46 protein-coding genes (1 of these 46 only partly in view) are annotated in these 49925 nt (G+C 53.5%); 32 read left to right on the forward strand and 14 right to left on the reverse strand.

Features of this window, described 5'->3' with window-relative positions; translation table 11 throughout:
* The 7 genes from J5224_RS09180 to J5224_RS09210 form a co-directional block, all read left to right on the forward strand.
* On the forward strand, positions 1–112 hold the 3' end of the coding sequence (locus tag J5224_RS09180) for a hypothetical protein (RefSeq protein WP_264625081.1). 323 nt of this gene lie to the left of the window's left edge; the window shows 112 of its 435 coding nt (coding positions 324–435); its start codon lies off the left edge, out of view; the stop codon is at positions 110–112.
* A gap of 131 nt (positions 113–243) precedes the next feature.
* Positions 244–1989 (forward strand): alkaline phosphatase, encoded by a 1746-nt coding sequence (locus J5224_RS09185; RefSeq protein WP_264625082.1) that lies wholly within the window; start codon positions 244–246, stop codon positions 1987–1989.
* Positions 1990–1998: 9 nt separating this feature from the next.
* A complete protein-coding gene (locus J5224_RS09190; protein ID WP_264625083.1) occupies positions 1999–2487 on the forward strand; it encodes a hypothetical protein in 489 nt (162 codons plus the stop codon).
* Between the two features lie 8 nt (positions 2488–2495).
* Entirely contained in the window at positions 2496–3185 is a 690-nt protein-coding gene (locus J5224_RS09195; protein WP_264625084.1) for an ABC transporter ATP-binding protein, read from the forward strand.
* Positions 3182–4447: an FtsX-like permease family protein gene (locus J5224_RS09200; protein WP_264625085.1), complete on the forward strand. Its 1266-nt coding sequence runs from the start codon at positions 3182–3184 to the stop codon at positions 4445–4447. The genes J5224_RS09195 and J5224_RS09200 overlap by 4 nt, the downstream gene beginning before the upstream one ends.
* Before the next feature lie 263 nt (positions 4448–4710).
* Complete coding sequence (locus J5224_RS09205; RefSeq protein WP_264625086.1) at positions 4711–5646, forward strand: omptin family outer membrane protease; 936 nt, start codon at positions 4711–4713, stop codon at positions 5644–5646.
* A gap of 225 nt (positions 5647–5871) precedes the next feature.
* Positions 5872–6099: a YdgH/BhsA/McbA-like domain containing protein gene (locus J5224_RS09210; protein WP_264625087.1), complete on the forward strand. Its 228-nt coding sequence runs from the start codon at positions 5872–5874 to the stop codon at positions 6097–6099.
* 255 nt (positions 6100–6354) lie between these two features.
* Here J5224_RS09210 and J5224_RS09215 read toward each other — a convergent pair whose 3' ends face one another.
* Positions 6355–8682: a Tex family protein gene (locus J5224_RS09215; protein ID WP_264625088.1), complete on the reverse strand. Its 2328-nt coding sequence runs from the start codon at positions 8680–8682 to the stop codon at positions 6355–6357.
* A 272-nt stretch (positions 8683–8954) separates the two neighbouring features.
* Between J5224_RS09215 and J5224_RS09220 the strand changes: the two genes are divergently transcribed.
* Positions 8955–10235, forward strand: a complete 1281-nt coding sequence (locus tag J5224_RS09220) for a citrate synthase (protein WP_264625089.1) — start codon at positions 8955–8957, stop codon at positions 10233–10235.
* Positions 10236–10291: 56 nt separating this feature from the next.
* Here J5224_RS09220 and J5224_RS09225 read toward each other — a convergent pair whose 3' ends face one another.
* Complete coding sequence (locus tag J5224_RS09225) at positions 10292–12025, reverse strand: lysophospholipid acyltransferase family protein (protein ID WP_264625090.1); 1734 nt, start codon at positions 12023–12025, stop codon at positions 10292–10294.
* A gap of 932 nt (positions 12026–12957) precedes the next feature.
* On the opposite strand from J5224_RS09225, the gene J5224_RS09230 reads away from it, so the two are divergent.
* Together J5224_RS09230 and J5224_RS09235 are read left to right on the forward strand one after the other, a co-directional pair.
* Positions 12958–13731, forward strand: coding sequence for a winged helix-turn-helix domain-containing protein (locus J5224_RS09230; protein WP_264625091.1), 774 nt, complete (start codon positions 12958–12960; stop codon positions 13729–13731).
* Complete coding sequence (locus tag J5224_RS09235; protein WP_264625092.1) at positions 13718–14191, forward strand: FidL; 474 nt, start codon at positions 13718–13720, stop codon at positions 14189–14191. Before J5224_RS09230 ends, J5224_RS09235 begins: the two co-directional genes overlap by 14 nt.
* A gap of 62 nt (positions 14192–14253) precedes the next feature.
* Here J5224_RS09235 and greB read toward each other — a convergent pair whose 3' ends face one another.
* Entirely contained in the window at positions 14254–14736 is a 483-nt protein-coding gene (gene greB, locus J5224_RS09240) for a transcription elongation factor GreB (protein ID WP_264625093.1), read from the reverse strand.
* Positions 14737–14975: 239 nt separating this feature from the next.
* Between greB and ompR the strand changes: the two genes are divergently transcribed.
* Together ompR and envZ are read left to right on the forward strand one after the other, a co-directional pair.
* The gene (ompR, locus tag J5224_RS09245; protein WP_001157747.1) at positions 14976–15695 is read left to right on the forward strand and encodes a two-component system response regulator OmpR; all 720 of its coding nucleotides are present in this window, start codon (positions 14976–14978) and stop codon (positions 15693–15695) included.
* The gene (envZ, locus tag J5224_RS09250) at positions 15692–17065 is read left to right on the forward strand and encodes a two-component system sensor histidine kinase EnvZ (protein WP_264625094.1); all 1374 of its coding nucleotides are present in this window, start codon (positions 15692–15694) and stop codon (positions 17063–17065) included. The genes ompR and envZ overlap by 4 nt, the downstream gene beginning before the upstream one ends.
* Positions 17066–17119: 54 nt before the next feature.
* Here envZ and pckA read toward each other — a convergent pair whose 3' ends face one another.
* From pckA to J5224_RS09275, 5 genes are all read right to left on the reverse strand, one after another.
* Positions 17120–18757, reverse strand: a complete 1638-nt coding sequence (gene pckA, locus J5224_RS09255) for a phosphoenolpyruvate carboxykinase (ATP) (protein ID WP_264625095.1) — start codon at positions 18755–18757, stop codon at positions 17120–17122.
* 213 nt (positions 18758–18970) lie between these two features.
* Positions 18971–19843: an Hsp33 family molecular chaperone HslO gene (gene hslO, locus J5224_RS09260; RefSeq protein ID WP_264625096.1), complete on the reverse strand. Its 873-nt coding sequence runs from the start codon at positions 19841–19843 to the stop codon at positions 18971–18973.
* 24 nt (positions 19844–19867) lie between these two features.
* On the reverse strand, positions 19868–20275 hold the full coding sequence (gene hslR, locus J5224_RS09265; RefSeq protein ID WP_264625097.1) for a ribosome-associated heat shock protein Hsp15: 408 nt from the start codon (positions 20273–20275) through the stop codon (positions 19868–19870).
* 42 nt (positions 20276–20317) lie between these two features.
* Entirely contained in the window at positions 20318–21004 is a 687-nt protein-coding gene (gene yrfG / locus J5224_RS09270) for a GMP/IMP nucleotidase (protein ID WP_264625098.1), read from the reverse strand.
* A 100-nt stretch (positions 21005–21104) separates the two neighbouring features.
* Positions 21105–23255 (reverse strand): intracellular growth attenuator family protein, encoded by a 2151-nt coding sequence (locus J5224_RS09275; protein ID WP_264625099.1) that lies wholly within the window; start codon positions 23253–23255, stop codon positions 21105–21107.
* A gap of 452 nt (positions 23256–23707) precedes the next feature.
* Here J5224_RS09275 and nudE point away from each other — a divergent pair, with 452 nt between their 5' ends.
* On the forward strand, positions 23708–24280 hold the full coding sequence (nudE, locus tag J5224_RS09280) for an ADP compounds hydrolase NudE (RefSeq protein ID WP_264625100.1): 573 nt from the start codon (positions 23708–23710) through the stop codon (positions 24278–24280).
* 93 nt (positions 24281–24373) lie between these two features.
* On the opposite strand, the gene mrcA is transcribed toward nudE, so the two are convergent.
* Positions 24374–26923 (reverse strand): peptidoglycan glycosyltransferase/peptidoglycan DD-transpeptidase MrcA, encoded by a 2550-nt coding sequence (gene mrcA, locus J5224_RS09285; RefSeq protein WP_264625101.1) that lies wholly within the window; start codon positions 26921–26923, stop codon positions 24374–24376.
* A gap of 153 nt (positions 26924–27076) precedes the next feature.
* Here mrcA and pilM point away from each other — a divergent pair, with 153 nt between their 5' ends.
* From pilM to trpS, 12 genes are all read left to right on the forward strand, one after another.
* Positions 27077–27928 (forward strand): type IV pilus biogenesis protein PilM, encoded by an 852-nt coding sequence (gene pilM / locus J5224_RS09290; RefSeq protein ID WP_264625102.1) that lies wholly within the window; start codon positions 27077–27079, stop codon positions 27926–27928.
* On the forward strand, positions 27928–28521 hold the full coding sequence (locus J5224_RS09295; protein ID WP_264625103.1) for a PilN domain-containing protein: 594 nt from the start codon (positions 27928–27930) through the stop codon (positions 28519–28521). The genes pilM and J5224_RS09295 overlap by 1 nt, the downstream gene beginning before the upstream one ends.
* The gene (locus J5224_RS09300) at positions 28511–29056 is read left to right on the forward strand and encodes a hypothetical protein (RefSeq protein WP_264625104.1); all 546 of its coding nucleotides are present in this window, start codon (positions 28511–28513) and stop codon (positions 29054–29056) included. Before J5224_RS09295 ends, J5224_RS09300 begins: the two co-directional genes overlap by 11 nt.
* On the forward strand, positions 29053–29430 hold the full coding sequence (locus J5224_RS09305) for a DUF2531 family protein (RefSeq protein ID WP_264625105.1): 378 nt from the start codon (positions 29053–29055) through the stop codon (positions 29428–29430). The genes J5224_RS09300 and J5224_RS09305 overlap by 4 nt, the downstream gene beginning before the upstream one ends.
* Positions 29431–29462: 32 nt before the next feature.
* Positions 29463–30701: a DNA uptake porin HofQ gene (gene hofQ / locus J5224_RS09310; RefSeq protein WP_413544658.1), complete on the forward strand. Its 1239-nt coding sequence runs from the start codon at positions 29463–29465 to the stop codon at positions 30699–30701.
* A 337-nt stretch (positions 30702–31038) separates the two neighbouring features.
* A complete protein-coding gene (aroK, locus tag J5224_RS09315) occupies positions 31039–31560 on the forward strand; it encodes a shikimate kinase AroK (protein WP_222158785.1) in 522 nt (173 codons plus the stop codon).
* 48 nt (positions 31561–31608) lie between these two features.
* A complete protein-coding gene (gene aroB, locus J5224_RS09320; protein WP_264625106.1) occupies positions 31609–32694 on the forward strand; it encodes a 3-dehydroquinate synthase in 1086 nt (361 codons plus the stop codon).
* A gap of 136 nt (positions 32695–32830) precedes the next feature.
* On the forward strand, positions 32831–33832 hold the full coding sequence (locus J5224_RS09325) for an SPOR domain-containing protein (protein WP_264625107.1): 1002 nt from the start codon (positions 32831–32833) through the stop codon (positions 33830–33832).
* A gap of 80 nt (positions 33833–33912) precedes the next feature.
* Positions 33913–34737, forward strand: a complete 825-nt coding sequence (dam, locus tag J5224_RS09330) for an adenine-specific DNA-methyltransferase (RefSeq protein ID WP_264625108.1) — start codon at positions 33913–33915, stop codon at positions 34735–34737.
* A 54-nt stretch (positions 34738–34791) separates the two neighbouring features.
* Positions 34792–35469: a ribulose-phosphate 3-epimerase gene (gene rpe, locus J5224_RS09335; protein WP_264625109.1), complete on the forward strand. Its 678-nt coding sequence runs from the start codon at positions 34792–34794 to the stop codon at positions 35467–35469.
* The gene (locus J5224_RS09340) at positions 35462–36166 is read left to right on the forward strand and encodes a phosphoglycolate phosphatase (RefSeq protein WP_264625110.1); all 705 of its coding nucleotides are present in this window, start codon (positions 35462–35464) and stop codon (positions 36164–36166) included. Before rpe ends, J5224_RS09340 begins: the two co-directional genes overlap by 8 nt.
* The gene (gene trpS / locus J5224_RS09345; protein ID WP_264625111.1) at positions 36163–37167 is read left to right on the forward strand and encodes a tryptophan--tRNA ligase; all 1005 of its coding nucleotides are present in this window, start codon (positions 36163–36165) and stop codon (positions 37165–37167) included. The genes J5224_RS09340 and trpS overlap by 4 nt, the downstream gene beginning before the upstream one ends.
* Before the next feature lie 85 nt (positions 37168–37252).
* Here the strand turns inward: trpS and J5224_RS09350 are convergent, their stop codons facing one another.
* The 5 genes from J5224_RS09350 to J5224_RS09370 all read right to left on the reverse strand — a co-directional run bounded on the left by J5224_RS09350 (position 37253) and on the right by J5224_RS09370 (position 41942).
* Positions 37253–38710 carry a M20 family metallopeptidase gene (locus J5224_RS09350; protein WP_264625112.1) on the reverse strand — a complete coding sequence of 486 codons (1458 nt, stop codon included), beginning with the start codon at positions 38708–38710 and terminating at the stop codon, positions 37253–37255.
* 109 nt (positions 38711–38819) lie between these two features.
* Complete coding sequence (locus J5224_RS09355; RefSeq protein WP_264625113.1) at positions 38820–39686, reverse strand: transporter substrate-binding domain-containing protein; 867 nt, start codon at positions 39684–39686, stop codon at positions 38820–38822.
* Positions 39687–39736: 50 nt separating this feature from the next.
* Positions 39737–40501, reverse strand: coding sequence for an ABC transporter ATP-binding protein (locus J5224_RS09360; RefSeq protein ID WP_057072961.1), 765 nt, complete (start codon positions 40499–40501; stop codon positions 39737–39739).
* On the reverse strand, positions 40498–41226 hold the full coding sequence (locus J5224_RS09365) for an ABC transporter permease (protein ID WP_264625114.1): 729 nt from the start codon (positions 41224–41226) through the stop codon (positions 40498–40500). Before J5224_RS09365 ends, J5224_RS09360 begins: the two co-directional genes overlap by 4 nt.
* Positions 41226–41942, reverse strand: coding sequence for an ABC transporter permease subunit (locus tag J5224_RS09370; RefSeq protein WP_319802427.1), 717 nt, complete (start codon positions 41940–41942; stop codon positions 41226–41228). The genes J5224_RS09365 and J5224_RS09370 overlap by 1 nt, the downstream gene beginning before the upstream one ends.
* Before the next feature lie 725 nt (positions 41943–42667).
* Here J5224_RS09370 and J5224_RS09375 point away from each other — a divergent pair.
* The 7 genes from J5224_RS09375 to J5224_RS09405 form a co-directional block, all read left to right on the forward strand.
* Entirely contained in the window at positions 42668–43822 is a 1155-nt protein-coding gene (locus tag J5224_RS09375) for a mandelate racemase family protein (RefSeq protein ID WP_264625116.1), read from the forward strand.
* A gap of 106 nt (positions 43823–43928) precedes the next feature.
* Complete coding sequence (locus J5224_RS09380; protein WP_264625117.1) at positions 43929–45539, forward strand: ABC transporter substrate-binding protein; 1611 nt, start codon at positions 43929–43931, stop codon at positions 45537–45539.
* Between the two features lie 112 nt (positions 45540–45651).
* A complete protein-coding gene (locus tag J5224_RS09385) occupies positions 45652–46692 on the forward strand; it encodes an ABC transporter permease (protein WP_264625118.1) in 1041 nt (346 codons plus the stop codon).
* Complete coding sequence (locus tag J5224_RS09390; RefSeq protein WP_264625119.1) at positions 46689–47594, forward strand: ABC transporter permease; 906 nt, start codon at positions 46689–46691, stop codon at positions 47592–47594. The genes J5224_RS09385 and J5224_RS09390 overlap by 4 nt, the downstream gene beginning before the upstream one ends.
* Positions 47566–48444: an ABC transporter ATP-binding protein gene (locus J5224_RS09395; RefSeq protein WP_264625120.1), complete on the forward strand. Its 879-nt coding sequence runs from the start codon at positions 47566–47568 to the stop codon at positions 48442–48444. The genes J5224_RS09390 and J5224_RS09395 overlap by 29 nt, the downstream gene beginning before the upstream one ends.
* A 33-nt stretch (positions 48445–48477) precedes the next feature.
* The gene (locus J5224_RS09400; RefSeq protein ID WP_264625124.1) at positions 48478–49254 is read left to right on the forward strand and encodes an ABC transporter ATP-binding protein; all 777 of its coding nucleotides are present in this window, start codon (positions 48478–48480) and stop codon (positions 49252–49254) included.
* 264 nt (positions 49255–49518) lie between these two features.
* Positions 49519–49925: peptidylprolyl isomerase (locus J5224_RS09405; protein ID WP_413544659.1), on the forward strand; the 407-nt coding region annotated here is incomplete at its 3' end.

Here is a 49925-nt window from a genome sequence, read left to right on the forward strand (position 1 = left end):
TCCGTTGCTGGAAATTATTGAAAGGAATAACACTATTTCCGATCAAGAGTGGCTGACCTCTGCTAAAACTCGTTGGGGGTTCTCTCCCGATACGCTCACTGAATCGCACTAAACGCGCAATAGGCACTCAGTAGGTAATGGTGATGGGCATATAAACATCACCATTCCTGTCAACATTCATCAAACTGTAAACAAAGGTAACTAGGTTATGTCGTGATGATATTATCGCTCAAGGACATGACCATGAATGCTCGTTGGCTACTGCCGTTGCTGTTTGCTTCCACCCTGCCGGGGTTCGCGCAGGCTCAAGCGATTTACCCTATCGACCGCGCCACCATGCTGGCGGGCGGTAAGTTTGACTTTAAAGTCGAGTTTGATGCTGTACTGAAACCTGCGGATGTTCGCATTCTGATCAACGGCAAGGATTACCAGCAGGTGCTGGGCAAATCCGCCACCTTTGTTGAGCGCGAAGACGGGCAGGATGTCTCTGCCGTGTGGATTCGCGATGTGTTCCTGCCGCAGGCAGGCAAGTACGAAGTGGAAGCGCAGGCTAACGGCAAAACGTCGAAAGTGACCTGGGATGTCTATCCCAGCGCGGAAAAACGTAAAGCGAAGAATGTCATTCTGTTTATCGGTGATGGTCTCTCCGTGGCGCACCGCACCGGCGCGCGCATCCTGTCTAAAGGCGTGACCGAAGGGAAAGCCGATGGTCGTCTGGCGATTGACGATCTGCAATACATGGCGTTTGCCGGTACGTCAAGTACCGACTCTATCGCGGCAGACAGCGCCAACACCATGAGCGCTTACATGACGGGTCACAAATCTGGCGTGAACGCGTTGGGTGTCTACGTGAGCCGAAGCAAGAATTCGCTGGAGCACCCGAAACAGGAAACGCTGGGCGAACTGATCACCCGTTCTTCCAAGATGTCGGTTGGCGTGGTCAGTGATGCCGAACTGGAAGATGCGACGCCAGCAGCGGTGGTGTCTCACACCCGTCGTCGCGCGGATAAAGCAGAAATCGTTGAGATGTTCTACAACGTGAAGCCGACGGTGATGTTGGGCGGCGGTTCTGCCTACTTCCTGCCGAAGAGCACGGCTGGCTCTAAACGCAAGGATGACACCAACTACGTTGAGAAATTCCAGCAAGCGGGCTATACGCTGGTCACTGATGCTGACGGGCTGAAGAAGAATGCAGAGCAGGCGACCAAACTGCTGGGGCTGTTCCACACCGGCAATATGGACGGTGTGCTGGATCGTCGTTTTCTGAAAAACGACGTGACCAAGAAATTCCCCAATCAGCCGGATCTGACCGACATGACGCAGGCGGCGCTGGATGTGCTGTCGAAAAATAAAGATGGCTTCTTCCTGATGGTGGAATCAGCGCTGATCGACAAAGCCTCTCACCCGTTGGATTGGGAACGTGCCTTTACCAACACCATCATGCTGGACCAGTCAGTGGCTATCGCCAAAAAGTTTGCTGAGAAAAATCCGGATACGCTGATCATCGTCACCGGTGACCATACGCACGGCCTGTCGATTATCGGTACGGTGGATGATGATAAACCGGGTACTGAGATGCGTGAAAAAGTGGGCGTGTATGAAGATGCGGGCTTCCCGAACTACAAAGATGCCAACAAAGATGGCTACCCGGATGACATCAACGTCTCTAAACGTTTAGCGGTATTCTTCAATAACTACCCGGATTACTACGAAACCTTCCGCCCGAAACTGGATAATCAGTTCGTTCCTGCCATCAAGAACGAAAAAGACCAGTATGTGGCGAACAAGGCCTATGAAAACGTCCCGGGTGCCGTGTTCCGTGAAGGTATTCTGCCACGCTCTTCGGACACTGGCGTTCACGCCGTGGATGACATGGTGATTCAGGCCAGCGGCCCTGGCGGTGAAAAAATTCGCGGCTATATGGAAAACACCGAGTTGTTCCGCGTGATTGTTGATGCGCTGGCGCTGAAACCACAAGCTACCAAGTAATGCGCTGTGATGAATAGCCTTACTTTACGTCCGGCGGGGGAGACCCCGCCGTTATTCTTCTCGGCGTTGTGGCGCTTGGTCGGTGTTTGCGTGTTGCTGCTCAGCCTGATCGGCACCGCGCGCGCCGCATTGCCCACGCTCTCTTTCGATAAACTCTATGCCTCGTATGGCGTGCTGGGGTTGGAGTTTTCCGATGAGGTAAAAAACCTCTCGGGAAAACGCGTCAAAATGCGCGGCTTTATGGCCCCACCGCTCAAGGCTGAATCCCAATTCTTTGTGTTGACCAAAATGCCGATGGCACTCTGCCCGTTCTGCTCTTCCGACGCCGACTGGCCGGAGGATATCGTGGTGGTCTACCTGTCAAAACGGCAAACCTTCGAACAGAACAACACCATTATCGATGTGGAAGGCGTGCTGGAGCATGGCTCTTGGACGGATCCGGAAACCGGGTTTGTCAGCCTGTTACGCCTGCGCGATGCTCGCTTTGATACGCCTTAGGAGCCGCTGTGGCTGATTTGCATATTGAAAATTTAACCGTCTCTTTTCCTGATATGCCCAGCGCCGTGCTGGACATCGCCCAATTACAGATTGCGGCGGGCAGCTGCGTGGCGGTAATGGGGCCATCAGGTTCGGGCAAAACCACGTTAGTGAATGCCATCACGGGCATGGAGTGTGAGGGCTCTGGCAGTGTGCGTTGGGGTGAGCAAGATATTCGCCAACTGTCAGAAGTTGAACGCGATCGCTGGCGCGCCCGTCATGTTGGTCTGATCATGCAAGATTTTCATTTGTTTCCCGGCCTTGATGCGCTGGAGAACGTGCTGCTGCCAGCGCGTTTTCACCATTGGCATCTGCCGACGTCGTTGGCGGCGCGGGGGCGAATGTTGTTGGAGCGCGTCGGTGTGAACACGGGCAATCGCCCGATTGAAGTGCTGTCGCGCGGTGAGAAACAGCGTGTGGCCGTAGCGCGTGCACTCTTGGCGGCGCCGGACATTATCGTTGCCGATGAGCCGACGGCCAGTCTGGATGCACACAACGGTGAGCAGATCGCCGATCTGCTCGTCACGTTGGCGCGGGAACAGCGCAGTACGCTGATTGCCATTACGCACGACAAGCGGCTGGCTGCGTTGATGTCGCGCTGTATTCAGTTGGAAAAAGGACAGCAAGTGGCGGATGACGCTCAGGAGGTACAAGGATGATCCCATGGCGTTTGATTATCGCAGACTGGCGTCGGCTTTGGCCGGGCGTGGTGGTGGTAGTGATACTGATTGCGTTGGCGACTGCGCTGAGTATTTCTGTGAGTTTACAGGAGCGTGCTCTGCGCATGGGCAGCGCCAAGGCGGCGGATCGTTTCGATTTGGTGATTGGTGCGCCGGGGAGCGAAACGCAACTGGTGCTCTCGTCAGTCTTTCTTCAGCCTTCTGCATTGACGCTGATTCCGGCGCAGGTGCTCGATGAAGTACAGAAAAATCCGCTGGTCGCCTGGGCGGCACCGGTGGCGTTTGGTGATTTCTATCAAGGCATGCCGATCGTGGGGACTAACGCGGCATTGGTGACAGATGGTGGCAAACGTCCCTTGCTCGCTGGTCGGGTATTTAACGATGGATTTGAAGCCGTGGTAGGGGCAGGGACCGGACTGTCGATTGGCAGCACCTTTAGCCCGGTGCACGGTCAGGTCGGGGAAGAGGGGGCCCATGCCCATGCAGAAGTACGCTATACCGTGGTCGGCGTGCTGCCCGCCGACGGCAGCGCCTGGGATAAAGCCATCCTGGTGCCGGTCAACGCGGTGTGGCGTGTGCACGGCATCCATGCACCCGGCGACCATGACGATGAGCTCACGCATCATGAGGGCGAAGAGGAGCATGAGCACGCCGAGGGCGAGGCGCATGAGCACCATGATGACAGTGAAGCGCATCACCATGAGGCGGGTGTTCCAGCCATCGTAGTAAAACCCCTGAGCATCGCTGGCGCTTACCAGTTGCGTTCCCTCTATCGCGGCACGACGACGCTGGCGGTATTTCCGGGAGAAGTGCTGGTGAAGCTCTATTCCATCCTCGGTGATATTCGTGCGTTGCTGATGTATATCGCGATAGGTACACAAGGATTAGTGGGAATGGCGGTGGCGCTGGTGGCGGTGATGCATTTACGCCAACGCCAGAAGCAAATCGGTGCATTGCGTGCTTTTGGCGCGCCGCGTACCGGTATTTTCCTGTTGATCTGGAGCGGATTGATGTCACTGGTCTTTGCCGGTGTGGCGATCGGGGTGGGGCTGGGCTATGCCGCTGCCCAGGCAGTGGCGCTCATCATGAGTGAAAAGAGTGGCTTTGTTTTGCCGATTGCACTGGGTGAAGACGATCTGTGGTTTGTGCTGCTACTGCTGGCCGTGGCTGCTGTGGTGCTGACGCTTCCTGCCATACTTTCCTATCGGCAGTCTCCTGCGGCGGCATTGCGCGGGGAATAATGGATATAACAAGGGGCCGTTTGACCCCTTGTTATATTTTCTCTCTGCAATGACCAATGATTGAATAAGGTGATAGTGCCTTGTTTTAGTAAATCATTTTCTGAATGCATCCCCTCTCATCTCACCGTTATATTTAGATTCCATTAATGACCTTAATATTCGGCCTCTGTGTTTTTATGAGGTGGCTAATAATGCTTTGTTATTAATGAAATTGTTCTGTTTTTATGCGGGTGATGTTTCCTATAAAAGTCATTTGCGCAATCATGAAGGAATTGTTCATGCAGCAACGATACGTAATTCTCTGCTGTGTTGCCGGGGTGATGACGGTGTTTTCAGCTCAGGCCGAAAACACCGTTACCGCCGCAACCATTAGTGGGGCGTTGGGATGGTTAGAGGGAGAATCACACGAAAATGTTTACCTGGAAAATGGAGACAAACTCAGTCAGCTGGATTGGAAAATAAAACAAACGCCGATCATAACAATGGCGGTTAATTGGGATATATCCCCACACATAACATTGACTGCTCGGGGTTGGACGACGCTCGCAGAGCGAAGTGCAAAAATGGATGACTATGATTGGCTCTATGACGATCAAACACACTGGAGTGAATGGTCTTATCATCCTAATAGCCGCCTGAACCATGCAAATGCGTTTGATATGGGCGTTCAGAGCTGGGTGGTAAGCCAACCCAATTACCGGCTGGGAGGGATTGCTGGTTATCAACAGACGCGTTTTAGCTGGACAGCGCTGGGTGGATTTTATCAGTATGATAACGGGGCAACGGTGGGGGCATTTGAACGGGGCCGTAATCTTGGTGGTTATAAGCAACAATTCGATGTCCCATATCTGGGTGTGGTCGGGATAGTGCGCTATCAGAATGTTGAGTTGAGCTCACTTGTGAAATATAGCCCTTGGGTCAAAGCGCGTGATAATGATGAGCACTATTTGCGCCAACTGACCTTTCGCGATGAAGGCAATTATGGGCGTTATTATTCTGTGTTGGTGGACATTGGTTATTATCTGACATCCTGTGCCAAGGTATTTACCGCGCTGAGTTGGCATAAATATGCTGAAAGCCGTGGAGGGGCACAAATTATCGATCAGGTTTCCGGGAAGCAGAGATATATTGGCGGCCACGCTGCGGGTATTGCCAATGAGTATTATACGGTGACAGCTGGCCTGACATACCGTTTTTAAGCCTTACTACGGGTTGACAGCGAGGTTTGTGCCGCAGCGGGTGGCCTGGTCCCGTCAGTTGAGGGCTCCAGAATAGCCGGACGAAACAGGCAATACTTTTAGTTCAAATAAACTGAATAATCACAGCAAATCACTTAGCTATTCATTAACGAGTCGTGGCGCTATTCTTCTCTCCATCGAAAGCACTTCGCTTTCACACTAACCACAGAGATAAGGATTAGCATCATGAAAACCATCAAAACTTTTGCAGCAGTATTGGCCCTGACTTCACTCTCTTTCGGCACTTTCGCCGCAGAGCAGATCGGTACCGTTTCCGTGAGTGGCGCTAAAACGCTGAGCGGTTTCGAATCGCAAGTAGCCGCTAAAGCACAGGCAGCAGGCGCATCGTCTTACCGTATCGTTTCTGCTACCGGTGACAACCAACTGCGCGGCACCGCGGTTCTGTATAAATAAGAGACGTTCGGCAAATGTTACAAGGGGAGCCCACGGCTCCCTTTGCTTATACCCGTCATACTTCAAGTTACATGTGCGTTGGCTACACTCACTCACCCGAATCACTTACTCGAGTAAGCTCATCGGGATTAATGAATCTCATCCCTGAGATTCACCCTACGGGCCAGCGCAAGCGCTGTTCAAATTTGTTCCAGACAAATTTGTCACTCGCTTGCCGCCTTCCTGTAACTCGAATTATTTAGGGTATACAAAAAACTAACGTTTTTTAAACGCGGCGGCCAGTGCATCGCTCATGGCGCTATTGCCCGCAGAGCTCTGCTGCTGACGTACACGTGGTGCATTGTTAGCTGGCCGAGCGCCGGTGTTTCGTTGACCACTATTGTTGGCGCTACGACGTGACGTAGTGTCACCCGGCTGTTCATCAAGCCGCAGGGTCAGCGCGATACGCTTACGGTGCAGGTCAACCTCCAACACCTTAACCTTAACGATATCACCCGCTTTCACTACCTTGTGCGGATCGTCGACATAGCGATCGGACAGCGACGAGATGTGCACCAAACCATCCTGATGTACGCCAATATCCACGAAAGCACCAAAATTGGTGACGTTGGTGACCGCACCTTCAAGCACCATGCCCGGCAGCAGATCGTTGAGCGTTTCCACCCCTTCAGCGAACGCAGCGGTTTTAAATTCCGGTCGCGGATCGCGTCCGGGTTTTTCCAGCTCTTTCACGATGTCTGTCACCGTCGGTAAGCCGAAGCGTGTGTCGGTAAAATCCACCGCCTTGAGTTTACGCAGCGCAGCGGCATCACCCATCAGGTCGCGCAGCGTCTGGCGTGTGGCCTCCAGAATACGTTCGACCACCGGGTAGGCTTCCGGGTGAACCGTCGAAGCATCCAGCGGGTTATCGCCGTGGTTGATACGCAGGAATCCCGCGCACTGCTCGAAGGCTTTTGGCCCCAGACGGCTGACCTTGAGTAACTGCTGGCGATTGTCAAAGCGCCCGTTCTCATCACGCCAGTTGACAATATTCTGCGCCATCATTTTGCTGAGCCCGGCAACACGCGTCAGCAGCGCTACTGATGCGGTATTCAGATCGACGCCCACGGCGTTAACGCAGTCTTCCACTACGGCATCGAGCTTTTTCGCCAGTTGCATCTGGCTCACATCGTGCTGATATTGGCCAACACCGATGGATTTGGGGTCGATCTTCACCAGCTCTGCCAGTGGGTCCTGCAAGCGACGCGCAATAGAAACCGCACCGCGCAGCGAAACATCCAGACTGGGGAATTCCAGCGCCGCCAGCTCTGATGCAGAATACACCGAAGCCCCCGCCTCACTGACAATCACCTTCTGGGCATTGATTGCCGGGAACTGTTTTTGCGTATCGAGGAAGAAACGTTCGGTTTCACGTGATGCGGTGCCGTTACCGATCGCCACGAGTTCTACCTGATGCTTAACACACAGTGCCGCGATGATAGGGGCCGCCTTGGCAGCCTGTCCGGTATGTGGGTAAATGGTATCTGTGGCAACCAGTTTGCCAGTGGCATCTACCACCGCGACTTTCACGCCCGTACGCAGGCCCGGATCGAGCCCCATGGTGGCGCGCATTCCGGCCGGTGCTGCCATCAGCAGATCGTGCAGGTTGCGTGCAAATACATTGATGGCTTCTTCTTCGGCCTTTTCACGCACGGTACCCATCAGCTCGGTTTCCAGATGCAACAGCACCTTGATACGCCAGGTCCAGTTGATCACCGCGCGGCGCCAGGTGTCGGCAGGCGCGTTGTTGAGCTGCAAATTCAGGTGGGAAAGGATTATCTGCTCACCGTGGCTTTCGCGCGGTGGTTCATCAAACTGCGGGTCGGCGTTCAGGGCAAGTTGCAGCACCCCTTCGTTACGGCCACGAAACATCGCCAGTGCACGGTGTGATGGCACGCTAGCGATCGGTTCTTGATGGGCAAAGTAGTCGCGGAACTTCGCGCCTTCATCTTCTTTGCCTTCCACTACGCGTGCGACCAGATGGGCATTTTTCCACAAATAGTCACGCACCTTGGCCAGCAAGACGGCATCTTCTGCGAAGCGCTCCATCAGAATGTAGCGCGCGCCGTCCAGCGCGGCTTTGACATCGGCAACGCCTTTGTCCTCGGCAACATAGGCCAGCGCCGCCTCTTCAGGGACCTGGCTCGGATCTTGCCACAGGCTGTCTGCCAGCGGTTCCAGTCCGGCTTCGATGGCAATTTGTCCACGCGTACGGCGTTTCGGCTTGTACGGCAGATAGAGGTCTTCCAGCTCAGTTTTGCTCAGGGTGCCGTTAATCGCCAGAGCCAGCGGTGGTGTTAATTTCCCTTGCTCTTCGATCGATTTCAGAATGGTCTGACGCCGTTCTTCCAGTTCGCGCAAGTAACCGAGGCGGGTTTCCAATTGGCGCAGTTGGGTATCATCCAACCCGCCAGTCACTTCCTTACGGTAACGAGCGATGAACGGTACGGTGTTCCCTTCGTCCAGCAGGCGGACTGCGGCGTCAACCTGCTCCTTTCGCGCCTGCAATTCGCTGGCGATAATCTGGCTCAATGCATCATTCATAATCGGAATTCAATCATCATCAAGGGGTGAGTTAACTAATCGGGGACAGTTATACGGATTGCGTAGCAAAAATGCCAGTCGGCATTATGGCCTCTCAGAAAATTTACCTATGTCAATTTTTCAGCGAATTGTTCGAATTTGAAGCCTTTTTTCGCGTATTAAGGAAAGGTGCGGTACGGAGTGTGCTCTGGCTGTGTTACGGTAATGCGGCGCAGGTTCGCGTTATGGGGTGTCATGTTGGTGGAAGGCGCATTCGGACGGGAGAAAGAATAATGACAGTCAAGAAATCCATCCTGACGATGGAAGGAAAAAAGAACATTGCGCTCAATGTGCGCGCGGGCGTGTTGGGCAAAGAGGCCGTAGACATTCGTCCGTTAGGTGCGCAGGGGCTGTGCAGCTACGATCCGGGGTTTAATAACACGGCCGGATGTGAATCCGCCATCACCTATATTGACGCTGCCAATAGCGTGCTGCTGCATCGCGGGTTCCCGGTAGAGCAACTGGCTGAGAAATGTGATTTCACCGAGGTGTGTTACATCATGCTGCACGGTGATGCGCCGAATCGTGAACAGTACGATCAGTTTGTCAACAGCATCACACGACATACCATGATTCATGAGCAGATCTCGCGTATGGTCAGTGGGTTTCGTCGTGACTCGCACCCGATGGCGCTGATGTGCGCGGTGGTTGGCGCGCTGGCGGCGTTTTATCACGACGTGCTGGATATTCACAACGAAGATCACCGCGAGCTGGCGGCGCTGCGCTTACTGTCGAAGATGCCGACGCTGGCTGCCATGAGCTACAAATTCTCCATTGAGCAACCCGCGGCTTATCCGCGCAACAGCCTCTCTTATACCGGTAGTTTCCTGCATATGCTGTTTTCCGTTCCGGCGGAAAAATATGAGGTCAACCCGGTGCTGGAACGTGCGATGAACCGGGTGCTGATTTTGCACGCCGATCACGGTCAATGCCCCTCTACCACCGCAGTGAGGGCATCTGGTTCCTCCGGCGCCAATCCTTTTGCGTGTATTGCCGCTGGGCTGGCAACCATGTGGGGGCCCAACCACGGCGGTGCCAATGAAGCCTGTATGCGCATGCTGGAAGAGATCAATACCGTTGAGCGTATTCCCGATTTTGTCCGCCGGGCCAAAGATCGCCGCGACTCGTTCCGTTTGCTGGGCTTCGGTAACTCGGTCTATCACCATTTTGACCCGCGTGCGGCCGTGCTGCGAAAAACCTGTCACGAAGTGCTCAATGAGATGGGGCCGAAAGATAATCTGATGCAAGTGGCGATGGAACTGGAACATATCGCCATGACCGATCCCTATTTCCTTGAGCATCGGCTCTACCCGAGTGTGGATTTCTACACGGCGGTGATCCTGAAAGCCATGGGGCTGCCACCTTCCATGTTCCCAGTGATCTCTGCGGTAGGCCGCACTATCGGTTGGATTGCCCACTGGAAGGAACTGCACACACAGGAACCCAAAATCTATCGCCCTTGCCAGATTTATACTGGTCAACCGCGTCGGGACTACGCATCACAGTTGAAATAATGCAGCAGTCATCCTCCGTGAAAACGGAGGATGACTGTATCAAAGAAGGGAGATGGCTACGCGTGCTCTTGCGCTGTCGGCTGTGGCTCCGGTAAGAAGGGAGCAACATAGCGCTGGTAGCGAGAGGGTTTGAGCTGTGTCATGTCCACCAGCACCAGACCATCGATGCAGTTGTTAAAATCAGGATCGATACCGAAATCGATAAACTGCACACCGCCGGTTTCGCACACTTCAGAATATTGCTTGTACAGCGTGGGAATCGCACATCCCATGTTGTTGAGCATGCTTTTTAGCCGTGTCAGATCTTGTTGATAGTCAGTGCCTTCAAACTGTTTTAGCACATCGGGTAACGAGGTCGGATAAGGTCGACGCGAGGTGGCCATCGGCTGACTTGGTGAGAAGTACAGGCGATAGAAGGCGACCAACAGATCCCGCGCGTGCGGTGGCAGGGTGCCGGAAAGCGAGACCGGGCCAAACAGATAGCGATATTGCGGGTAACGGGCCAGATACGCGCCGATCCCCAGCCACAGATAGTCGAGCCCACGTTTCCCCCAATATTTGGGCTGAATGAAGCTGCGTCCCAATTCAATGCCCTGTTCCAGAATTGGGTCCATCTCTGCCCCATACTGAAACAGGCTGTGGCTATACAGGCCGTTAACGCCTTTATGGGCAATTTGCTGTGCGGTCGGTGTGAAGCGGTAGGCGCCGACAATTTCCAACTCCTTTTCATCCCATAAAATCAGATGCAGGTAGTCGTCGTCATAGCTGTCCAGATCGCGTCGCTGGCCTGATCCTTCTCCAACGGCGCGGAACGCGATTTCGCGTAATCGTCCCAGTTCGCGCAGAATGGGAACATACCCTTCTTCACCGCGTCGATAGAGGTAAACCACTTTTCCGTCAGGGGTGGTGCCTAAAGTCTCACAAACGGCTAATGCGTGCTTCAGCGCGGCGCGATCCTCCGCCAGGGCAATGGGTTTTTCTCCCAGGAACGTGCCGGGTTTACCCAAGCCCAAACGATAGACATGGCGGCGGAAACGGGCTGCAACATCGTTGGCATTCCACTCCCCGTGGCTCCAGGTGGCATAGGGAATACGTGCGCCAATGCGGATCTTGAGCTTCTGGCTGCGTTGTTGAAACATTTCTCGGACCAACAGCAGCGTTGAGAGTGGCCGGTAGAGGAGGGAAGAGAGGTAGAACAAGCTGCTGTTGCGTCCGCTGATATGAATGGGAACAACGGGCGCACGCGCTTTGCTTGCCATGCGAATAAAACCGCTGTGCCAATGCCCATCGCGAATCCCTTGCAGGCTAATGCGTGACACTTCCCCTGCCGGGAACAGAATGATGGCACCCTCTTGGTTGAGGTGGTTTTGTATCGCATTGATTTGTGAGCGTTTTGTTCGGTTGTTAACGTTATCGACAGCGAGCAGCACCCCTTTTAACGGGGTAATGTAAGAGAGCACTTGGCTGGCTAAAATACGCACGTCAGGACGAACGCTTGCCACCGCACGCAGCAGCGCCAGACCATCCAATGAGCCGATAGGATGGTTGGCGACCAGCACCACTGGCCCTTGGCTAGGGATGTTTTCTAAATCCCCTTCCACCATTTCACAACTGAAATTGAAATAGTCCAGAATTTGCTCAACCAGATCCAGGCCTTTCAAATGGGGGTAACGTTCGGCGAATTGCTGCATTTCACGCTCAAACAGCAGTGCGCGTAGAAGAGAACGTTGCCAGGATGGCGTTTGACGGTGTGGTACAAGGTCTTGCAGGATGGCATCTACGCTGAACATATTCGAGTCTCCCGTGACACTTCGAGGCCAAATTAAGCGATCGAAGTGACACATTTATGTCAACACAAAAATAATCTTGTCCCCGCCACCTTTAATTTACATTGGTGTGGGCTGCGCTTTTGCACCTTACTTTCTACAGCGCGATGTATTTACGCTGATAGCACATAAGGAAAGATTTTCGGGGGAAGGGGAATCCCACGATGAGGTGCATTATGCGTAATGCGACTGTAGTATTGGTGACCAAATCATGATAATTGCGAATTTATTCGCAATTATCATGATCAATACACGAGCAGAACAGTAGAATAAATCGTAGGCAAGGATATGAACGCCAAAAATGATTTTATTCCAAGGGTATTTATTTGCGTTTTTACTGTTTTTTGAATCGTTTTTTTACGTGTAGTTTACTTGCGTTATTGTTTATCTCGGTATTTTCACGTTACCTCTTTTTTCAAATCGTAAAATTTGTTTTTATTGTTTATAGATTAAAACTTAATTTTATTTAAATTTAATAGGTTTGGTGTATCGCATTACGGTGAAGAGAATAGATCTGTTCATTTTCGATATCCACTATGTTCAATGATTTAGTTCTTTTTTGTTTTTTTATTTATCTTTGGTTAATGTGAATTTAATCGAGTTTTCTTTCAAAAAATGAGCTTGTGTTTCTTAAGATAAATAACAATCTAAAACAGCTTTAAATAATCTTTGACAATAAACGAGCAAATTTTTATGCTACGGCTCAACTCTTTTTATGTCGTCGCGTAAAGGTATGGCATAAAGGTATTGTGTAAACCAATATTCTCATGGGCGTTAATGAGCGATCTAAGATATATGTCGCAGGATTTCTATTTTCTATGTTTTGTGTAAATAAACATATCATCAATAGGGTTAGGTTATTTTTAAAATAATACTTGCTTATCCCAGAGGGTTTTATGGCCTACTTGATTAATCAAACTATCATTTTCAATGATGGAGAGGGAACTTTATCTTGGCGCGATCGTGAAGGTGAAGCCATTTCATTGAGCGCGCCTATTGCACGCATACTCGCTACTCTGATTGATAATCCGGGGGTTACATTAAGCCGTGAGCTGTTGCTACGAGAGGCGCTAGAAAAGTATTCACTTTCTCCTTCTATCAGTAACCTCAATAATTATATCTCGTTGCTTAGAAAGGTATTACGCAATTTTGGCTTGGCGGAGGCGATTGTCACTGTCCCGAAATCAGGTATTGTTTTTCATGTCGACAGTATTGAAGCCTATTCCAGGCAACAAACGGACGTTCGTACGGTAGGAAATTCGGTAGGAAATACGGTGGAGACATCGATGAACGAACCGGTGCGTGGTGTAAATCCCCCAGTGGCTGCACCCGACCATTCGGCTCCCCGCTTCCAACTGGGCTATACGGCAAAAATTATTTTTATCATCGGCATGATTCTATTATTTATTTTGATAATGGTGTCATTTTCTGGTCGTTTCCCTTATCGACATTTTGTCAGAGTCAATATGATAAATAAGTGCGATGTTTTTGCATTACAGGATGCGGTCAACCGCGAATCGATCGCGGGTTATCAGGATCTCTGTGGTGATCATGTCTTGTTTATTTCATCAAAGACGACACCGTTACAGAGCTCAGGAATGAAAAAAAATCGCATTATCATTGCATGTAGCAAACGCGGAAAAGGATGCATTACCTATGTTGAAAAATAGCTTTGGAAATAAAATGGTATGGTTAAGCCTGTTATTATTGGTGGCGGTTTTATTAGTTGTACCCTATTATTTTAAGCATCAATCCTTTCACAAACCGGTGATTTGTTGTGGCGAGGTGAGGGTCAGAGAGGGAAATGAAGAATATCGAATAAGGAAAGAGTACGATGTCAATGTTTATTTAAGCGATAAAAATCGTGCATTAATTTTTATTGATGGTGTGTTTATTGGTAAAGATGATATTCCTCGTACCGTACAGCGTACGTTCAGTTTCGACTCCGTCTGGAATGAAAATCGCCTGTTAGTCAAGAATGTCACACTGGATAAAAACCCGGAGGATAATGCACCCGATGACGCTTTCTCGTTTATCGGAGAAAATGACATCCTGGAGTTCGAAATGCTAACGCGTGATGTCTATCTTATCAGCACGGCGTGGTCGAAATTGGCCTGTAATATCCGTTGATATCGTACGCCTCAACCCCGTAACGCCACGATGACGGGGTGGATAAATACTCAGCCGGGTGTTCACTCGGCGGGTGCGTTATAGGTTATCTGATTTACATACCACGTTTTTTCGCCTGAAGGTGTTTTTACTGTCACCTCTTCGTCGCGTTCTTTTTTCAGCAATGCTCGCGCCATGGGGGCATCGATTGAAATATAGTCTTTACGCCCATAGATCTCATCAGGGCCAACGATGCGAAAGCGCATCTGGTCGCCTTGCTCGTTTTCTACCTCAACCCAGGCACCGAAGAACACTTTGCCTTCTTGCTGAGGGGAGTAATCGACAACACGAACGATTTCCAGACGTTTGCGCAAGTAGCGCACCCGTCGGTCTATTTCGCGCAACAGCCGCTTGTTATATTGGTAGTCGGCATTTTCACTGCGATCGCCTAAACTTGCCGCCCAAGCCACTTTTTCTGTAATTTCTGGACGACGTTCCTTCCAAAGATAGTTAAGCTCTTTGTAGAGCATGTCGTAACCTTCACGGGTGATAAGATCGGTTTTCATCGTTTGCTTTCTTCATCGATTATTACGAGTACGCATAGCGCGGCGTTGATACACTGTGCGCAGCAGCTACATCCTAAGGCGATTGAGCCTGTAAAATGAAGGAAATGATTGATTAATCCCTATTTTATTATGCTTTGTAACAATTTTGCCTGCAATATATACCAGAAACGACTGTCAGTAATTCATGGGTTTTTGAACAATACGGGCATCGGCAGCGATTACGCTTTTGGAGAATGAAAATGCAAGAGAACTATAAAATTCTGGTAGTAGATGATGATATGCGCCTGCGCGCACTGCTGGAGCGTTACCTGACGGAGCAAGGTTTTCAAGTACGTAGCGTAGCCAATGCTGAACAGATGGATCGTTTACTGACGCGTGAGTCCTTCCACCTGATGGTGCTGGATCTGATGTTACCGGGCGAGGATGGGCTCTCGATTTGCCGCCGCCTGCGCAGCCAAAGCAACCCGATGCCTATCATTATGGTGACGGCGAAAGGGGAAGAGGTTGACCGTATTGTTGGCCTGGAAATTGGCGCTGATGACTACATTCCTAAACCGTTTAACCCACGTGAGCTGTTAGCGCGCATCCGTGCCGTGTTGCGCCGTCAGGCGAACGAACTGCCGGGAGCGCCGTCACAGGAAGAGGCGGTGATCGCCTTTGGCAAGTTCAAGCTTAACCTGGGCACGCGCGAAATGTTTCGCGATGACGAACCGATGCCGTTGACCAGTGGAGAATTTGCGGTGTTGAAAGCGTTGGTCAGCCACCCGCGTGAGCCATTGTCTCGCGATAAACTGATGAACCTGGCGCGTGGTCGTGAATACAGCGCGATGGAGCGCTCCATCGACGTGCAGATCTCGCGGCTGCGCCGTATGGTGGAGGAAGATCCGGCGCATCCGCGCTATATCCAAACTGTCTGGGGCCTGGGATACGTCTTTGTACCGGACGGCAGTAAAGCATGAGACGATGGCGCTTTTCTCCGCGCAGTTCGTTTGCCCGGACGCTGTTGCTGATTGTCACCCTGTTGTTTGTCAGCCTGGTCACCACCTATCTGGTGGTGCTCAATTTCGCCATTTTGCCAAGCTTGCAGCAGTTCAACAAAGTGTTGGCCTACGAAGTGCGCATGCTGATGACCGACAGGCTGCAATTGGAGGATGGCTCTTCGCTGGAAGTGCCACCGGCGTTCCGGCGTGAAATCTATCGCGAGCTGGGGATTTCCCTGTATACCAATGCCGCGGCGGAGGAGAGCGGCCTACGTTGGGCGCAGCACTACAAGTTTTTAAGCCAGCAAATGGCACAGCAGCTTGGCGGCCCGACAGATGTACGCGTTGAAGTCAGCAAAAACACCCCCGTGGTGTGGTTGAAAACCTGGCTTTCACCCGATATCTGGGTGAGGGTGCCTCTGACGGAAATCCATCAGGGCGATTTTTCTCCGCTATTCCGATACACGCTGGCGATTATGCTGCTGGTCATCGGCGGGGCGTGGCTGTTTATTCGTTTACAGAACCGGCCGCTGGTGGAGCTGGAATATGCGGCGCTGCAAGTGGGGAAAGGCATTATTCCGCCCGCGTTGCGAGAGTATGGCGCCTCCGAGGTTCGTTCGGTAACGCGCGCTTTCAACCAGATGGCGTCGGGGGTCAAACTGCTGGCTGACGATCGTACGCTCTTGATGGCGGGCGTCAGCCACGATTTACGCACGCCGTTAACACGCATCCGGCTGGCGACCGAAATGATGAGCAAGGATGATGACTATCTGGCTGAGTCTATCAACAAGGATATTGAAGAGTGTAATGCCATCATCGAACAATTTATCGACTATCTGCGCACGGGCCAGGAGATGCAGATGGAAGCGGCAGATCTGAACAGTATTCTGGGTGAGGTCGTGGCGGCTGAGAGCGGCTACGAGCGCCAGATTGACAGCGATTTCTCCGACGGTGAACTGATGGTGCGTATCAGCCCGCTCTCTATCAAACGCGCGGCGCTGAATCTGGTGGTCAATGCGACGCGCTATGGTAACGGCTGGATCAAGGTCAGCAGCGGACGAGAACTGCAACGCGTCTGGTTCCAGGTGGAAGATGATGGTCCAGGTATCGATCCTGCGCAGTTGGCGCATCTGTTCCAACCGTTTGTGCGCGGCGACAGCGCGCGTACGACCAGCGGTACGGGATTAGGGCTGGCAATCGTGCAGCGTATCATTGATGCGCATGACGGCGCGCTAGACGTGGGCACCAGCGAACGCGGTGGGTTGTGTGTGCGTGCTTATCTGCCCTTACCCTATGAGCGGACTAAAGAAGGGCCGTCAGCCGTTGAAAAAGAAGCGTCAGAAGGATGAAAACGGCGGTTTACGCAGAAGAAAAAAGCGCGGGCAAGCCCGCGCTTTTGCATTTTATGGTGTGATTTCCGCCCCAATTTCGGGTCCGGCGCTCACCAGTGCCTGACCCGCAGGGGTATCGGTATACTTGTCGAAGTTGGTACAAAAACGCTGTGCCAAATCTTCGGCTTTCTCTTGCCACTTAGCCCGGCTGACATAGGTGTTGCGCGGATCCAAAATCTGAACATCTACGCCCGGCAGTGAGCGTGGAATAGCCAGATTGAAGATTGGCAACGTATGCATTTCAGCATCATCAATGCTGCCATTCAGAATGGCATCAATGATGGCGCGGGTGTCTTTGATCGAGATACGTTTTCCCGAACCGTTCCAGCCCGTATTAACCAGATAGGCTTGTGCACCCGCTGCTTTCATGCGTTTTACCAGCACTTCGGCATAACGTGTGGGATGGAGCGACAGGAATGCCGCACCAAAACAGGCGGAAAACGTCGGCGTAGGCTCGGTGATCCCGCGCTCGGTGCCTGCCAGTTTGGCGGTGAAGCCGGACAGGAAATGGTACTGCGTCTGGTCGGGCGTCAGGCGTGATACCGGCGGAAGAACACCGAAAGCATCGGCCGTCAGGAAAATTACCTTACGCGCGTGTCCCGCTTTGGAAACCGGTTTGACGATGTTGTGAATATGGTAAATGGGATAGGAGACGCGGGTGTTCTCCGTTTTGCTGCCATCGTTGAAATCTACGCTGCCATCTTCCCGTACCGTGACATTCTCCAGCAGCGCATCGCGTTTGATAGCACCGTAAATATCCGGCTCCGCTTCTTTCGACAGTTTGATGGTTTTGGCGTAGCAGCCGCCTTCAAAGTTGAACACGCCGTCATCATCCCAGCCGTGTTCGTCGTCGCCAATCAACTGGCGTTTCGGATCGGTGGACAGCGTGGTTTTTCCGGTGCCGGACAGGCCGAAGAAGATGGCAACATCCCCTTTCTCGCCGACGTTGGCAGAACAGTGCATGGAGGCGATGCCTTTGAGCGGCAGCAGGTAGTTCATGATCGAGAACATCCCTTTCTTCATTTCGCCGCCGTACCAGGTGCCGCCGATCAGTTGGATCCGTTCCGTCAGGTTGAAGGCGACAAAGTTCTCTGAGTTCAGCCCCTGCTCCTGCCACTGTGGATTGGTACACTTCGCCCCGTTCATCACGATGAAATCGGGCTCAAACTGCGTGAGTTCATCCTCTTGCGGGCGAATGAACATGTTTTTGACGAAGTGGGCCTGCCAGGCAACCTCAGTGATAAAACGCACTTTCAGACGGGTATCAGGGTTGGCTCCGCAGAAGGCATCGATGACAAACAGGCGTTTGCCGGACAGTTGCTCGGTCACCAAGTGTTTCAGGTGGCTCCAGACTTCTTGCGTCATGGGGTGGTTATCGTTCTTGCCTTTGCCTTGATCCGACCACCACACGTGTTCACGCGAGGTGTCATCACGAACGATGTATTTATCTTTGGGCGAACGACCGGTAAAAACCCCGGTGTCGACGGCGATAGCGCCCAGCTTGGTTTCTCGACCGCGTTCATATCCCTCCAGGTCGGGAGCGACCTCTTCCTGGAAAAGTACTTCATAACTCGGATTGTAGACAATCTCGCTGACATCGCGGATCCCATAAGCGGCGAGGGCTTGTGGTGCAATACCTTTGATCTGCATATCGCTACTCCTCAATAGTTATAGTCATACTGATAGTTATTGTACGGAGTAAGCCTATTTTAGCTGGGATAACAATCATAAAATTAAATAATTTAAGACATGGGTTTGTTTAATTTTCGTTAAGTGAAGCGATTCTTCTTCAGTAGGGGAAAAATGAAAACGGGCACCGAAGCGCCCGTTTAGTCATTAATGTGATTGTAATGTCTTATGCGATTAATGCCTTGTGGCATCAGCGCTGGCGTGACGAATGTCACTGATTTCGCTGGCGCTGAACAGGTAGTGCGTACCGCAGTAATCGCAATGCATATCGATTTCTTGTTCCTGTTCCAGCATCTCATGCAGATCGGCATCCGACAGCGTCATTAATGCATCTGCGCAACGTTCACGCGAACAGTGGCAGTGAAACGATACGGCCTGCGGCTCGTAGAGCGTCACGGATTCCTGATGGTAGAGGCGGTACAGCACCTCGTTCGCAGGCAGGGTAAACAGCTCTTCGTTTTTGATGGTTGTTGTCAATTGCACCAGATGATCAAAATCGTCGTGGCCGACGTGCTGTGCGGGCAGCACTTGCAGCAGCATGCCTGCGGCAACCGGGCGGCCTTCATGCTCCCCGCTGCGAATAAACAACCGGGTAGGTAACTGCTCGGATTGCAGGAAATAGTTTTCCAGACAGCTGGCAACCGAATCACCCTCCAGACCCACCACCCCTTGATAGCGTTCACCTTCCTCGGGCGTAATGGTGATCACCAGATAACCATTACCTACCATCTCACGCAGCGTCGCCTCGGGGGCAACCTCACCTTGTAAGCGAGCAACACCGCGCATTTGCTGCTGATTATTGCCGTTGATGACGGCGAGTTTCAGCGGGCCGTCGCCCTGAAGCTGTACGGTGATATCGCCATTGAATTTCAACGTTGCCGTCAACAGGCTGGTGGCGGCAAGCATATCACCCAGAATCAGGCGCACCGGAGTTGGGTAGTCATGATTTTCCAGAATCTGTTGGTAGGTATTACTGACCGTCACCAACTCGCCGCGAACGGCATGATTTTCAAACAGATAACGGTGTAGTTGGTCATGGTTGGACATGGTTTCTCTCTTAATGGTCAGGAACTACTCTGAATCACTTTGTTTAAATTTTATCAGATCGCGCCGTTCTTTTTTATCGGGACGACGATCCGGGTGCGGCATCGTCAGGGCGTTCATCTTGCGAGCCAAGGCGACCTTTTCACGTTTTTCGACGCTTTGCTCGGTCTCTCGATACAGCAATTGCGCTTCAGGCGCCGAGCGACGCTGTGCACTGAGGGCCGAAACCAGTACGGTGCGTTCGTCGTTGCCCTGGCGCAGTTTGATTTCCGCATTCAGTTCTACCAGCTTGCTGGGCTTGGTACGTTGCCCATTGTAATGCACCTTGCCGCCGTCGATGGCCTCACGCGCGACCGCCCGGGTTTTGTAGAATCGAGCGGCCCAGAGCCATTTGTCCAGGCGAATACCGTCATCTGACTCTGTCTTCTCTTTCATATCAACCTCTTGCTCATAAACGCCCGGCGCATAAACGCATTATCAGGACACGCGTTGCACCATGCGTAAGGCGGGTAGGAACGCCAGATAATCATTCATGGCGGGATGGCGAGCAAAGGATTTTTCCTGCTGGCCTGAGTCCGGGTTGGTGACGCCCAGACAGTAGCGCAGGCCAAACGCTTTGGCGGCATCCAGAATCGGTTCGCTGTCATCGATAAATAGCGTGCGTTCAGGATCAAACCCGACCTGTGCCTGCACCTGTTGCCACAGTTGCTGATGTTCCTTCGGATACCCATACGTATGGGTGGAAAGTAATAAATCAAGGTGTCTGTCGAGCCCGGTGTGCGCCATTTTGACCGCCAGACCGTGTGGATGGGCGTTGGTAAGCAATACGCGCTGTTTGCCACTGGCGGCCAATGCGGTGAGAAACGGCTCGGTATCGGCACGTAAACGGGCGCGTGCGCCAATCTCACTGGTCATCTGATAGATATCAAGGCCGAGGCGCTCGCTCCAGTAATCAAAGCAGTACCAGTTCAATGTGTGTTGAACGGCGTGATACTCTTTATCGATCACTTTTTTGGCTTCACTCAGGGAAATCTTTCTTTCTACGCTGAGTTGTTCTGGCACCCGTTGCAGCCAGAAATAGCTGTCAAAGGCCAAATCCAGCAGCGTGCCATCCATGTCGAGGATAACGGTATCGATAGCATTCCAATTGAGCTCTTGCTGCATCTGTACTCCGGTCGCGGCGGTGGGGGACATTGCTCAGGAAAACACGGCGTAGCTGGCGTGTTCTCTGTGGTCGTCAGCAACGGGTCGTGTTCAGACGCGCCTAATCATTCATCCGGTAGGCGCGGCCTTCCATCAAGATAGGTGTCGCGAGTCGGGTTGAGAAGCAAGCATCGTAGTACTGCTTGATATCACGTTCGCGCTGCTGGCTTTTACGCATTTTTACCAGCATCAGCACCAGGTTGGCAATCAGTACCACCGAGAGCACCAGCATCAATAACCCAGTGCCGAAGTAGCGCCACAGCGTGATGGCGTCAGGATCGCTGCGTAAATTGATGTGCTGCGTTCCGTTGGCATCGGTGGAGAGCTGAGTGATTACCCCTTTGGCGCTAAAAGGCGTGTGCAGCAGCATGGCGGAAAGTCGTTGCAGCTCTTGCCATTGCTCTGTTGCATGATACTCATTGAACGGTTTGGGCGGCAGAGGATAGTTCACGAACTGGCGACCTTCATCATTGCGGATCAGAAAGCCGCTGGGGGGTGGGCTGTTTAGCGAATCGGTGGCCGCGTTAATCTCTTGATAGAAAAAAGACTCCGTTGAGCTGACCACCAGTGTTTCCAGGGATTCAGCATTAACGGAGCGTAGCAGAACGTTCATCCCTTTGAGGGATCCTGATTTTGCGCGTCTGACCAAGGCATCCCAGGTTTTCACATTGCCCAGATTGACCAGCGCATTTTTCAGCCGCGTGCAATCCTCTTCGCGCGTGCACAGCTCCTGGGTTTTCAGCACGATGTCGGAGAAATTGTTGAGCAGTACCATGCCTGATTTCTGGATGGCGGAAGCGAGCTGCGTGCTGACTTTGCCTTCATCGTTGGTCACGGGATGCAACTGTGCGTTCACCACGGACAGTAGCGCCGACGCTTTTTCGATCACGTCCGATTCCGGTAGCGGCAACGACCCAGCCTTGTTCCAGTAGATGGCAGAGCAATCAAACGGGGTAAAGGCATAAGGTTTTACGTTGGCTGGATAGCGGTTACCCGCAGGCACATCGCACATGCCGGTGCTTTGAATGTCCAGTTTATCGCCGATTTTCAGGTGGGCGTTTTGCAATTCGTCAACCTGCGTCACTTTGATATTCTGCGCGCCGTGCAGCCAGCTCATGCTCAGGTTGAGCGGTAATTCCAACGGCAAGAAGCTGAGCAGCAAGATAAGGGGCAGTAGCGCACCCGCAGAGAGAATCAGGTTTTTTCCAAAGCGCTGGAGGGGAAAACGGCTGACTTCCTCGTGGAGCGAGAGAAATTCGCCTTGGCGAACGACCTGACGATTCAGATAAATATCGACCTGGGTTTTCTGCGCCAGATCGTAGGCGATATAAGGCTGCCAATGGGGCGGATAGATAAGATCGATATTGCCCAGAGAGATATTGCCAATCTGCTCCTGGTTCGATTCGCCAAACAGGCCGAGACACTGTGGCGTGCCATTAAGGCAATGTATCTCTTGCAATTCACGCTCGGAAGGTGCGCGAAACAGTTGCCAGCAGCTCCAGGCCGCCAGCAGCACCGCGGCGGCGGCAAGCCAGGGCATCACCGCCAACGGCGTCATCAGGCTGATGAACAGCAGAAGAAAAGCCAATGAAATCAATAACGATTCCCGAATGCCCGAGGCGTGATGCACCGCGTACTCTTCTCGTGTCTCCTTGCGAACGGAAACCAGCTCGGCGCGTTCATTCCCCTCTTCTCGAATCGAGGCATTACGTTCAGGGATTAACGGCGGCGGTAAAATACTCTGATCGCTGTGCTCAACGCATTCACTCAAGGAATGTCCGTTGAGCGCAACGACCAGCGGAATTGAGCGGGTGCTAATCAACTCAATATGGTTGTTCTCGGTGATGTATTGTTCCCAGTCAGCAGGCAGGTGTATCTCTTGCGTATCAATGAAATAACGCCATTTGTTCGCGGTGCTGGTAGTGAGGCCATAACGCGTAATGCTGTGGGTGAGCACATAGACGCGCGGATCCTGACGGGTGCGCGGTAACACGGGCAACGTGCTGGACGCTGACAGTTGCAGATTGGCAAGTGTCAAATAGCGTTCAATGGCGGCACGCTCATCGTGCGTTAATGTGCGTTCTCGCGCGTGCATGACGGCGAAGGACGGTTTTGTAAAGGGCAAATGGCGACGCATACGGTATCCAGTGTAACTTCCGATGACGATAAGACAGGCAAGCAATAGGGATAAAAGAATAACTATTGTGCTCATGCCATCCTCATTCCAACGCTGATAATTCGGATACTAGCAAACTTATCCCGAGAGTGATAATCCGTATGTCATTGTTAATCAGCTTGAATCACTCATTAACGCAATAAATTTTTCCTATATTTTGCCGATCTTACCAAGAGAAAATCAGAAGAAAACATGGGGAAAATCTGAATTTATTGTGATGTGTTGACTTTTATTTTTTTCGGGGAAAAAGCGTAATGTTTGTTATTTGTTGCGATTGCGTAAATTGAGTCGTATCAGAGTTGCGGTAAGATGGCCTGTTAACGCACAATGTGAGCAATATTAAAAAAGAAAATTAACGTTTTTTTTGCATTCTGCAGCGTTCCCGTTACGGAAAAAGAGGTGTCAGTGCCTTTGCGCTCATTATCATTTTTTTGACGGGTATCAGATTTTTTGTTGCCACAGGAATGCCTCGTAGGGCGAATATATTTATGGATAACAATCTGAAAAAACCGAAAATTCTGAACGTGGAGACGGTGGCTCGCTCGCGCCTGTTTAACGTGGAATCGGTTGATCTTGAGTTCAGCAACGGCGTGCGCCGCGTGTATGAACGGATGCGCCCCTCGGGGCGAGAAGCGGTGATGATTGTGCCGATTATCGACAATCAACTGGTGCTGGTGCGCGAATACGCCGTTGGCATTGAGCAGTATGAATTGGGATTCCCCAAAGGGCTCATCGATCCGGGGGAAACCGTTTTTGAAGCGGCAAATCGTGAATTGATGGAAGAGGCGGGATTCGGCGCGCACCAGATGTCGCTGTTGGCGACGTTGACGCTGGCGCCTTCCTATTTCTCCAGTCGCATGAATATCGTGGTCGCGCGTGACCTTTATCCGCAGACGCGAGAAGGGGATGAGCCTGAGCCGCTGATTCCGGTGCGCTGGCCGTTGGATAATCTGCTGGGCCTGTTGCAGGAACCGGATTTTCGCGAAGCGCGTAACGTCAGTGCTCTGTTTTTAACGCGCGAGTGGTTGGCAGGACAAACACCGTCGTCGTCCCCGGCCTAGGCCGGGGAACGCTTGCAGAAATAATCCGTTTGGTGTGTAAGCCATTCCCGCCTGCGCGGGAATGACCGGGAGGTGCTCGTCCGTGGCGAAGCGTTAAAACAGCTCTTCGCTCTGACCGTTTTCCATCAGGGTGGTGCCTGCCTCGTGGACTTCAAACTCCGTAGGCTGCGTGCCATCGATAAAATATTCCGCACGACTGTTGCTGCCGCCGCTGGAAAGTTTACCGGTGTAGCGATCGATGGTGACGGTAACGACGCCCGGCGGTGGTGTCAGCGGTTGCTCTGCCACGCCTTGCAGGGCGACTTTCATGTAGTCATCCCACGCAGGTTGGGCGCTCTTTGCCCCTCCCTCATAACCTGATATCTGATCTTTAATCGCACCAGACACCGTGCTGCGGCCCAGATCGCGGCGATGATCATCAAAGCCAATCCACACCGAGGTGACAAGGTTGGGGCCGTAGCCGGAGAACCAGGCATCTTTGGAGCTGTTGGTGGTGCCGGTTTTGCCGCCGATGTCATGGCGCTGCAAATCTTTACCAGCACGCCAGCCCGTTCCCATCCAGCCGGGTTCGCCAAAGACGTTACTGTTGAGCGCACTCTTCATCAGAAACGACAACGGTGTACTGATGACATGTGGCGCATACGGCAGCGTACTTACCTGCGCTTCGGTTGGCGTGATGGCATCAATCTGTGGTTGAGGCACCGTGCCCTGCTGCTCTTGCGAAGTGGCGACGTTCTCCATGCTGTCCGTTGAAAGTACGGCTGAGCGCGGTGTTTCACCATAAACCAGCGGCAGATTGCAGGTGTCGCACACGGTTTTCGGCGTTGCGTTGAACAGCGTGTTACCCGCGTCATTCTCGATACGGGAAATGAAGTAAGGGTCAACCAGATAACCCCCGTTAGCCATCACGGCATAGCCTCTGACCACCTGGAGCGGCGTGAAGGAGGCTGCTCCCAGTGCCAGCGATTCGGTACGCACAATGTTTTGCTGCGGGAAACCGAAACGCTGTAGGTAATCAGCCGCATAATCAACGCCCATGGCGCGCATCGCACGCACCATCACCACGTTTTTAGACTGCCCCAGCCCTTGACGTAAACGAATAGGACCGTCGTAGGTCGCCGGAGAGTTCTTCGGACTCCAATCTGAGCCTGCGCCCGCATCCCAACGGGTGATCGGTACGTCGTTAAGGATGGTTGCCAGCGTCAGCCCTTTATCCATGGCGGCGGTGTAGAGGAACGGTTTGATATTGGAACCAATCTGACGCAGCGCTTGCGTGGCGCGGTTGAACTTGCTCTGATTGAAATCAAAGCCGCCCACCAGCGCTTCAATGGCACCGTTGGTCGGGTTCATGGACACCAGCGCAGAGTTGACGTCCGGCGCTTGTCCCAGCCACCAGTCGTTGCCCACCTTACGCACCCACACCTGCTGGCCGGTTTGCACCACATCGGTGACGCGGCGCGGCATCGCCCCTTGCAGTACGTCGGATTTAAACGGACGTGCCCATTTCATGCCGGACAGCGGCAGCACAACGCTGCTGCCATCGGCCAGCAAGGCAGTGGCTTTGTCGGCATCGCTTTGGGTAATAACCGCGGGGTTTAGCGGACCGTAGTTAGGCGTGTTTTTCAGTTCATTGATAATGCGCGTTTGGTCCCAAGCGCTTTCACCCACTTTCCACAGCACTTTTTCCGGGCCGCGATAGCCATGGCGCATATCATAGGCCATGACGTTATTGCGCAGCGCCTCTTCGGCGGCGAGCTGACGTTTCTTGGTGATGGTGGTGTAGACCTTGTAGCCATCGTTATAGGCATCTTCGCCGTAGCGTTTCACCATCTCCTGACGCACCATTTCGGCCAGATACGATGCGGAGAACGCAATTTCCGGTGCGTGGTAGTCGGCCACCAGCTTCTCATTACGCGCCTGATCGTACTGGGCCTGCGTGATGTAATTTTCATCGCGCATACGGGCCAGCACCACATTGCGACGTGCCACGGCGCGATCGTAGGAGTAGAGCGGGTTAAAGGTGGACGGTGCTTTAGGTAAACCGGCGATGGTCGCCATTTGGCTCAGCGTCAGTTGTTCAACTGAGCGACCAAAGTAGACGTGCGCAGCAGCACCCACCCCGTAGGCGCGATACCCGAGATAAATCTTGTTGAGATAAAGCTCCAGGATCTCGTCTTTGGTCAGCAACTGCTCAATGCGGATCGCCAGGAACACTTCTTTGATCTTACGGATCAATGTGCGTTCCGGGCTCAAAAAGAAGTTACGCGCCAACTGCTGCGTGATGGTACTCGCCCCTTGCGATGCGTGCCCGGAGGTTAACGCAATGGTGGCGGCGCGCACAATCCCTACCGGATCGACACCGTGATGCTCGTAAAAGCGGCTGTCTTCAGTGGCGATAAACGCGTGGACCATTTCAGGCGGAACCTGGCCCAACTTCAGCGGAATGCGGCGCTTCTCGCCGAACTGGGCAATCAGCTCACCGTCGGCGCTGAGCACCTGCATCGGCGTTTGTAAACGGACATCTTTCAACGTTGCTACATCGGGCAACTGAGGCTCGATATAACGATATAGCCCATATATCGATGCGGCTCCAAGCAGAATGCAAGTCACTGCAAGGATGAATAAATACTTTACGAACTTCACCGGGAATTTTCCATTCAGTAGCGTGTGGACAGTTTCTAAACAATTGCCCGCTAGTATAAAGGTAAGCCTGCACTGTGGATACGTTCTTTTATTCAGCACACGTTTTCAGCAACGCGTGCTCTTCTCAACGACGAGGGAGAGGTCGCATTGAACATGGCTTATCACCATTGGCAGGTCGGATTAGATATACAAAACGGATGTCTGCGTGCCCTGGCCGTACAGCGCCGCCGCCATGGCTGGCAACTGCGTCAGTGGTGGCAAATCCCACTGCCTGCGGACACATTAAGGGAGGGGAGTTTACAGCATTCCGACGCATTGTGCGATGTCCTGACGAAATGGCGGCGGGTGCTACCGCGCCGAATATCGCTGCGCGTTGGTTTTCCTGCCCAGCGTGTGTTGCAGCAGCTTATGGCTGCCCCCGACAGCCGTCTGAGGGAGCCTGAACGCGGCTGGTATATTGATCATCAGGCGGCGCGCCAGTTTCCCATTGGCCGCGAATCGCTGGTACTTGACTATCGCAGTGAGCCCCAGTCACCGGGTTCCTTACTGATCACCGCAGCCAAACGTGAAGAGGTGGCGCAATGGCAACACTGCCTGCATCGTGCCGGACTAACGCCGGATGTGCTGGATATTGTGCCTTGTGCGTTGCGCACCATGGCTCAACTGGCGGGGGTGGCTTCCGATTCCCTGTTGTTGCACCGTCTTGATACCGAACACTGGCTGTGGGTGTCGCCGCTATCCCAGCCGCTGTCGTTTGGTGTGCTCTCGCAAGACGTGGTGACAACGAGTGGCGATATCGTTTCCTGTGTGAGCAATCACTACCCTGGTAAGCGCGGTGAAATCACGTATTACAGTGGTGAATGCGGCGAGGACATTGCACGCTCTGTGCACCCGCTGGCATCGTGGTCGCCGTTTGACATTTTGCATCAAGCCTATCCACCGTTGCCGCTTAATCCGTCCCAGTTTGTGGTGGCGGGCGGTTTGGCTCTGCGGGCAGACGATTAATGCATACCTTTCGCGTCAATCTGTTGCCATGGCGTCAACGCCGCTGGGTACGAGATACTCGTCGTTGGTGGCTGCGGCTGCTGTTTTTTTTGGGGGGCTTGTTGATCGCGCTGGCTGTGTGCCGTGGACGGCTTGACCAACAACGTGGCGCGATGGCGGAAATGCAGCGCACGTTGCAACAAAAGCACCTCGCTGACAGCGCACAACTGCGTGAGGTACAGCGGCTGATGGTCGCCCTACAACAGTGGCACGTGCAGCAGCAGGCAGACAATAAAACCCGGGCACATAACCGGGGTTATGAACAGCTGTTAAAGCAGCTAGCGCAGTGTGTGCCTGAGGGGCTGTGGCTTACTGCCATCACCGTGCAGGATGGCAAGGCCCATCTGACGGGTAGAAGCCATGATTATGCCGACATCGTGCACTTTAGTTCCCGACTCGAAACTGAAACGGCGCTGACATCAATGCGTTTGATGCAAACACGGCAGGAAATAATGGCCTCACCCGAGGGTGACGTGCCGGTATTGACGTTTCACCTTCAGGCGGATTGGCTCGTTGGGCAGGTTTCTTTGCAGGATGTGTCTCATGATGAGTAGTGTGCGCTCCCTGTGGCTGAGGTTTATGGCAACCTCACGATGGGTGCAGTGGTCGGTGCAAAGCCTGGTGATGGGGATGCTCGCCGCGTTGGGGTATTACACGGTGTTGCAACCGGAGCGTGCCGCCGTGGAGCACTTGCGGCAGCATCTTTTGCACGCAAACGAGGCTAATACTGCGCTGGTTCGGCGTCTGGGTGATTTCCCGGCGCTAGCGACATTGCAACAACAGTGGGATACCTTGCCGGATAAACCGGTTCATCACGCGGCGGTGACGCTGACAGAGCGTCTGCTGCTGCCGCTCTCTGCGTCGAATGCTGCGTTAATAACATTACAGCCTCCGAACACCCCCACTCTACAACCGTGGAAAGTGATAGTAAGCACTGACTTTTTGGGTGTGTTGACGCTCATTCAGCACATTACTGCGTCCATGCAGCCGCTGCATATTCACTCACTCTCCATTGATGCGCAACACGAGGTGTTGCACCTGGAAATGCAACTTGCCGTTCCTGATATGGGGGAGGAAGCGCAACGGTGAAAGTGACGTATGTCTGGATGCTGGCGCTGACGCTGTGTTCACCAGTAGCACTGAGCGATATCGCATGCGCAGAGCGCAATCCCTTTCAGCCTGCCACCGGGCACGCAGTCGGTGGGGATGACATTGCACAATGGCGACTGGAAGGTGTGATTGGGGATACCTCAGGGTGGTCTGGCTGGCTTTCTACGCCAGGCGCGCGTTGGCTCATGGTAAACGTGGGCGATGTGCTGGCATCCACTGGGTGGACGGTTAGTGCCATCGACGAGCACGGTGTTCAGGTGGAAAAGTCGGTGGTGGATGCAACAGGACAAACACGCCACTGGGTACGAACGCTGCCCGTTGCACGGTCACCGCACAATGGCGCGATACGCTGAGTTTTGCTGCGCTGCACAAGGAGGAAAGCCAGATGAAAAGGCCAGGGAAGCTGAGAACGGTGGGGGTATTACTGTGTGCGTTGCTGGGGGGGCATACTGTATTTGCCAAGGCGCCGATGCTGACCATTTCATTAGCGTTTGACGATGCACCCGTGCAGAAAATCGTCCAGGCGCTTGCTGAACACCAGCGGTTGAACGTGGTGGTTGCGCCGGAGGTTAACGGAGTTATGAGTCTGCGTTTGAACCACGTTCCCTGGCAGCAGGCGTTAGACATTGTTGCGCTTCAGGGCGCGCTGTCGATTGAACGCAGGGGCAATGTGTTGCTGGTGTCCTCTCGTGCAGTCGATGTACGCCAAACCGCATTGGAAAACCATTTTTTCACCCTGCAATATGCCGATGCGCAAGAGGTTGCCGCCAGCGTGCTGGCACAGCGCAGTACGCTGTTATCGGAACAGGGTAGCGTGAGTGCTGATACGCGCACCAATGCCCTCTTGGTGCGCGATACTCCCGCGATAGTGCAATCGTTACAGGCGTGGATTGACACGCTGGATAGGCCTGTTGCTCAAGTGCAATTAGCCGCACACATTGTCACCATCAGCAGCGAAAGTTTACGTGAGTTGGGGGTGAGTTGGGGCATGGGCGAGTCAACGCAAGCGGGTCGAACACTGCGCCTGAATGACTTTAACGTCAATCTGCCAGTGGAATCGCCAGCGGGCAGCATTGGGTTTACTCTGGCGCGCTTGAATGGCCGACTGCTCGATTTAGAATTGTCAGCGCTTGAGCATGAGAACCAAGTTGAAATCATCGCCAGCCCGCGCCTTTTTACTGCACATAAGCAGATGGCCAGCATCAAGCAGGGCACGGAAATTCCCTATCAGGTATCCAGCGGTGCCAGCGGTGCGACCGCCATCCAGTTCAAAGAAGCCGTATTGGGGATGGAAGTGACACCTACGGTGCTGCGTGAGGGCAAAATTACGCTCACCCTGAAAATCAGCCAAAACATGCCAGGGCGGGTGATTAAACAGAGTGACAATGGCGAAACACTCGCGATCGATAAACAAGAAATTCAAACCCAGGTTACGGTGTCTGATGGTGAGACGATTGTGTTGGGTGGGATTTTTCAACAACAAAAAAATCGAGGGGAGCGAAAAGTGCCGCTGCTGGGGGATGTACCGCTGCTGGGTTCACTGTTTCAACATGAAAGAACTGAGCGTAAGCGGCGTGAACTGGTGATTTTTATCACTCCAACATTGGTCACCGCCTCGTCGTGAGAGACGTATAACGGTGTGCTCGGCGATCCACGTTTTACCCGTTTCCGCTTTCTCAGTTTGACGCTGCGCTGGATTTAGCATACAAGGTTAGCCCATTGAGCGCTGCAGTCTGTCGAAGCGGAATTATCTTACCGGAAGATGCCTAATTAATACGCTTTTTGCTGTTTGGCGCAGGGCGAGACATTTTATTCGGTTGCCAAATGCCCCAGAGTATTGAGATAATTTTCTGTCTGATTCTCGAACTATCGCTCATGAGGTTTCAGTTTAGGTCCCGCCGCTGGGTTGATTGGCGGGGCGGGTTATCATTAACGAATAGTCTTAGTAACATCAAAAAAACATGGCAGAGAAACGCAATATCTTTCTGGTTGGGCCTATGGGTGCCGGCAAAAGCACTATTGGCCGTCAGTTAGCTCAGCAACTCAATATGGAGTTTTTCGACTCCGATCAAGAAATTGAGCGACGCACCGGGGCTGATGTGGGCTGGGTTTTTGATCTCGAAGGCGAAGAAGGTTTTCGCGAACGCGAAGAAAAAGTCATCAACGAATTGACCGAAAAACAGGGTATCGTACTGGCTACCGGAGGTGGCTCAGTAAAATCACGCGAGACGCGCAATCGCCTGTCTGCGCGCGGTGTTGTGGTCTATTTGGAAACCACCATTGAAAAACAGTTGGCGCGCACGCAACGTGACAAAAAGCGTCCTTTGCTTCAGGTAGAGGATCCGCCGCGCGAAGTGTTGGAAGCATTAGCAAGAGAGCGTAACCCGCTGTATGAAGAAATTGCTGATGTCACCATTCGCACGGATGAGCAGAGCGCCAAGGTGGTTGCCAACCAGATTATCAGTATGTTGGATGGCAACTGAGTAACAACATCGCCCTGAGATCCGGGGCCAAGCGGGTGAACCACGCGCATGGAAAGAATTACCGTAACATTAGGGGAACGCAGCTATCCCATTACGATAGCCGCTGGGTTGTTTGCTGACCCGGCTTCTTTTATGCCGCTGACCGCGGGCGAACAGGTGATGTTGGTGACCAACCAGACGCTGGCGCCGCTCTATCTTGAGGCGGTGAGCCATGTGCTGGAACAGGCTGGTGTGAAAGTCGACCACGTGATATTGCCAGACGGCGAGCAGTATAAATCGCTAACGGTATTGAACGACGTCTTCACCGCATTGTTGCAAAAACCCCATGGACGAGACACGACGATCGTTGCTCTGGGCGGTGGGGTGATTGGCGATCTGGCGGGCTTTGCTGCCGCCAGCTATCAGCGTGGCGTACGCTTTATTCAAGTACCCACAACGCTGCTCTCGCAGGTTGACTCTTCTGTGGGCGGGAAAACGGCGGTCAATCATCCGCTCGGTAAAAACATGATTGGCGCGTTCTATCAGCCCGCTTCTGTGGTTATCGATTTGGATTGTCTTCGCACCTTACCGGCCCGGGAATTTTCCTCTGGCCTGGCCGAGGTGATCAAATATGGGATTATTCTTGATGGCGAGTTCTTCGTTTGGTTGGAGAATAATCTTGATGCTGTGCGCGCGCTGGAGCCTGCGGCGCTCTCTTACTGTATTCGACGTTGCTGTGAACTGAAAGCCGAGGTGGTGGCTGCGGATGAACGCGAAAGCGGGATGCGTGCTCTGCTCAATCTGGGTCATACTTATGGTCATGCTATCGAAGCTGAAATGGGGTATGGCAACTGGTTACACGGTGAAGCGGTGGCAGCGGGCATGATGATGGCCGCCTATGCGGCGAAAAGGTTAGGCCAGTTCAGCGCGTCGGACATCGATCGTATTCGTGCGTTGCTGGAACGTGCAGGGTTGCCGATTCAGGGCCCGGATGCGATGTCACCAGAATCTTATCTTCCCCATATGATGCGTGATAAAAAGGTACAGGCGGGTGAGTTACGCCTGGTTTTACCTACTGCGATTGGGCGCTCGGAAGTGCGTGGCGGCGTATCACACGATATTGTGTTGGCGTCGATCGCTGATTGCCGGGCGTGAATACAGTTTTTCGGGTATTTGCAGACATATTCACGCTGATGGTTTATGGTTAATAGAAGATAATGTCTTATAATTCAACAATTCGCTTTGCTTACCGCGCAGCGGGTATGTGTTTTTTATAGTTGGAGGGGTTTAAATGGACGAATTTAAACCAGAAGATGCGTTAAAACCGGATACCAGCGATCGACGGCCACAACGTCAGCAACGCAGTTCCCGTCTTTCTGCGCCGCAGTTAGCGCTCTCTCGTCAACATTTGATGATTGGCATCGGGATAGTCGTGCTGGTGTTGTTGATCATCGGCGTAGGTTCCGCCTTGCAATCGCCGTCTAAACCGGCGGAAGGCGCGCCAACGGCAGCATCAGGTAACAGTGAGAAGAGTATCGATTTATCTTCTTCCTCCTCGATGGCGCAGGGGGCTCCCGCCCAAGGGGATGCTGCATCAGTAAACGCTACCGCGCCAGGGCAGCCGCAAACCTTGAATGCGCCGCCGGTCGCAAATTCACCGACACAAGCGCAAGTCACGCCTCCGCCTGCCGGGCAGCAGCGTGTTGAACTGCCGGGGAACATGACGGATGCGCTGTCGACGCAGCAAGAAAAGGTTAACGCCTTCTCTCAAGGCGCTACGTCGGGATCCTCGCCGGTAACCACTTTGCCGATTGCGCCTGCTACTGTGGCTCCTTCAGCGAAAAACCCGCCGCACGTCTCAGAGAAGACGGGGCAGGATAAGGCTGCACATGCTAAAAACGTTCAGGATAAGGCCGCACAGAGCAAATCAACCCTAACGCCAGCGCAAAAAGTGCCGATGACATCAGGCAAGCCGACATCCTCTGGGGACAAGGCGACGGTTTCAGGGCAGGGGGGATCGATTCAGAATGCGCCCGCCAGCCATTTCACACTGCAATTGAGCAGTGCATCACGTTCAGATACGCTGAAAGCTTACGCCACACAGCACAATCTACCCAACGCCTGGGTTTATGAAACCAAGCGAGACGGTAAACCCTGGTATGTATTGGTGAACGGTGTTTACGCGACGTCTGCACAAGCGAAACAGGCGGCGTCATCGCTTCCTGCGGCCGTGCAGGCACAAAAACCATGGGTTAAGCCGATCCGTCAGGTGAAGCAGGACTTGAATAAGTAACACCAATTTTAGCCCTGATGTGCTGTCTGACACAGAGTACAATCCGCGGCTCTGAAATGTAATGAGTAACTAACGACGGCATGAAGAAGAACCGCGCTTTTTTAAAATGGGCTGGTGGGAAGTATCCGCTGGTAGAAGAGATTCGCCGCTATCTACCTGAAGGAGACTGTTTGATTGAGCCGTTTGTCGGTGCCGGTTCGGTATTTTTGAATACGGAATACGACCGTTACATCCTGGCGGATATTAACAGTGACCTCATCAATCTCTACGATATCGTTAAAACGCAAACCGACGATTTTATTCGTGACGCGCGCGAACTGTTCACCGATGAGTACAACGTGGCGGAAATATTTTATCTGCTGCGTGATGAGTTCAATCTTTGTGCGGTGCCCTATCGTCGTGCGGTACTGTTTTTGTATCTGAATCGCCACTGTTATAACGGATTGTGCCGCTATAACATGCGGGGTGAATTCAACGTGCCCTTTGGCCGTTACAAAAAACCGTATTTCCCCGAAGAAGAGCTACGCTGGTTCGCCCTCAAAGCGCGCAATGCCACGTTTGTGTGTGAGCATTATCAGCAGACGTTGCTCAAGGCAACGCAAGGTGCCGTGGTCTATTGCGATCCGCCTTATGCGCCGCTTTCCGCAACGGCGAATTTTACGGCGTATCACACGAATAATTTCAACAACATCGATCAACAGAGCCTGGCGACGCTGGCGTATCGGTTGTCGGTGGAGAGTGCCATTCCCGTGCTGATATCCAACCATGATACCGAGTTGACGCGAGCGTGGTATCAGGATGCGGCGCTGTATGTGGTGAGGGCGAGACGCACCATCAGTCGCAATATCATGGGGCGGAGCAAGGTTAATGAGCTGTTGGCGCTCTATGGTGCGCCACTGCGTTAATACCCGATGCGCGCGCATCGCGCTGGTTATCCTACAAACTGTTTGGAGATACGAATGAAGCCTTTCTTGATCGCTCCGTCCATCTTATCGGCCGACTTTGCCCGGTTAGGGGAGGACACCGCCAGTGTGCTGGCAGCTGGAGCTGATGTGGTTCACTTCGATGTCATGGATAACCACTATGTTCCCAACCTGACTATCGGGCCGCTGGTGCTTAAAGCATTGCGCAACTATGGCATTACCGCCCCTATCGATGTTCACCTGATGGTGAAACCGGTAGACCGTATTATTCCCGATTTCGCCGAAGCTGGCGCCAGCTTTATCACCTTCCATCCGGAAGCTTCCGAGCATGTCGATCGCTCGCTGCAACTGATCAAGGATCATGGCTGCAAAGCCGGGCTGGTGCTGAACCCAGCGACGCCGCTCAGTTGCCTTGATTACGTAATGGATAAGCTGGATATCATTCTGTTGATGTCGGTCAACCCTGGCTTTGGCGGGCAATCTTTTATTCCCGGCACGTTAGATAAGCTGCGTCAGGTGCGCCAACGTATCGATGAGAGCGGCTATGATATTCGGCTGGAAGTGGATGGCGGTGTAAAAGTCGACAACATTGCACAGATTGCGCAAGCCGGTGCCGATATGTTCGTGGCAGGCTCTGCTATTTTCGGTCACCCCGATTATCGCGCTGTCATTGATAACATGCGCAGTGAATTGAGTAAGGTATCTCATGGCTGACATCAGTATGGTTCGCGGGTTGGCTTTCGATCTGGATGGCACGCTGGTCGACAGCGCGCCAGGTTTGGCAGATGCCGTTGATATGGCGCTGCAAGCGCTGAATCTCCCTGCGGCGGGTAAAGCGCGTGTCGCTACCTGGATTGGCAACGGTGCTGATGTGCTGGTGGAGCGGGCGTTGCACTGGGCGGGAATGACGCCTACGGCGCAAGATACCCGTACGGCGCGCGAACTGTTTGATCGCTACTATGCGCAAACGGTGGACAGCGGCAGTACGCTGTTTCCCGATGTGCACGCCACGCTGACCCAACTGGCTGACTGGGGCTACCCATTGGCGCTGGTCACCAATAAGCCGACGCCTTTTGTCGCACCGCTGCTGGAGACGCTGGGTATTGCCGGGTTGTTTAGCCTGATTGTCGGCGGCGATGATGTCAAAATGAAAAAGCCGCATCCTGCACCGCTCTATCTGGTATTGGCACAGCAGGGGTTACTGGCATCCGAATTGTTGTTTGTCGGCGATTCGCGCAACGATATTCAGGCGGCACAGGCCGCAGGTTGTCCGAACGTGGGCATGACTTATGGCTATAACTACGGAGAAGCCATTGCGCTGAGTCAACCTGACGTGGTGCTTGAGCGCTTCTCACAACTTTTGCCCCTGCTGGGGCCACTTACGTCAAAAAATCAGGAAGCGTCAGCATGAATAAGCCCATTGTTTTTAGCGGCGCACAGCCGTCCGGTGAACTTACCATTGGTAACTACATGGGTGCATTACGTCAGTGGGTGAACATGCAGGATGATTACGATTGCATATACTGCATCGTTGACCTGCACGCCATCACCGTGCGTCAGGATCCCCAGCAGTTGCGTAAAGCAACGCTGGATACGCTGGCGCTCTATCTGGCCTGCGGTATTGATCCGCAGAAAAGCACCATCTTCGTTCAGTCTCATGTGCCGGAGCACACGCAACTGAGCTGGGTGCTAAATTGCTATTCCTACTTTGGTGAACTGAGCCGTATGACGCAGTTCAAGGATAAATCGGCGCGCTATTCCGACAACATCACTGCCGGTTTGTTTGACTATCCGGTGCTGATGGCGGCCGATATTCTGCTGTATCAAACCAACCAGGTGCCGGTGGGTGAAGATCAGAAACAGCATCTGGAATTGAGCCGCGATGTGGCTCAGCGTTTTAACGCGCTCTACGGTGACGTTTTTAAAGTGCCTGAGCCGTTTATTCCTAAATCCGGCGCGCGTGTGATGTCGCTGCTGGACCCCACCAAAAAAATGTCCAAGTCGGATGACAACCGCAATAACGTGATTGGACTGCTGGAAGATCCGAAAGCGGTCGTGAAAAAAATCAAACGTGCGGTGACGGATTCCGATGAGCCGCCAGTGGTGCGTTATGACATTGCCAACAAGGCGGGGGTATCCAACCTGCTGGATATCCTGGCGGGGGTGACGGGTAAACCGATTCCTGAACTGGAAAAAGCCTTTGAAGGCCAGATGTATGGTCACTTGAAGGGCGCGGTTGCTGAGGCCGTTTCCGGCATGCTGACTGAGTTGCAGGCGCGCTATCATCATTTCCGCAACGATGAAGCGTTCTTGCAGCAGGTGATGCGCGACGGTGCTGAAAAAGCGCGCCTTAAAGCGACTGCAACGCTGAAAAAAGTGTACGACGCGGTAGGTTTCGTCGCTCATCCCTAATCTGTCTCTTGCTAATTATCTGGCGGCGCGCACCGCCAGATAATGGCCTATCAATTATTTACATCGATGCGTTATATCGATGACTTCATCCCTGCGGAATTGGCGGAACCACGCCGTCGGGGATCGGGTTCTCAAACGGTGTAACGCTCAGTTTCTCGGCCAGTTCTGCTTTCGCTTGTGCCACCAGCGCCGGGTTCTGTAACAAATCTACGGTTAATGACGCCATGGCTTCGGCCGCATAGGCGGTGCCTTTGTGCGCCGCAGGCGCTTTGCCCTGCGCCACCAACTGCCAGGAATGGGCAGGGGTGCCGATGGCGTAGGTAGCAGCACGAATTTGTACGGTTGGAACGACCCAACTTACCGTGCCGACGTCGGTAGAGCCGATAAAGCTGTCGTCCGGGCTGTACAGCGGGTAGATACCGTCATGCAACGATTCGCCAGCTTTAGGTTTTACGCCAAAACGCGCGTAGGAGTTGGCAATATCTTCTGCGCTCATGGCGGTTTGGAATTTGGCGGCAAAAGCGCGGTCCGCATCATCGAACGGGATGGAGCCAAGCGCCAGCAGATGTTGATGCATGCGCTGTTCCAACGGTGCGTTACCCAGCAAGTTGGCATCGCCGCTGATCACCTCCCAACTCACTTCTGTTTCGGTCATCAGCGCCGCGCCTTGTGCGATTTTTTTCACGCGTTTCACCAACTGGTGGAGTTCGGGGAGCTGACGCGCCCGCACCAGATAGCGCACCGTTGCGTTGGCCTGAACCACGTTCGGCGCATGGCCGCCGCTGTCAGTGATGGCATAGTGTACGCGCGCGGAAGACGGCATGTGTTCACGCATATAGTTGACGCCAACGTTCATCAGCTCTACGGCATCGAGCGCACTGCGTCCCAGATGTGGGCTGCTGGCGGCGTGCGACGCGCGGCCTTTGAAATAAAAGTTCAGTTCGTTGCAGGCCAGAGAATCTGGGCTGTTAACGCCGGTAAAGGTGGCCGGGTGCCAGCAGATAGCAATATCCACATCGTCAAACACGCCCTCTTTGACCATAAAGCCTTTGGAGGAGCCCCCCTCTTCTGCCGGACAACCGTAGAAGCGCACAGTGCCGGGCAGCTGGTGCTGTTGCAGGTAATCTTTTACCGCGGTGGCGGCCTGCAATGCAGCGGTGCCTAGCAAGTTGTGGCCGCAGCCGTGTCCGTTACCACCTGCATCGATAGGGCAAGGCTCAGCCACGCCCGCTTGCTGGCTCAGACCCGGCAGCGCGTCATATTCACCCAGTAAGGCAATCACCGGTTTACCGGAACCAAATTCACCCAGCAAGGCAGTTGGCATTCCGGCGATGCCGGTTGTCAGGCGAAAGCCTTCCTGCTTGAGTACGGCTTCATGCAGTGCAGCGGAACGGACTTCTTCATAGTTGAGTTCCGGTACATCCCAGATGCTGTCGCTGAGCGCGGTGAACTGTGGATTTTTCGCGGCAATCAGTGCGCGCAGGGCGTTAACGGTGTTTGTGTCTATGGCGGGCAAGGTGTGTTGTTCTAATGGCAACGTCATGAATCAGGGGCTCCTGCGGTGATGACCGTGAATGCGGTGGGAAATAAAGAAGACGTGGCGTCAATCAGACGCCACGTTCGTGGTTCACATTAGGTTCGCGAGAAGGCGATCAGAGCGGGGTGGTGTCCATGCCGAACCATTTTTCACTCAGCTTCTTGATGGTGCCGTCTGCTTTAGCCTGGTCGATGGCTTTATCAAACATGGCTTTCAGCTCAGGATCGCTTTTACGCAGGCCGATGGATGAGCCGCTGCCCAAAATGCCGCCGATAAACTGTGGGCCAGCCATCACGATTTCGCCGTTTGATTTGTCAGCGGTATTTTTCATGTAAGGCGCTGAGCCGATAACCAGATCGACGCGACCAGCCTTCAGATCCAGATCGTGCTCTTGCATGGTTTTGTATTCGCGTACGGTCATCATGCCTTTGAAGTATTTATCCAACAGCGTGCTGGCGATTGAGGCAGACTGTACGCCAATGGTTTTGCCTTTCAGCAGCGGGCGCAATTTTTCCACTTCAGCGATGGCAGTGGCTTCATCTTTCTCATTGAGAGAGAAACGGGTACCCAGATCCGGCAGCGACGCCAGCGGGCTGGATTTCAGTACGGCAAAGGTTTGGCCCGCCTGCGTGTAGGGCTGGCTGAAATCGATCACTTCACGGCGCTTCGGCGTGGCAGACATGCCGGAGATGATGGCATCAAACTTACCGGCGTTCAGCGCCGGAATGCTGCTGGCAAAGGGCTGCACCATGATTTCGCATTTTACCTTCATGTTGTCGCACAGCACTTTGTACAGTTCAATTTCCATGCCATCCAGCGTGCCGTCTGGCTTGGTGAAGTTGTACGGGTGGTAAGCACCTTCAGTGGCGATGCGCACGGTGCTCCAGGTTTTACCGGCTTCTGCCGCAGCATTGAATGACGTAGAGAGTGCGCCAGCCAGACAAAGTGCATAGGCGGCGGCAGCGAGTTTGGTTTTTATCATTGAGGTGTCTCCTGGTGGTTGTCTGTTGTGTTCTTAATCGTAGCGTTCTGTTACCAACTGGCAATAAACTGGCGGAAGCGGGCCGACTGGCTGGCAGTAAACATCTGTTCCGGTGTGCCTTGTTCCTCGATCTCTCCCTGATGCAGGAACACCACACGGTTAGAGACTTCGCGCGCAAAGTCCATTTCATGGGTGACGACCAGCATGGTCATGCCTTCATCAGCCAACTGGCGCATCACGCGTAATACCTCTCCGACCAATTCCGGGTCCAGCGCTGATGTGGGTTCATCAAACAGCATCACTTTGGGTGACATCGCCAGCGCACGTGCAATCGCGGCACGCTGTTGCTGACCGCCGGAAAGGTGGGAAGGGTAGTAATGACGTTTATCCGCCAGCCCAACCTTCTCAAGCAGCTGCTCTGCATGTTCTTTGGCGTCCTGCGGGGCGCGTTTTAGTACGTGGATCGGCGCTTCAATCACGTTTTCCAGTACCGTTTTGTGCGACCACAGATTGAAGTTTTGAAACACCATACCGAGTTGGGTACGAATACGGTCGATCTGCTTCGGGCTAGCCGGACGGTTTTGCCCTTGGCGATTCACTTTCATCGCGATGGTTTCGCCGCCCACAATAATCTCGCCCTGATCGGGGATTTCAAGCAGGTTGGTACAGCGCAGCAGGGTTGATTTACCCGAGCCGGAAGAACCCAGAATCGAGACGACCTCGCCCTGACTGGCTTCAAATGAGATCCCTTTCAGGACTTCCAGTGAGCCGAAACGCTTGTGAATGTTGCGCAGGCTGATAGCGGCGGTACTCATGATGGGTTTCCTTTCATATTCTTAACTTCAGCCAGCGACTGCGGTGTGCGCAGATACGGCGTCATACGGTGTTCAACAAAAGCCAGCAGGCGGGTGAGCACCAGATTGATCAGCAGATAAATGGCACCCGCGACCAAAAACACTTCCAGCGCGCGGTAGGTTTCCGCAATCAAGCGTGCCGCGATGCCAGTGATTTCCATCAGCGTGATGATGGAGGCAAGCGAGGTGGATTTGATCATGGAGATCAATTCGTTGCCGTAGGCCGGTAGTGCCTGGCGAATGGCGAGCGGAAACACGATGCGGGTGAATATTTTCCAGGATGGCATACCACAAGCGCGTGCCGCTTCGATCTGCCCGGCGGGCACCGAGAGCAAACCACCGCGAATGATTTCGCTGGCGTAAGCGCCGGTGCACAGCGTCAACGACAGCAGCGCACACCAGTAAGGCTCACGCAGTATCGGCCACAGGATGCTTTCTCGCACCCAACTGAATTGCCCTAAACCGTAGTAGATAAGGAACAGTTGCACCAGTAGCGGTGTGCCACGGAAGAACAACACATAAAGACGTGCGACTGATTGCAGCAGTCGGTTGCCAGAAAGCTGCATCGCGGCCAGCGCCAAGGCTAAAAAGAAACCGAGCAGCACCGATCCCACCGCGAGTTGGAGCGTAAGCGGTACGCCGGGAATAATTTCCAGGAAGGTTTCGTAGAAAAAAGTAGCGTCCATTACCGTCTAACACCCCGCGAATAGTGTGCCTCCGCGCGGCGCATCAGCCAGCCGGAAAAAATTGAAATCAGCAGATAAATCATGGCGGCAGCCATGTAGAAATCAAACGGTTTGCCAGTAGAGCCTGCCCCCGTTTGTGACTGGGTCAACAGTTCTGCCACGCCGGTTACCGACACCAGCGCCGAGGCTTTCAGCACCAGTTGCCAGACGTTGCCGAGCGCGGGAATGGCATGGCGCAGCAGCAGCGGAATAATAATGCGGCGCAGACGCAGCAGGGTCGGCATGCCGCAGGCTTTAGCGGCTTCTATCTCGCCTTTGGCTACGGCGTAGAATGCGCCGCGAAACACTTCAGTTTGCTGTGCCCCTGAGGAGATGCCGACGGCAATGACCCCGGCGATATAACCGGGAAAACCGATAAAACCGTTGTGACCAAACAGGCTTGCCAGCAGCGTCAGTGCAGAGCTACCGCCAAAGTAGAGCAGGAAAATAATCAGCAGATCGGGAATGCCGCGTGTCACGGTGGTGTAGCATTCCGCCACAAAGCGAAGTGGCCGATTGCCCGCTATTTTTGACCAGGCACCGAGGGTGCCGATGAGTGCGCCTAATAAAAAACCGCCTACTGCCAATGCCAGGGTCATTCCGGTCCCCATCAGCAGCAATCTTCCCCAGCCATTCTCACCGAAACTGATGAGTTGCCAAAATGTCATTTGTTCCACGTATTACTCCAATTTTCTTTTTGCAGGCATTGCTCCGCGCGCGGCCTGAACGCTGCGGGTGACCCTTGACCGGGCTCCCTTGCATTAAGCAGAGAACGTGGTAATCAAAGCAATATTCAGGCCACGTTTTTATTATTGTTGAAACGATTAATTATGCATATAAATTGCTTATTAATCAGTATTTCATTTTATTGTTTTGGTGACGACTCACACTTTAGGGGCAGGTAGCCGCTGAAAACGCCATGTCAGCACCAATATGGTGCATTACGTTGCACCTAATTGGTGCTTTGTGTGATTTTGGTGCGGTGTTCGTGCTGTCTGTTACCTGGTCACCCTTCTGCGCAGGCTTACCGCCTCGACGATGATCGTCAAACTGAGGTTAACGGCGATTGTGCAGCACACCAAAAGTAACGGCATTATCCTCGCGTATTGTGCGGGTAATCCCAACCGTTGGTGATGTTGTTCACAGGTTTATGGGCGTTTGCACAAATATTTACGCCGAATTTTCTGCATTTGAAAGAAATTGCCTAATGACTCACCAAGTTGTAACACCAATAATTACAAATAATAAAACGATATTTTTATTTAATTAATACATCATTTCTTTTGTGATCGCGGTCTCAGTCGCACTGGCTGAGGGGCGATAGTACAAATCGGGTTTGTCGCTCGCCGTCGGCCTGAACGTTGTTTTTTCTATGTTATTGAATTTCAAGGTAGGTATTCGCGTGAAAATAGAATCCATTGATGTCACCGTTTTTACGTATCCCACTCGTCGCGTGTCCGACAGTGCGGGGCATTCGCATCCAGGAGAAGAAAATCAGGCCAAGATGGCTCTCTTGACGTTGACCACCGACGATGGACATCAGGGCTATGCATTTGCACCACCCGAAGTGGTTCGTCCCCATATTATCAACGCGTTCTTTCGCAAGGTGTTGATTGGGCAAAACCCGTTTGACAGAGAACGGCTGTGGCAAGATCTGGTGCATTGGCAGCGCGGCAGCGCCAACCAACTGACCGATCGCGCCATCTCTATCGTGGAATCTGCACTGTGGGATCTGCAAGGTCGCTTCCTGAATATGCCGGTGCATAAACTGCTGGGCGGTTTCCGTGACAAAGTGCCTGCTTACGGCAGCACCATGTGTGGTGATGAGCTGGAAGGCGGCCTTTCGACGCCGGAAGAGTACGGCCAGTTTGCCGAGAAACTGGTGGCGCGCGGCTATAAGGCGATCAAGCTGCACACCTGGATGCCGCCGGTGTCTTTCGCACCCAGCCCGCAGATGGACGTGAAAGCCTGTGCTGCTGTGCGTGAAGCGGTAGGCCCGGATGTCTGCCTGATGCTGGATGGCTACCACTGGTACAGCCGCAGCGACGCGCTTTACATTGGCCGTGAATTGCAAAAGCTGAACTTCACCTGGTTTGAAGAGCCGATGGAAGAGCAGAGCATGGCGTCCTACAGCTGGCTGACCAAGAGCCTGGATATCGACGTCATCGGGCCGGAAAGCCTGTCAGGTAAATACTTCAGCCGTGCCGATTGGGTGAAAGAGGGAGCCTGTGACATTCTGCGCGCGGGCGTGCAGGGCGTAGGTGGCCTTTCTCCGACCATGAAGGTCGCTGCGTTGGCAGAAGCCTTTGGTATGGATTGTGAAATCCACGGTAACGGCGCGCCGAACCTGAACGTGGTGGGGGCTATCAAAAACTGCCGTTGGTATGAACGCGGTCTGCTGCATCCCTTTATGGACTATGAAGAACCTGCTGCTTACCTCAACAGCATCATCGACCCGATGGATGACGACGGCTTTGTTCACTTGCCGCAGCGTCCGGGCCTGGGTGAAGACATTAACTTTGATTGGATCGAGGAGCATACGCTGAGTAAAGAATAATCGCAGTAATAATAATAAATAGCAGTAATAACAAAGCAGTACTGAAAGAAAGAGCCCTTACAAAATAACAGTATCGTCTTCCATTCTTCACACCTGGAGAAGCTAAATGAAAGCACGAGCAATAATCCGTACCCTGCTACTGAGCTGTTTCTGTATGGCCGCAACACCGGCCTTGTTGTCTGCAAAAACGCCCGACGATCAACTGATCGTCGGGATGAACATGAACAACATGCTGTCCCTCGATCCCGCCGCGATGACCGGCAACGAGGTGGTCGGCATTATCGTCAACCTTTACGACTCGCTGGTCGAGCTCGATCCTGAAAACCTCAGCCGCGTGCTGCCTTCGCTGGCGAAAAGCTGGGAGATCAGCCCAGACAACAACCTGATCACCTTCCATTTGGTGGATAACGCCAAATTCCACTCCGGCAACCCGGTCACTGCCCATGATTTTGCCTGGTCGATGAAACGGTTGTTGACCCTTAACATGGCGCAGGCTACCACCTGGAAATCCTACGGTTTTACGGCAGAGAATGTCGAAAAACTGATCCGCGCCAAAGATGACAAAACGGTAGAGATAGAACTGCCCAAACCGAACGATCCCAAGCTGGTTATCTATTCCCTTGCCACGCTCGGCAGCGGATCGGTGTTGGATAGCAAAACCGTCATGAAGCATGAGAAAAACGGTGACTGGGGTAACGGCTGGTTGACCACCAACGAAGCCGGTTCCGGTCCGTTCAAGCTGGATGTGTGGCAGGCGAAAGACGTGCTGCGCGTTAACCGTGCCGACGGTTACTGGCGCGGTGATGCCAAAATGCGTCGGGTGATTTTCCGTCATATGACGGAATCTCAGGCGCTGCGTCTGATGATCGAAAAGGGCGATATCGATGTGGCGACCGGAATGTCGGTGCCAGACATCAACGCCCTGAAAGCGAACCCGGATGTGAAAGTCGAAGAGGTGAAGAAAGGCACGCTCTATTACGTTGCCATGAGCCTGAAGAACGAGGAATTTGCCAAGCCGAAAGTGCGTGAAGCGGTGCGCTACCTCATCGATTACGACGGTATCAACAAGACCGTGATGCCAGGCTATGGTTTCTATCACCAGCGCCCGATTCAAGCAGGTATGGATGCCACACTGCCTAATCCCGGTTACAAACTGGATGTGCCGAAGGCGAAAGCATTGCTGGCGGAAGCGGGCTATCCGAACGGTTTTGAAACCACGCTGCGGGTGCTGTCCGATCAGCCTTTCCTCAATCTGGCGACGGCGGTGCAATCCACGCTGGCACAGGCCGGTATTCGCGCCAAAATCATTTCCGGCACTGGCAATCAGGTTTACGGCGCGATGCGCGATCGTAAATTTGACATGCTGGTCGGGCGCGGCGGCGGCGGGGTCGATCCCCATCCGCACTCCAGTCTGCGATCCGTGGTGTATAACCCGGATAACAGTGACGAAGCCAAACTCACCAACTTCCAAGGGTGGAGAACCTCTTTCTACGATGCGCAATTGAACGAGATGATCGATCAGGCGCTGCTGGAGAAAGATCCCGCCAGGCAGAAGCAGCGCTATGCCGAGATACAGGACCGTTATGAGGCGCTGTATCCGGCCATCATTCCGGTCTCGCAGATGGTTGATTCCGTGGTGCAACGCAAAGATGTTGTAGACTTTGTGTCACATCCGTCATCGACCACCCGCTTGTATCTGGTGCACAAGCAACGCTGAAGCCTGAGTAAAGCGTGAGGGCGTTTCCCCTCACGCCGTCATCCTACGAGGTAAGTCACGGCATCAGCGGCGCTGAAGGTAGCGGCGCGGATGCCGGACGGGGAGAAAGAACATGGTTTTCTCTGATTGGCTCAAACCGGGGGCATTACCCTATCGCATAGCCAAGCGGCTGTTACAGGTTGCCTTCACGCTGTTTGGGCTGTTGATTCTGACCTTTATTATCGGTCGGGTCATGCCGATCGATCCTGTATTGGCGATCGTCGGTCAGGATGCTGACCAAAGTACCTATCAGCAGGTCTATCAGCAGCTAGGCCTGGATAAGCCGCTGTATGTTCAGTTCGGTATCTACTTCAATTCACTGCTGCACGGTGATTTGGGCAATGCGATGCTCACCGGTCGTCCGGTGGTGGATGACATTATCCGTGTGTTCCCGGCAACGGTTGAACTGGCGACGATGGCGATTATCGTCGGTGCCGGGTTGGGCGTGCCGCTCGGTGTGATGGCGGCGGCGCGGCGCGGCAAGCTGGCGGATTATATCGTGCGCTTTATCAGCCTGGCGGGTTACTCCACGCCAATTTTCTGGGTCGGCATGATGGGGCTGTTGGTGTTTTACGCCTGGCTCAACTGGGTCGGCGGCGCAGGGCGCGTGGATATGGCGTGGGATGGCATGGTGGAAAACCGCACTGGCTTATTGCTGGTGGATTCCTTGCTGGCGCGCGAGTGGGCGGTGTTCTTCAGTGCCCTGAACCACCTGGTGTTGCCGGCCACTATTCTCGGCTTCCATTCGCTGGCCTACATCAGCCGTATGACGCGCAGCTTTATGCTGGCACAACTGTCGCAAGAGTACATCATCACCGCTCGGGTCAAAGGGTTGTCTGAGTTTCGGGTGGTTTGGGCGCACGCGTTTCGCAATATTCTGGTGCAACTGCTGACGGTCGTCGCGCTGGCGTATGGCTCATTGCTGGAAGGCGCGGTGCTGATTGAAACCGTGTTCTCCTGGCCAGGCTTTGGTTCCTATCTGACGGGCAGCCTGTTGCTGGGGGATATGAATGCGGTGATGGGCTGCGTACTGCTGGTGGGGTTGATTTTCGTCACCCTTAACCTGCTCTCCGACATGTTGTATCAAATCTTCGATCCGAGGACCCGCGTATGAGTATGTCTTCTGAACCGGTAATCGGCTCCTCGCCGGAAGCCAAAAATGGGCGAACTCGAGTGCGTGGCGCGCGCCTGTTCAACTTCCTGCGCCTGCTGGCGAAAAATCCACTGACGGCCATTGGTTCGCTGATTGTGCTGTCGCTGATTGTCATCGCCATTTTCGCCCCTTGGCTGGCAACGCACGATCCCTTAGTACAAGACCTGGCAAATGCCCTGCAAGCACCGGGGGCAGCCCATTGGTTTGGTACCGATGAGTTCGGGCGCGATGTGTATAGCCGTCTGGTGTATGGCTCACGCATCACGCTGTACATCGTGGCGCTGGTGTCGGTAACCGTTGGTCCCATCGGCTTGATGCTGGGCGTGGTGGCGGGCTACTACGGCGGCATCGTCGATACCATCTTAATGCGCATCACCGATATCTTTATCTCCTTCCCCAGTCTGGTGCTGGCACTGGCGTTTGTTGCCGCCTTGGGGCCAGGGTTAGAGCATGTGGTGATTGCCATTACGCTCACCGCTTGGCCGCCTATCGCACGTCTGGCGCGTGCAGAAACGCTGTCACTGCGTCAGGCCGATTTCGTTTCTGCGGTAAAACTGCAAGGTGCATCGTCGCTGCGCATTCTGGTGCATCACATTGTGCCGCTGTGCCTGCCTTCGGTGATTATCCGTATCACCATGAACATGGCGGGCATCATTCTGACGGCTGCCGGGCTTGGCTTTCTCGGATTAGGCGCTCAGCCGCCCGATCCAGAATGGGGTGCCATGATCTCTGCCGGTCGTCGCTACATGATGGAGTGCTGGTGGTTAGTCACCATTCCTGGGTTGGCTATTCTGATGAACAGCCTGGCGTTTAACTTTCTCGGAGACGGCCTACGTGACATCCTCGATCCCCGCACCGAATAAGGGTGCAACCCAGGGCGCGCCGCTGCTGGAGGTGGAAAACCTCAAGGTGAGCTTCGTGAACCACGGCGCAGTGACGGATGCCGTGCGCGGCGTCTCCTTTAACCTCGGTTGTGAGAAGCTGGCGATTGTCGGCGAATCCGGCTCGGGTAAATCAACGGTCGGGCGTGCGTTGCTGCATCTGCACCCGCGCAGCGCGCGGGTGACGGCCGACAGGTTGCGCTTCGGCCAGACCGACTTGCTCACTATCTCTGAAGCACAGATGCGCCAGATCCGCGGTAAGCGTATTTCCATGATCATGCAGGATCCTAAGTATTCGTTGAATCCGGTGGTATGCGTTGGCGATCAGATTGCTGAGGCCTATCTGGCGCACCACAAAGTGTCAGCGCGCGTGGCGAAAGAGAAAGTCATGGCGATGCTGGATGTGGTGCGTATTCGCCAGCCGGAGCGCGTATACGCACTCTATCCGCACGAAGTCTCCGGCGGTCAGGGGCAGCGCATCATGATCGCCATGATGTTGATCACTGAGCCAGAGATCGTCATCGCTGACGAACCCACCTCGGCGCTGGATGTGTCGGTGCGTTTGCAGGTGCTTTCGATGCTGGATGATTTGGTGTCGGAGCGGGGATTGGGGCTGATCTTTATCAGCCACGATATCAATCTGGTGCGCAGCTTCTGCGACAGGGTGTTGGTGATGTACGCCGGGCGCGTTGTGGAATCCATCGCGGCGAGCGATCTCGATAACGCGCAGCATCCTTACACACGTGGGCTGCTCAATGCGTTGCCGGATATCGATCACCCACGCCCGCGTCTGCCAGTCATGCAGCGCGATCCTGCCTGGCTGAGTGAATAAGGAGTGACTATGGGCACACAACATACTGCGGCAATGATCGAGGTGAAAAACCTCAACCTCTCCTTTGGTCAAGGGAACCAGCACAATCAGGTACTGTTTGATGTCAATCTGGCGGTGCGCGGTGGCGAAATCTTTGGTTTGGTGGGGGAATCGGGCTCGGGAAAAACCACGGTGCTGAAATGTCTGGCAGGGTTATTCAACCACTGGCAGGGTGAGCTGTGCATCGATGGTCAACCGCTGGCGCACCGTATCGACAGAGCGCGCTGCCGTCAGGTGCAGATGGTGTTTCAGGATCCCTACGGATCGCTGCATCCACGCCATACCGTTGAGACCATACTCGAGGAGCCGTTGCTGATCCATGGCATTGAGCAGCGCGATCGGCGTATTGATACCTTGCTGGAGAAAGTGGGGCTGGGGCCGCAGTTCCGTCGCCGCTACCCGCACCAACTTTCCGGCGGGCAGCGCCAACGCGTTGCTATTGCGCGCGCGCTGATTCTCGAGCCGCGCGTACTGCTGCTGGATGAACCCACTTCGGCGCTGGATGTGTCGGTGCAGGCAGAAATCCTCAACTTGTTGGCAGAACTGCAACAGCAGGACAACCTGACCTACCTGATGGTGACACACGATTTGGGGGTGATTGCGCATTTATGCCACCGCGTAGCGGTGATGCAGTATGGCCGTATTCTGGAAACGCTGGAGACGGCGGAACTGACACGCTCGACGGAGAAAACGGCCTACACCACAATGCTGGTAGACGCCAGCCGACAGTACAGCCGCGATTTGGCCGTGCGTTCGGAGCGAATGGGGTGATAGTTCGGGTAAAAACCGCATGATGTGCTAACAAGACGGGTCATTTACCCGTCTTTTTTTACGATCGTCGCCGATACTGCACTGGTATGCTATACCTAATGGCCGTAACGTTGTGGCATATCCGTAAGTAAAAAAAAGTAAAAGGGTAGCGTTAAGGAGTGCGGGTATTTACAATCGTTACGCTTTCTTGTAGCCCCCGATCAAAAAGGAATTCTCATGTTCAAACGTACTCTGGTTGCGGCAGCAGCCCTGGTTTCACTGACAATGTTTTCATCCTCGGTCATGGTGTCATCGGCGATCGCCGCCCCTGCCACCACCACGCGCGTTTTGCTAACCACGTCTGAAGGTAACATCGAGTTAGCGCTGGATAACCAGAAGGCACCGGTGTCAGTGAAAAATTTCGTCGAGTACGTTAACAGTGGTTTCTACAATGGCACCACCTTTCACCGCGTCATCCCGGGCTTTATGGTTCAGGGTGGCGGTTTTGTGGATGAAATGAAGCAGAAAGCCACTAACCCGCCGATCAAAAACGAAGCAGATAACGGTTTGCGCAACGTGCGTGGCACCATCGCCATGGCGCGTACCGCTGAAAAAGACAGCGCGACCAGTCAGTTCTTTATTAATGTCGCGGATAACGCGTTCCTCGATCACGGTCAGCGCGATTTTGGCTA

The sequence above is a fragment of the Candidatus Symbiopectobacterium sp. NZEC135 genome, assembly GCF_025962695.1.

What these genes read in the sequence shown, in the direction of transcription:
- hofQ (WP_413544658.1), top strand. Translation starts at nt 29,463, where the DNA reads ATGAAAAGGCCAGGGAAGCTGAGAACGGTGGGGGTATTACTGTGTGCG.
- J5224_RS09190 (WP_264625083.1), top strand. Translation starts at nt 1,999, where the DNA reads ATGAATAGCCTTACTTTACGTCCGGCGGGGGAGACCCCGCCGTTATTC.
- J5224_RS09325 (WP_264625107.1), top strand. Translation starts at nt 32,831, where the DNA reads ATGGACGAATTTAAACCAGAAGATGCGTTAAAACCGGATACCAGCGAT.
- J5224_RS09220 (WP_264625089.1), top strand. Translation starts at nt 8,955, where the DNA reads ATGACAGTCAAGAAATCCATCCTGACGATGGAAGGAAAAAAGAACATT.
- hslO (WP_264625096.1), bottom strand. Translation starts at nt 19,843, where the DNA reads ATGTCCAACCATGACCAACTACACCGTTATCTGTTTGAAAATCATGCC.
- J5224_RS09385 (WP_264625118.1), top strand. Translation starts at nt 45,652, where the DNA reads ATGGTTTTCTCTGATTGGCTCAAACCGGGGGCATTACCCTATCGCATA.
- J5224_RS09295 (WP_264625103.1), top strand. Translation starts at nt 27,928, where the DNA reads ATGCATACCTTTCGCGTCAATCTGTTGCCATGGCGTCAACGCCGCTGG.
- J5224_RS09200 (WP_264625085.1), top strand. Translation starts at nt 3,182, where the DNA reads ATGATCCCATGGCGTTTGATTATCGCAGACTGGCGTCGGCTTTGGCCG.
- J5224_RS09300 (WP_264625104.1), top strand. Translation starts at nt 28,511, where the DNA reads ATGATGAGTAGTGTGCGCTCCCTGTGGCTGAGGTTTATGGCAACCTCA.
- trpS (WP_264625111.1), top strand. Translation starts at nt 36,163, where the DNA reads ATGAATAAGCCCATTGTTTTTAGCGGCGCACAGCCGTCCGGTGAACTT.
- aroB (WP_264625106.1), top strand. Translation starts at nt 31,609, where the DNA reads ATGGAAAGAATTACCGTAACATTAGGGGAACGCAGCTATCCCATTACG.
- J5224_RS09230 (WP_264625091.1), top strand. Translation starts at nt 12,958, where the DNA reads ATGGCCTACTTGATTAATCAAACTATCATTTTCAATGATGGAGAGGGA.
- envZ (WP_264625094.1), top strand. Translation starts at nt 15,692, where the DNA reads ATGAGACGATGGCGCTTTTCTCCGCGCAGTTCGTTTGCCCGGACGCTG.
- J5224_RS09235 (WP_264625092.1), top strand. Translation starts at nt 13,718, where the DNA reads ATGTTGAAAAATAGCTTTGGAAATAAAATGGTATGGTTAAGCCTGTTA.
- J5224_RS09355 (WP_264625113.1), bottom strand. Translation starts at nt 39,686, where the DNA reads ATGATAAAAACCAAACTCGCTGCCGCCGCCTATGCACTTTGTCTGGCT.
- J5224_RS09225 (WP_264625090.1), bottom strand. Translation starts at nt 12,025, where the DNA reads ATGTTCAGCGTAGATGCCATCCTGCAAGACCTTGTACCACACCGTCAA.
- J5224_RS09185 (WP_264625082.1), top strand. Translation starts at nt 244, where the DNA reads ATGAATGCTCGTTGGCTACTGCCGTTGCTGTTTGCTTCCACCCTGCCG.
- nudE (WP_264625100.1), top strand. Translation starts at nt 23,708, where the DNA reads ATGGATAACAATCTGAAAAAACCGAAAATTCTGAACGTGGAGACGGTG.
- J5224_RS09205 (WP_264625086.1), top strand. Translation starts at nt 4,711, where the DNA reads ATGAAGGAATTGTTCATGCAGCAACGATACGTAATTCTCTGCTGTGTT.
- J5224_RS09340 (WP_264625110.1), top strand. Translation starts at nt 35,462, where the DNA reads ATGGCTGACATCAGTATGGTTCGCGGGTTGGCTTTCGATCTGGATGGC.
- J5224_RS09275 (WP_264625099.1), bottom strand. Translation starts at nt 23,255, where the DNA reads ATGAGCACAATAGTTATTCTTTTATCCCTATTGCTTGCCTGTCTTATC.
- rpe (WP_264625109.1), top strand. Translation starts at nt 34,792, where the DNA reads ATGAAGCCTTTCTTGATCGCTCCGTCCATCTTATCGGCCGACTTTGCC.
- J5224_RS09390 (WP_264625119.1), top strand. Translation starts at nt 46,689, where the DNA reads ATGAGTATGTCTTCTGAACCGGTAATCGGCTCCTCGCCGGAAGCCAAA.
- dam (WP_264625108.1), top strand. Translation starts at nt 33,913, where the DNA reads ATGAAGAAGAACCGCGCTTTTTTAAAATGGGCTGGTGGGAAGTATCCG.
- J5224_RS09350 (WP_264625112.1), bottom strand. Translation starts at nt 38,710, where the DNA reads ATGACGTTGCCATTAGAACAACACACCTTGCCCGCCATAGACACAAAC.
- J5224_RS09365 (WP_264625114.1), bottom strand. Translation starts at nt 41,226, where the DNA reads ATGGACGCTACTTTTTTCTACGAAACCTTCCTGGAAATTATTCCCGGC.
- J5224_RS09215 (WP_264625088.1), bottom strand. Translation starts at nt 8,682, where the DNA reads ATGAATGATGCATTGAGCCAGATTATCGCCAGCGAATTGCAGGCGCGA.
- greB (WP_264625093.1), bottom strand. Translation starts at nt 14,736, where the DNA reads ATGAAAACCGATCTTATCACCCGTGAAGGTTACGACATGCTCTACAAA.
- J5224_RS09400 (WP_264625124.1), top strand. Translation starts at nt 48,478, where the DNA reads ATGATCGAGGTGAAAAACCTCAACCTCTCCTTTGGTCAAGGGAACCAG.
- aroK (WP_222158785.1), top strand. Translation starts at nt 31,039, where the DNA reads ATGGCAGAGAAACGCAATATCTTTCTGGTTGGGCCTATGGGTGCCGGC.
- J5224_RS09360 (WP_057072961.1), bottom strand. Translation starts at nt 40,501, where the DNA reads ATGAGTACCGCCGCTATCAGCCTGCGCAACATTCACAAGCGTTTCGGC.
- J5224_RS09380 (WP_264625117.1), top strand. Translation starts at nt 43,929, where the DNA reads ATGAAAGCACGAGCAATAATCCGTACCCTGCTACTGAGCTGTTTCTGT.
- pilM (WP_264625102.1), top strand. Translation starts at nt 27,077, where the DNA reads ATGGCTTATCACCATTGGCAGGTCGGATTAGATATACAAAACGGATGT.
- yrfG (WP_264625098.1), bottom strand. Translation starts at nt 21,004, where the DNA reads ATGCAGCAAGAGCTCAATTGGAATGCTATCGATACCGTTATCCTCGAC.
- J5224_RS09210 (WP_264625087.1), top strand. Translation starts at nt 5,872, where the DNA reads ATGAAAACCATCAAAACTTTTGCAGCAGTATTGGCCCTGACTTCACTC.
- pckA (WP_264625095.1), bottom strand. Translation starts at nt 18,757, where the DNA reads ATGCAGATCAAAGGTATTGCACCACAAGCCCTCGCCGCTTATGGGATC.
- hslR (WP_264625097.1), bottom strand. Translation starts at nt 20,275, where the DNA reads ATGAAAGAGAAGACAGAGTCAGATGACGGTATTCGCCTGGACAAATGG.
- ompR (WP_001157747.1), top strand. Translation starts at nt 14,976, where the DNA reads ATGCAAGAGAACTATAAAATTCTGGTAGTAGATGATGATATGCGCCTG.